General features: G+C 64.1%; 49 protein-coding genes and 3 tRNA genes (1 of these 52 running past the window's edge). 25 read left to right on the top strand and 27 right to left on the bottom strand.

What is annotated here, in order from left to right; all coding sequences use genetic code 11:
- Positions 1–77: the 3' portion of an FMN-binding negative transcriptional regulator gene (locus OOZ51_RS08850; protein ID WP_265978993.1), read on the top strand. The gene continues 574 nt to the left of window position 1, outside the view; the window shows 77 of its 651 coding nt (coding positions 575–651); the start codon falls outside the window, past its left edge; it ends in the stop codon at positions 75–77.
- 157 nt (positions 78–234) lie between these two features.
- Here the strand turns inward: OOZ51_RS08850 and OOZ51_RS08845 are convergent, their stop codons facing one another.
- Positions 235–456 carry a DUF7455 domain-containing protein gene (locus tag OOZ51_RS08845; RefSeq protein ID WP_265978992.1) on the bottom strand — a complete coding sequence of 74 codons (222 nt, stop codon included), beginning with the start codon at positions 454–456 and terminating at the stop codon, positions 235–237.
- A 221-nt stretch (positions 457–677) separates the two neighbouring features.
- Here OOZ51_RS08845 and OOZ51_RS08840 point away from each other — a divergent pair, with 221 nt between their 5' ends.
- Positions 678–2,786: a DNA gyrase/topoisomerase IV subunit B gene (locus tag OOZ51_RS08840; RefSeq protein ID WP_265978990.1), complete on the top strand. Its 2,109-nt coding sequence runs from the start codon at positions 678–680 to the stop codon at positions 2,784–2,786.
- Between the two features lie 21 nt (positions 2,787–2,807).
- Here OOZ51_RS08840 and OOZ51_RS08835 read toward each other — a convergent pair whose 3' ends face one another.
- Positions 2,808–3,800 carry a M56 family metallopeptidase gene (locus OOZ51_RS08835; protein WP_265978989.1) on the bottom strand — a complete coding sequence of 331 codons (993 nt, stop codon included), beginning with the start codon at positions 3,798–3,800 and terminating at the stop codon, positions 2,808–2,810.
- A gap of 6 nt (positions 3,801–3,806) precedes the next feature.
- Positions 3,807–4,193, bottom strand: a complete 387-nt coding sequence (locus OOZ51_RS08830) for a BlaI/MecI/CopY family transcriptional regulator (protein ID WP_265978988.1) — start codon at positions 4,191–4,193, stop codon at positions 3,807–3,809.
- A 272-nt stretch (positions 4,194–4,465) separates the two neighbouring features.
- On the opposite strand from OOZ51_RS08830, the gene OOZ51_RS08825 reads away from it, so the two are divergent.
- The 3 genes from OOZ51_RS08825 to cydD are packed head-to-tail and all read left to right on the top strand — an operon-like array spanning position 4,466 to position 10,626.
- Positions 4,466–6,076: a cytochrome ubiquinol oxidase subunit I gene (locus OOZ51_RS08825; protein ID WP_265978986.1), complete on the top strand. Its 1,611-nt coding sequence runs from the start codon at positions 4,466–4,468 to the stop codon at positions 6,074–6,076.
- 20 nt (positions 6,077–6,096) lie between these two features.
- Complete coding sequence (cydB, locus tag OOZ51_RS08820) at positions 6,097–7,194, top strand: cytochrome d ubiquinol oxidase subunit II (RefSeq protein ID WP_265978985.1); 1,098 nt, start codon at positions 6,097–6,099, stop codon at positions 7,192–7,194.
- A 3-nt stretch (positions 7,195–7,197) separates the two neighbouring features.
- A complete protein-coding gene (gene cydD / locus OOZ51_RS08815; protein ID WP_265978984.1) occupies positions 7,198–10,626 on the top strand; it encodes a thiol reductant ABC exporter subunit CydD in 3,429 nt (1,142 codons plus the stop codon).
- Between the two features lie 11 nt (positions 10,627–10,637).
- Here the strand turns inward: cydD and OOZ51_RS08810 are convergent, their stop codons facing one another.
- Together OOZ51_RS08810 and OOZ51_RS08805 are read right to left on the bottom strand one after the other, a co-directional pair.
- A complete protein-coding gene (locus OOZ51_RS08810; RefSeq protein ID WP_265978983.1) occupies positions 10,638–11,720 on the bottom strand; it encodes an NAD(P)H-dependent flavin oxidoreductase in 1,083 nt (360 codons plus the stop codon).
- Between the two features lie 8 nt (positions 11,721–11,728).
- Positions 11,729–12,247 carry a DinB family protein gene (locus OOZ51_RS08805; RefSeq protein WP_265978981.1) on the bottom strand — a complete coding sequence of 173 codons (519 nt, stop codon included), beginning with the start codon at positions 12,245–12,247 and terminating at the stop codon, positions 11,729–11,731.
- A 128-nt stretch (positions 12,248–12,375) separates the two neighbouring features.
- Between OOZ51_RS08805 and OOZ51_RS08800 the strand changes: the two genes are divergently transcribed.
- Positions 12,376–12,756, top strand: coding sequence for a VOC family protein (locus tag OOZ51_RS08800; RefSeq protein ID WP_265978980.1), 381 nt, complete (start codon positions 12,376–12,378; stop codon positions 12,754–12,756).
- A gap of 40 nt (positions 12,757–12,796) precedes the next feature.
- Here the strand turns inward: OOZ51_RS08800 and OOZ51_RS08795 are convergent, their stop codons facing one another.
- Positions 12,797–15,334 (bottom strand): DNA gyrase/topoisomerase IV subunit A, encoded by a 2,538-nt coding sequence (locus OOZ51_RS08795; RefSeq protein WP_265978979.1) that lies wholly within the window; start codon positions 15,332–15,334, stop codon positions 12,797–12,799.
- Positions 15,335–15,388: 54 nt separating this feature from the next.
- On the opposite strand from OOZ51_RS08795, the gene OOZ51_RS08790 reads away from it, so the two are divergent.
- Genes OOZ51_RS08790 through OOZ51_RS08775 form a run of 4 tightly spaced genes read left to right on the top strand, consistent with a single transcriptional unit; the run spans position 15,389 to position 20,847 of the window.
- Positions 15,389–18,082: a bifunctional acetate--CoA ligase family protein/GNAT family N-acetyltransferase gene (locus OOZ51_RS08790; protein WP_265978978.1), complete on the top strand. Its 2,694-nt coding sequence runs from the start codon at positions 15,389–15,391 to the stop codon at positions 18,080–18,082.
- Between the two features lie 56 nt (positions 18,083–18,138).
- Complete coding sequence (locus tag OOZ51_RS08785; RefSeq protein WP_265978976.1) at positions 18,139–18,867, top strand: DUF5998 family protein; 729 nt, start codon at positions 18,139–18,141, stop codon at positions 18,865–18,867.
- Positions 18,867–20,096 carry an alkaline phosphatase family protein gene (locus tag OOZ51_RS08780; RefSeq protein ID WP_265978974.1) on the top strand — a complete coding sequence of 410 codons (1,230 nt, stop codon included), beginning with the start codon at positions 18,867–18,869 and terminating at the stop codon, positions 20,094–20,096. The genes OOZ51_RS08785 and OOZ51_RS08780 overlap by 1 nt, the downstream gene beginning before the upstream one ends.
- Positions 20,089–20,847 (top strand): thymidine kinase, encoded by a 759-nt coding sequence (locus OOZ51_RS08775; RefSeq protein ID WP_265978973.1) that lies wholly within the window; start codon positions 20,089–20,091, stop codon positions 20,845–20,847. Before OOZ51_RS08780 ends, OOZ51_RS08775 begins: the two co-directional genes overlap by 8 nt.
- A gap of 38 nt (positions 20,848–20,885) precedes the next feature.
- On the opposite strand, the gene sepH is transcribed toward OOZ51_RS08775, so the two are convergent.
- Positions 20,886–22,307 carry a septation protein SepH gene (sepH, locus tag OOZ51_RS08770; RefSeq protein WP_265978972.1) on the bottom strand — a complete coding sequence of 474 codons (1,422 nt, stop codon included), beginning with the start codon at positions 22,305–22,307 and terminating at the stop codon, positions 20,886–20,888.
- 285 nt (positions 22,308–22,592) lie between these two features.
- Here sepH and OOZ51_RS08765 point away from each other — a divergent pair, with 285 nt between their 5' ends.
- A complete protein-coding gene (locus OOZ51_RS08765) occupies positions 22,593–22,889 on the top strand; it encodes a DUF4193 domain-containing protein (RefSeq protein ID WP_265978971.1) in 297 nt (98 codons plus the stop codon).
- A 20-nt stretch (positions 22,890–22,909) separates the two neighbouring features.
- Here the strand turns inward: OOZ51_RS08765 and OOZ51_RS08760 are convergent, their stop codons facing one another.
- Complete coding sequence (locus OOZ51_RS08760) at positions 22,910–23,395, bottom strand: DUF3093 domain-containing protein (RefSeq protein ID WP_265978970.1); 486 nt, start codon at positions 23,393–23,395, stop codon at positions 22,910–22,912.
- A 111-nt stretch (positions 23,396–23,506) separates the two neighbouring features.
- Between OOZ51_RS08760 and dut the strand changes: the two genes are divergently transcribed.
- The 4 genes from dut to OOZ51_RS08740 all read left to right on the top strand — a co-directional run bounded on the left by dut (position 23,507) and on the right by OOZ51_RS08740 (position 26,014).
- Positions 23,507–24,019 (top strand): dUTP diphosphatase, encoded by a 513-nt coding sequence (dut, locus tag OOZ51_RS08755; RefSeq protein WP_265978969.1) that lies wholly within the window; start codon positions 23,507–23,509, stop codon positions 24,017–24,019.
- A 111-nt stretch (positions 24,020–24,130) separates the two neighbouring features.
- The gene (locus OOZ51_RS08750) at positions 24,131–24,880 is read left to right on the top strand and encodes a DUF3710 domain-containing protein (RefSeq protein ID WP_265978967.1); all 750 of its coding nucleotides are present in this window, start codon (positions 24,131–24,133) and stop codon (positions 24,878–24,880) included.
- On the top strand, positions 24,873–25,226 hold the full coding sequence (locus OOZ51_RS08745; RefSeq protein ID WP_265978966.1) for a hypothetical protein: 354 nt from the start codon (positions 24,873–24,875) through the stop codon (positions 25,224–25,226). Before OOZ51_RS08750 ends, OOZ51_RS08745 begins: the two co-directional genes overlap by 8 nt.
- On the top strand, positions 25,223–26,014 hold the full coding sequence (locus OOZ51_RS08740) for a DUF3159 domain-containing protein (RefSeq protein WP_265978965.1): 792 nt from the start codon (positions 25,223–25,225) through the stop codon (positions 26,012–26,014). Before OOZ51_RS08745 ends, OOZ51_RS08740 begins: the two co-directional genes overlap by 4 nt.
- Here the strand turns inward: OOZ51_RS08740 and OOZ51_RS08735 are convergent.
- Positions 25,984–26,715: a potassium channel family protein gene (locus tag OOZ51_RS08735; RefSeq protein ID WP_265978964.1), complete on the bottom strand. Its 732-nt coding sequence runs from the start codon at positions 26,713–26,715 to the stop codon at positions 25,984–25,986. The genes OOZ51_RS08740 and OOZ51_RS08735 overlap by 31 nt on opposite strands.
- Positions 26,712–27,386, bottom strand: a complete 675-nt coding sequence (locus OOZ51_RS08730) for a potassium channel family protein (RefSeq protein ID WP_265978963.1) — start codon at positions 27,384–27,386, stop codon at positions 26,712–26,714. Before OOZ51_RS08730 ends, OOZ51_RS08735 begins: the two co-directional genes overlap by 4 nt.
- 110 nt (positions 27,387–27,496) lie before the next feature.
- Between OOZ51_RS08730 and OOZ51_RS08725 the strand changes: the two genes are divergently transcribed.
- From OOZ51_RS08725 to OOZ51_RS08690, 8 genes are all read left to right on the top strand, one after another.
- Positions 27,497–29,470 (top strand): APC family permease, encoded by a 1,974-nt coding sequence (locus OOZ51_RS08725; RefSeq protein ID WP_265978962.1) that lies wholly within the window; start codon positions 27,497–27,499, stop codon positions 29,468–29,470.
- Positions 29,470–30,849, top strand: a complete 1,380-nt coding sequence (locus OOZ51_RS08720; RefSeq protein WP_265978960.1) for a class I SAM-dependent RNA methyltransferase — start codon at positions 29,470–29,472, stop codon at positions 30,847–30,849. Before OOZ51_RS08725 ends, OOZ51_RS08720 begins: the two co-directional genes overlap by 1 nt.
- Positions 30,850–30,991: 142 nt before the next feature.
- A complete protein-coding gene (locus tag OOZ51_RS08715; RefSeq protein ID WP_265978959.1) occupies positions 30,992–33,805 on the top strand; it encodes an aconitate hydratase in 2,814 nt (937 codons plus the stop codon).
- 152 nt (positions 33,806–33,957) lie between these two features.
- Entirely contained in the window at positions 33,958–35,931 is a 1,974-nt protein-coding gene (dxs, locus tag OOZ51_RS08710; protein WP_265978958.1) for a 1-deoxy-D-xylulose-5-phosphate synthase, read from the top strand.
- Between the two features lie 121 nt (positions 35,932–36,052).
- Entirely contained in the window at positions 36,053–36,613 is a 561-nt protein-coding gene (locus tag OOZ51_RS08705) for a hypothetical protein (protein ID WP_265978957.1), read from the top strand.
- Positions 36,614–36,643: 30 nt separating this feature from the next.
- Positions 36,644–36,859: a helix-hairpin-helix domain-containing protein gene (locus tag OOZ51_RS08700; protein WP_265978955.1), complete on the top strand. Its 216-nt coding sequence runs from the start codon at positions 36,644–36,646 to the stop codon at positions 36,857–36,859.
- Positions 36,860–36,910: 51 nt separating this feature from the next.
- Positions 36,911–37,888 carry an aldo/keto reductase gene (locus tag OOZ51_RS08695; protein WP_265978953.1) on the top strand — a complete coding sequence of 326 codons (978 nt, stop codon included), beginning with the start codon at positions 36,911–36,913 and terminating at the stop codon, positions 37,886–37,888.
- Between the two features lie 10 nt (positions 37,889–37,898).
- Positions 37,899–38,996 carry a nucleoside hydrolase gene (locus OOZ51_RS08690; RefSeq protein WP_265978952.1) on the top strand — a complete coding sequence of 366 codons (1,098 nt, stop codon included), beginning with the start codon at positions 37,899–37,901 and terminating at the stop codon, positions 38,994–38,996.
- Here OOZ51_RS08690 and OOZ51_RS08685 read toward each other — a convergent pair whose 3' ends face one another.
- The 9 genes from OOZ51_RS08685 to OOZ51_RS08645 all read right to left on the bottom strand — a co-directional run bounded on the left by OOZ51_RS08685 (position 38,997) and on the right by OOZ51_RS08645 (position 49,329).
- A complete protein-coding gene (locus tag OOZ51_RS08685) occupies positions 38,997–41,147 on the bottom strand; it encodes a 3-hydroxyacyl-CoA dehydrogenase NAD-binding domain-containing protein (protein ID WP_265978950.1) in 2,151 nt (716 codons plus the stop codon). It abuts the gene before it with no gap.
- The gene (locus OOZ51_RS08680; protein WP_265978949.1) at positions 41,144–42,427 is read right to left on the bottom strand and encodes a thiolase family protein; all 1,284 of its coding nucleotides are present in this window, start codon (positions 42,425–42,427) and stop codon (positions 41,144–41,146) included. The genes OOZ51_RS08685 and OOZ51_RS08680 overlap by 4 nt, the downstream gene beginning before the upstream one ends.
- Positions 42,428–42,739: 312 nt before the next feature.
- Positions 42,740–44,128 carry an HRDC domain-containing protein gene (locus OOZ51_RS08675; protein WP_265978947.1) on the bottom strand — a complete coding sequence of 463 codons (1,389 nt, stop codon included), beginning with the start codon at positions 44,126–44,128 and terminating at the stop codon, positions 42,740–42,742.
- A 57-nt stretch (positions 44,129–44,185) separates the two neighbouring features.
- Positions 44,186–44,860, bottom strand: coding sequence for a DUF3000 domain-containing protein (locus OOZ51_RS08670; protein WP_265978946.1), 675 nt, complete (start codon positions 44,858–44,860; stop codon positions 44,186–44,188).
- 61 nt (positions 44,861–44,921) lie between these two features.
- The gene (locus tag OOZ51_RS08665; RefSeq protein ID WP_265978945.1) at positions 44,922–46,022 is read right to left on the bottom strand and encodes a threonine aldolase family protein; all 1,101 of its coding nucleotides are present in this window, start codon (positions 46,020–46,022) and stop codon (positions 44,922–44,924) included.
- Positions 46,023–46,043: 21 nt separating this feature from the next.
- Positions 46,044–46,775, bottom strand: a complete 732-nt coding sequence (locus tag OOZ51_RS08660) for an SDR family oxidoreductase (RefSeq protein WP_265978943.1) — start codon at positions 46,773–46,775, stop codon at positions 46,044–46,046.
- A complete protein-coding gene (locus OOZ51_RS08655; protein WP_265978942.1) occupies positions 46,775–48,142 on the bottom strand; it encodes a DUF6421 family protein in 1,368 nt (455 codons plus the stop codon). The genes OOZ51_RS08660 and OOZ51_RS08655 overlap by 1 nt, the downstream gene beginning before the upstream one ends.
- A 190-nt stretch (positions 48,143–48,332) precedes the next feature.
- The gene (msrB, locus tag OOZ51_RS08650) at positions 48,333–48,824 is read right to left on the bottom strand and encodes a peptide-methionine (R)-S-oxide reductase MsrB (protein WP_265978940.1); all 492 of its coding nucleotides are present in this window, start codon (positions 48,822–48,824) and stop codon (positions 48,333–48,335) included.
- 13 nt (positions 48,825–48,837) lie between these two features.
- Complete coding sequence (locus OOZ51_RS08645; protein ID WP_265978939.1) at positions 48,838–49,329, bottom strand: hypothetical protein; 492 nt, start codon at positions 49,327–49,329, stop codon at positions 48,838–48,840.
- A gap of 154 nt (positions 49,330–49,483) precedes the next feature.
- Between OOZ51_RS08645 and OOZ51_RS08640 the strand changes: the two genes are divergently transcribed.
- Entirely contained in the window at positions 49,484–50,734 is a 1,251-nt protein-coding gene (locus tag OOZ51_RS08640; RefSeq protein WP_265978938.1) for an alpha/beta hydrolase family protein, read from the top strand.
- A 44-nt stretch (positions 50,735–50,778) separates the two neighbouring features.
- On the opposite strand, the gene ybaK is transcribed toward OOZ51_RS08640, so the two are convergent.
- The 3 genes from ybaK to OOZ51_RS08625 form a co-directional block, all read right to left on the bottom strand.
- On the bottom strand, positions 50,779–51,270 hold the full coding sequence (ybaK, locus tag OOZ51_RS08635; protein WP_265978936.1) for a Cys-tRNA(Pro) deacylase: 492 nt from the start codon (positions 51,268–51,270) through the stop codon (positions 50,779–50,781).
- An 18-nt stretch (positions 51,271–51,288) separates the two neighbouring features.
- A complete protein-coding gene (locus OOZ51_RS08630; RefSeq protein WP_265978935.1) occupies positions 51,289–51,744 on the bottom strand; it encodes a SufE family protein in 456 nt (151 codons plus the stop codon).
- Positions 51,745–51,819: 75 nt separating this feature from the next.
- On the bottom strand, positions 51,820–52,743 hold the full coding sequence (locus OOZ51_RS08625) for a sulfurtransferase (RefSeq protein WP_265978934.1): 924 nt from the start codon (positions 52,741–52,743) through the stop codon (positions 51,820–51,822).
- 209 nt (positions 52,744–52,952) lie between these two features.
- On the opposite strand from OOZ51_RS08625, the gene zapE reads away from it, so the two are divergent.
- Positions 52,953–53,990 carry a cell division protein ZapE gene (zapE, locus tag OOZ51_RS08620; protein WP_265978933.1) on the top strand — a complete coding sequence of 346 codons (1,038 nt, stop codon included), beginning with the start codon at positions 52,953–52,955 and terminating at the stop codon, positions 53,988–53,990.
- On the opposite strand, the gene OOZ51_RS08615 is transcribed toward zapE, so the two are convergent.
- The 5 genes from OOZ51_RS08615 to OOZ51_RS08595 all read right to left on the bottom strand — a co-directional run bounded on the left by OOZ51_RS08615 (position 53,987) and on the right by OOZ51_RS08595 (position 57,668).
- A complete protein-coding gene (locus tag OOZ51_RS08615; protein ID WP_265978932.1) occupies positions 53,987–55,204 on the bottom strand; it encodes a benzoate/H(+) symporter BenE family transporter in 1,218 nt (405 codons plus the stop codon). The genes zapE and OOZ51_RS08615 overlap by 4 nt on opposite strands.
- 465 nt (positions 55,205–55,669) lie before the next feature.
- Positions 55,670–57,079: an amino acid permease gene (locus OOZ51_RS08610; RefSeq protein ID WP_416346366.1), complete on the bottom strand. Its 1,410-nt coding sequence runs from the start codon at positions 57,077–57,079 to the stop codon at positions 55,670–55,672.
- 259 nt (positions 57,080–57,338) lie between these two features.
- Positions 57,339–57,414, bottom strand: a tRNA-Gly gene (locus tag OOZ51_RS08605).
- Positions 57,415–57,471: 57 nt separating this feature from the next.
- Positions 57,472–57,546 (bottom strand) — tRNA-Val (locus OOZ51_RS08600).
- Between the two features lie 49 nt (positions 57,547–57,595).
- A tRNA-Gly gene (locus tag OOZ51_RS08595) sits at positions 57,596–57,668 on the bottom strand.
- Positions 57,669–57,671 lie beyond the last annotated feature (3 nt).

Below are 57,671 nucleotides of genomic sequence, written 5' to 3'. Positions count from 1 at the left end.
GCGGGCAAGCAGAGGCCTCCGCCGACGTCGCGCGAGCCAGGCAGGAAAGACCACGCCCGGTCGCCGGCTTCGCGTAGGGCACGGAGACAGTTTCCCTGTTAATCGGCGCTTCCTCTATGCCGCCACTGAGTTAACGCAGCAAGGTTAATGCAGCGAGGCCCCTCCGTCCGGAGGGGCCTCGCAATCTCTGTGAAATTTTGTCAACCGGGCGGGCCTGTGGCCGGCCATGGATGGCTAGTCGGCCAGGACGGGTTCCTTCTCCTGAAGGCGACCCGTTTCGTCATGCCAGTCCGAGGTCATCGGCCGCAGCGTGGCCTCTATTGCACGTGCGTGGTGGCCGCAGAAGAGCAGCTCACCGCCGGAGGACTCGAGTACAACGCGGACATATGCCTGGGCTCCGCAACGGTCGCACCGGTCGAGTGCATTGAGTGTGCGGTCTGCAACTGCTGTTGTCATGTTCGGCCTCCTTAGTAGTTCTGTGTATCCATATAACCAGCATTCGAAGCGAAACCATGGCAAGGATGGGTCACGTTCGCTGTCCGCGTATCACATGTGCGTAACACTGGGAAGTGGCGTCCGGCACGATTGGGAGTGGCAGCACCCGTCTTTGCTTCGGGGCGACTAGCCTAGGAGAAGCCTTATTTGCGTCTGTTACACCCCGAAGGAGCGCCCCGCCCGTGGCACCGAGTTCTGAATACAACGCCCGGCACCTATCAGTCCTGGAAGGCCTCGAAGCGGTCCGCAAGCGTCCGGGCATGTACATCGGCTCCACCGACTCCCGCGGCCTCATGCATTGCCTGTGGGAGATCATCGACAACTCAGTCGACGAAGCGCTGGCGGGCTTCGGCCACGACATCCAAATCATCCTGCACGCTGACAATTCGGTGGAAATCCACGACGACGGCCGCGGCATCCCCGTTGACTTGGAACCCAAGACCGGGCTGACCGGCGTCGAGGTCGTCTTCACCAAACTGCACGCCGGAGGAAAGTTTGGTGGCGGCTCCTACACGGCTTCGGGTGGTTTGCACGGCGTTGGCGCGTCCGTTGTGAATGCGCTCTCTGCCCGTCTTGACGTGCAGGTGGATCGCGGCGGCAAGACCTACCAGATGTCGTTCCGCCGGGGGGAACCCGGACGGTTCAAGGACACCGGCTCCAAGCCCAGCCCGACGTCGGTCTTTGAACCGTTCGTCGAAGGCTCGGTGCTCGACGTCGTCGGCAAAGCTAAACGGGGTGTCACCGGCACCCGCATCCGGTACTGGGCGGACCGTCAGATCTTCACCCCGGACGCGAAGTTCTCGCACGAGGACCTCGCTGCCCGCGCCCGCCAAACCTCCTTCCTTGTTCCGGGCCTCAAGCTCACCGTGCGCGATGAGCGCCGCCTCCCCGGCACGCCCGGTGAGGACGGCCCGCACGAAGAGGTCTTCCACCACGACGGCGGCATTTCCGAGTTTGTCGACTTCCTCGCCGCGGATTCGGGTGTCACTGATATTTGGCGGCTCCACGGTGCGGGCAAGTTCAAGGAAACCGTCCCCGTCCTTGACGAGAATGGGCACAGCAAGATCGCCGAAGTGGAGCGCGAATGTGAAGTTGACGTCGCGCTGCGTTGGGGGATCGGCTACGAGACCACCATGCGGAGCTTCGTCAACATCATCGCCACGCCCAAGGGTGGCACGCACCAGGCCGGCTTCGAGCAGGCACTCTTGAAGACCTTCCGCAAGGCCGTGGAAACGAACTCACGCAAACTCAAAGCGGGCAACGACAAGATCGAGAAGGACGACGTGCTGGCCGGCCTGACGGCCGTGCTGACTGTCCGCCTGGCAGAGCCGCAGTTCGAGGGCCAGACCAAGGAAATCCTGGGCACGTCGGCGGTCAGGGCGATCGTTGCCAAGGTGGTGGAAGACGAGATCACGGCGCGCCTGAACTCGGCGAACCGCAATGACAAAGCCCAGTCCACGTTGCTGCTCGAGAAAATCGTCAGCGAGATGAAGTCCCGCATTTCGGCCCGCGTCCACAAGGAAACGCAGCGCCGGAAGAATGCACTGGAAACGTCGTCGATGCCAACCAAGCTGGCTGATTGCCGCACGGACGACGTCGGACGCTCCGAGTTGTTCATCGTGGAAGGTGACTCCGCCCTTGGTACCGCCAAGCTTGCACGGTCCTCGGACTTCCAGGCGCTCTTGCCCATCCGTGGCAAGATCCTGAACGTGCAGAAAGCCTCGGTGGGGGACATGCTCTCCAACGCAGAGTGCGCCGCCCTCATCCAGGTGGTGGGTGCAGGGTCGGGCCGGAGCTTCGACATCGACGCCGCCCGGTACGGCAAAGTGATCCTGATGACCGATGCAGACGTCGACGGCGCCCACATCCGCACGCTCCTGCTCACCTTGTTCTTCCGGTACATGCGTCCGATGATCGACGAGGGCCGGGTGTACGCGGCGGTACCGCCCTTGCACCGGGTGGAGGTCATCAACGCGGGCCAGAAAGCCAACGAGATGATCTACACGTACTCGGAGGCCGAACTGCACGTCCTGCTGGCAAGGCTCGCCAAGGAAGGCAAGCGCTACAAGGAACCGATCCAGCGCTACAAGGGCCTGGGCGAGATGGATGCCGAGCAGCTTGCCGAGACCACCATGGATCCGCGCCACCGCACCCTCCGCAAGGTGGGGATTGAGAATGCCAAGATGGCGGAGGACACCTTTGACCTGTTGATGGGTTCCGACGTCGCCCCGCGCAAGGACTTCATCATCGCGGGCGCCGCAGACCTGGACCGGGAACGCATCGACGCCTGATGCCCGATTCAGGGGCCCGGCTTAGCCCAGCAGGCCCGGCACGATCAGCAGGCCCGTGGGCACGGCGAGCAACATGGCCGACGCAGCGAGGACCAAGGCGCGAAGTGCAGCCGAAAGCGGAGGCTTGGGCGAGAGTAGCCTGCTGACGCGCGACGCCGTCGTACGGGGTGAATCGGCACCGCCGGTTCCGCTCAACGTGCCGCCTTCAGAGGAAGAGTCCGGGGCGCTTGTTCCGGGCAGCGAGACCCGCTCCGCGGGACGGGCGGAACCGCTGGCCACGATCGCGATCGCCTTGATGAGGGTTCCCTTGCTCTCGGTGCGCAGCGCCACGTCATCGGCGAGCATCTCGATCAAGGAGTTGACCGCAACCTGGGCGAGCCGGGTGGTGGGAAACCAGGGCAGCGCCTGGCGCCACGCGGCGAAGGCCCACAAGAGGAGGTCGTGGCGTTGTGAGAGATGCGCGTTCTCGTGGATCAGGACGGCCCTGAGCTCAGCAGGTTCCAATGCGGCCATCAGGCCATCGGACAGCACGGTCACGGACCTTGCTCCGCCGGGAAGGCAGTAGGCAACGGGTGAGTCATGGTTGATGACCACCGTGCCCGGACCGTCGTCGGAGGGTGAGGCCAGGAGCGCGAGGAGTTCACGGTGCCGCCGCCGCTGCCGCTCGATCTTGACGTACGTCAGCAGCAAGGTAAACACCAGATGGGCGCTCAGCAGCGCCGCTGCCGACAGCGCGAACAAATGCCAGAAGCCCAGCGCCGTAGTGGGCTCGTTGTGAAGCACCATGCCGGTCAACGAACGCAGCCCCGCAATGAGGTTGTCGCCAATGGGCTCAAGTCCGTAGACGAGCATGGCCCCGATCATGGAGAGGCCGCCGGCAAGTGCGATGGCCTGCCAGAGGACCATGGCCATGAAAGGTGCGCGCGCCGGCCACTCGGCGCGCGACAAGAGAACCGGAACCGGCCATGCCAGCACCAAAGCAAGGACCGCCAGAAAATATGAGGTCCAGAACATGGGTGGCTAGTTTTTGCCGAGCAGTTTGCGCAGCGTGGCAGCTTCACTTTCGCTTACGGAACCAATGAACCGGGCCAGCACGGCTTCGCGGTCCGGGGCCGACCCCAGTGCCTCATGCATGAGGTCTGCCGTGTGGTCAGCGCGGCTCGACACGGCTTGGTAGCGGTGCGGACGGGTACCCCGTTCGCGCTCCACAAGGCCTTTTTTCTCGAGGCGGGACAAGACCGTCAACACTGTGGTGACCGCGAGGTCCTTGCCCTGGTGCCCTGCGATGCCATTGGCGGCTGCGGAGTCCTGCGCCAGCAGGTCACGAAGTTTGTTGGCTGTCGCAGCCTCCTGGCCTGCCCAGAGCAGATCCATGACCGCCCGTTCCAGTTCACCAAGACTTGCCATCAATGCATCCCTACTTTCCGCAGTTCCCCGCTGCGATAAGGCCCGGGGGAGTGCGATGATCCAACATTCCATCATCAATCTACCGCTTTTTGGAGCGCGATTCTACGTGAAGTAGAACATGTGGTGCGGCGTGTCCTTGCGGCAGTGTTACGCCACTGGAAGAGTGGTGACCACATCGCATGGGTTTGTTCTACACTGTGTAGAAGTAGAATTTTCTACACAACGTAGAAAATGGACGCCGCATCGCGGGCAGCCGGATAATAAGGACAGCCATGGACGCCTTGGAAATCGCACGCTGGCAATTTGGAATCACCACGGTCTACCACTTCATGATGGTGCCGCTGACCATAGGGCTGGGGCTCGTTGTGGCCGTCATCCAGACACTTTGGTACCGCACCGGAAAAGTTGAATACCTGCGGATGACCAAGTTCTGGGGCAAGCTCTTCCTCATCAACTTCATCATGGGCGTGGCAACGGGCATCGTGCAGGAATTCCAGTTCGGCATGGCCTGGAGTGAGTACAGCCGCTTCGTTGGAGACATCTTCGGCGCGCCTCTGGCCCTGGAAGCGCTCCTGGCGTTCTTCGTGGAATCGACCTTCCTGGGGCTGTGGATCTTCGGCTGGAAGCAGCTCAAGCGGGGCGTCCACCTCGCGTGCCTTTGGATCGCAGTGATCGGCTCGCTCTTCTCGGCCTACTTCATCATCGTCGCCAATTCCTGGATGCAGCACCCGGTCGGCATCCAGATGGTCAACGGGCGCCCCGTCATGACCGACGCCTGGGCCGTCTTCACCAACAACACTGCCTTGGTAGCTGTGCCGCACACGCTCTTCGGCGCTCTAGGCGTCGCCGGTGCGTTCCTTCTGGGCATCGCCTGGTACCACCTCTGGCGGCGCCGCCACGACGGCATTGACACCGTCGGTGCTGACGGCCGCGCCATTCCCGGCGAAGCCAACATCCCCGGACGGGACAAGGCAGACTACAAGGTGTGGATCAATTCCTTGCGGATCGGCGCCGTCGTTGCCATGATCTCCTTCGCCGGGACTGCCTTCACGGGCGATCTGCAGGGCAAGTTGATGTTCGAACAGCAGCCAATGAAGATGGCCGCAGCTGAGGCCGCATGCCACGACGGCACCGGATTCTCCGTGCTGAGTGTCGGCAACGTCGGCTCCAAGAACTGCAACGACATTGTGGCAGTGATCGAGGTTCCCGGCATTCTCTCCTTCCTGGCCAAGGGCGACTTCAGCACAGAGGTGAAGGGAGTCAACAGCCTCCTGGACGAGTACAAGGCCAAGTACGGCACGCACTTGCCGAACGATCCCCTGTACGGCGATCGCGCAGGGCAGGAAATCCAGTACGTGCCGGTCATGGAAGTGACCTATTGGGGCTTCCGCATGATGATTGGCTTCGGTGGGATTGCCGCCTTTGCCGCGCTGCTTGCCCTGTGGGTGACGCGCAGGGGAGCGGTGCCGCAATCCCGTTGGATCATGCGCCTTGCAGTCTTCGGAATCCTGGCTCCTTTCGGGGCCAACGCCGCCGGCTGGATCTTCACGGAAATGGGGCGGCAGCCGTTCGTCGTCGCGCCCAATCCGGACGCGAGCGGCATTGACCAGGTGTTCATGTTCACGGCCGCGGCCGTCTCGCCCGGAGTGTCCGCCGGTGAGCTCATTACCTCATTGGTGGTGTTGGCCTCGATCTACGCGGTCCTGTTGGTGGTGGAAGTCCGGCTGCTGGTCAAATATGCCCGCGGGGGCGTGGCCTCCGCGATGCCGGAGCTCGCTGAGGCTCGCCACGGCGAAAAGAACGAAAAGAAGGACGACGGCGGGACCCCGGGTGCCCCGGGCCAGCCCGGCGACAGCGACGACGTCCTGGCATTCGCCTACTAGGAAGCAAAGGGATCTTTCGCATGCAACTGTTGCCAACCGTCTGGTTCATAGCCATCGCCGTGTTGTGGACCGGCTACCTCTTCCTGGAGGGCTTCGATCTAGGCGTCGGAATGCTCATGAAGCTCTTCGCCCGGAACAACACCGACCGCCGGGTTCTACTGAACACGATCGGCCCGGTATGGGACGGGAACGAAGTCTGGTTGCTGACCGCGGCCGGTGCCACATTCGCGGCCTTCCCGCTCTGGTACGCCTCGCTGTTCTCGGCCCTCTACCTGCCACTGCTGCTTGTCCTGGTGGCCCTGATCTTCCGGGCTGTGGCTTTCGAGTACCGGGGCAAGGTGGACACCGCGCGCTGGCGGACCATCTGGGACTGGGCCATTGCCATTGGTTCGTTCACGGCCGCGTTCGGCATCGGCGCGGCCCTGGCATTGACTACTACCGGGCTGCCGCTCAACGCTAACGGCGACCGCCAAGGCGGCCCCTTTGCCTGGTTCAGCGGTTACGCCGTGCTGGGCGGCTTCGCCGTCGTGGCGTTCGCCCTGGTGCATGCTTTGGCGTTCCTGGCCCTGAAGACCGACGGCGAGGTGCGCCACCGCGCACGCCGCTTGTTCGTGCGGTTTTCGCCAGTCGCATTGCTGCCGTTGCTGGGATGGATGGTGGCCGTGCAGCTCCTTAGCGGGAAGACGTGGACCTGGTTACTCGTGATCGCGGGAGTCCTGGCTGCCGCAGCGGCCTGGGTTCTCGCCCGCAAGGGAGCCGAGGGCAGGGCCTTCGGAGCCCTGGGTGCGTTCCTGGTGTGCGCCACGGCATCTATCTTCGGTGCAGCCTTCCCAGTGGTGATTCCTTCGACCTTGGATCCCGCCTTCAATCTCACCATTTCCAACGCCGCCTCCTCCGCCTACACCTTGGGGTTGATGAGCATCGTTGCGGCAGTCGGACTGCCCCTCGTCATCGCCTACCAGGCATGGACCTACTGGGTGTTCCGCCAGCGCGTGAGCGCGGCACACATTCCGGCCGCACATGGTTTCCTGCCGGCCATCGCTGCCAAGGTCCTCATCGGTCATGCGGCGCCGAGCGGCCCGGATGCAAAACACGCACGCCACAACGCCAGGGAGTAGCGGATGAAGCCCCAGTTGCCAGCCGGACCCGCCACCCGATCCGCCCTGTACGCCCTTGGCTTGTTGTCATCGCTCAAGGCCTTGTCACTGGTCTTGATTGCACAGGCCGTCGCGGGGATGCTGTCCGGACTTGCCGCCGGCGGTATGGGGTGGCGGGAAGGACTCCTCTGGGGTGCCATCGGCGCGGTGCTGCGCTCGCTGACGGTCTGGGGCCAGGGAATCGCGGCGCGCCGGGCGGCCCTCGGGGTCAAGGAAGAGCTGAGGTCCAGGCTTCTGGGCCGGGCCCTTGGCACCGGGGCCGCGGGACGAGTCGGTGGAGTGAACGACGGCGGGCTGGCGGTGCTCGCGACCCGCGGACTTGATGCGCTCGACAACTACTACACCCAGTTCCTGCCCGCCTTGGTCAATTGCGTTGCAGTACCTTTGCTCCTGGGTGTCAGGATCCTTTTCGCTGACTGGGTCAGTGCCGTGGTTGTGGTTTTGACCCTGCCGCTGGTACCGCTTTTCATGGTGCTGATCGGCCGCCACACCGAGGACAGGGTCCACGAGGCACAATCCACCCTGAGGAGGCTCTCGGGGCACATCCTGGAGCTGGCCAAGGGGCTTCCGGTGCTCGTGGGACTGGGCCGCGCCCGCGAACAACGCGCAGCACTCGAAGACCTCTCCGAGGAATACCGTTCCCGCACGATGGGAACCCTGCGGACGGCCTTCCTTTCGGCCCTCGCCTTGGAGCTCATCGCCACCATTTCCGTGGCCGTGGTTGCCGTCTTCATCGGCGTACGACTCGTGGCCGGTGACATGGGCCTGGAAGCAGGCCTGCTGGCCCTCATCCTCGCCCCCGATTGCTACCTTCCCCTGCGTGAGCTTGGCACGGCCCACCACGCGAGCGACGACGGCCGCGAAGCACTGGCTGCCGCTAACGCCGTGCTGGAGTCGCCGGCGGGCCGTCCCCTGAGCGACGTTTTCAGCACAGAGGCGTACGACGTCGGGGCGGACGCCACGAAAAAGCCGTTCGCCGACGTCGTGGTCACCGGACTTACGGTGAGCTATGCGGGACGGGCCGCGGCCGCCGTCGGGCCCATCGACTTCCATGCCCCCGTAGGGCAGATCACGGTACTTGACGGCCGCAGCGGTTCGGGAAAGAGCACCATCCTGGGCGTTCTGGCCGGCACTATCGGCGACGGTCCGCAGGCGCGCGTCAGCGGTACCGTTGCCGGACTGGGCGCCGGTGCCGTGGCCTGGGTGCCGCAGCATCCCGTCATGGTGGCTGGAACGGTGCTGGACGAGATCGTCCTCTACCTCAACGGCGGCATCCGGGGCTTCCCGGCAGCCGACTCCGAATCCACGCCGGACGCCCACAACACGACCGCAATGGGGTGCCTGGAGAAGGCCGCCGCGGAACACCTCGCGCTCAAACACCCCGCGGAGCTCAGCCCTGGCGAATTGAGGCGCGTTGCCGTCGCCCGCGGACTGGCGCGCCTCGAAGCCGGAGCCACGGTCCTCCTGCTCGACGAACCTACCGCCCATCTCGACGCCGCCTCCGCAGATGCCATCCGTACGGCAATCCAGGGCCTGCGGGGGGCCGCGACTGTCATCCTGGTCGCCCACGATGCCGCAACCCGGAAACTTGCAGACCACGTGGTGGAGCTCGACGGCGGAACGGCACAGCAGCAAGCCAGCCGGGCCAATCCCGAGCCCGCGGCAGCCGCACGTGGAACAGAAGTCCAGCACGACAACCACTTCCGGGCCACCCCGGACGCGGGAATTGAACCCCCCACCGCCATTTCCACCCTCAAGGCCCTGGCACGCATCCTCGCTCCCGTTCGCTACAAGTTCGCCGGTGCTGTGCTGGTTGCCGCGCTCGCCGCCTTGTTCGCCGTGGCCCTGTCCGGATTGTCGGGCTGGCTCATCATCCGCGCCAGCGAGCAACCGCCCATCCTGTACTTGCTCGGAGCCATCGTCGGTGTGCGGTTCTTCGGCATCGGCCGGGCAGTCCTTCGTTACGCCGAACGGCTCGTCGTTCACGACGCCGTCTTCGCCGCCATGACAAGACTCCGGGGAGCGCTTTGGGCGGCGCTCAGCGCGCGGGCACTGTCCCTCCGACGGCTCCTGCAAGGCGGCAGCGTGCTCGGAGCGGTGGTCGACGACGTCGATACGCTGCGGGACTTGCTGCCGCGCGTCGTGCTTCCGCCGCTCTCAGCGGTTGCCGTCGCGGCGTCGGCGGTGGCCGCCTCGGCACTGCTCGTGCCCGCAGCAGTGCCGGCCGTGATCGCGGCGTCCGTGGTTGGGGTTGTTCTGGCACCCCTGCTTGCTCTGTTGGCGGACCGCAACGCCGCGCGCGCTGAGCAGCAATTGCGTTCGCTGGTGCTGCGCGACGTTGCCTCCGCCCTCGACGCCCGTGCCGAACTCAGCGCAAACGGCGTGGCCCCTGCCGTGCTATCGTCCCTGACCCTGCGGGACAACGAAGCTACGGCGGCGGCACAGCGTTCGGCATGGGCCGAGGGCGTAGGCCAAGGATTGACCGTGCTCGCCTGCACGCTGGGAGCGCTGGCCTCGGGCATTCTTGCGGGACCCTCTTTGCAACACGGAACTGTTGCGCCTGCTGTGCTTGCCGTTGTCGTGCTTATGCAACTGGCGCTCGCAGAACCCTACGGTGCGGTAGTTTCTGCCGTGCGGCAGGCCCCCGCCTTGGCCGCGGTATTACGGCGAATCGCCGAGTCGGGAGCGTTTGAAACGTCATCTGCGTCCGACGGCGGTGTACTGGCCTTACCGGAGCGGCCAGGCGGTGCTCCGGGGCTGCTGTTGGACGGACTCGAAGCGTCCTGGCCCGGCGGCACCGCGGTGTTCAGCGGACTGAGCGGCGAAGCTGCCCCCGGGCAGTGGCTCTCCGTCACGGGTCCGTCCGGTGCCGGCAAATCGACACTGCTCTCGGTGCTGCTCGGTTTCCTGCCGGCATCGTCCGGCGCGGCCTACGTCACCGGGAACGCGGCGTGGTGTCCCCAGGAGGCCCACCTCTTCGACTCCACCATCCGCGGCAACCTGCTGCTCGCCCGCCCGGCCAGCCACAGACCCTCCGAAGCGGACATGCACCAGACCCTGGGCGCCGTCGGGCTCTCCGGACTGGTATCGGGGCTTCCCGCCGGGCTGGATAGCCGCATAGGCCCCTCCGGTTCGTTCCTGAGCGGGGGCGAACGCCAGCGTCTCGCCATGGCCCGAACGCTCCTGACCGGAGCAACAGTCCTCCTCCTGGACGAGCCGACGGCCCATCTCGACGCCGAAGCCGCCCGTCTGATGATGGCCGAACTTCGTGGCGGACTGGGAGACGTCACAGTAGTCCTCGTGACCCACAACCCGGCCGACATCACAGGGGGAGACTCCCGGCTGGACCTCGGCTCACCATCGGGCCTCCCGGCGCTAGTGCACGGAAACTAGCGGAGGAGCGGCTAGCGGCCGAGCCGCCCAAAGATGGCGTCCACCGACTCGACGATATTGTCCACGAGCTTCCGCGCATCGTCCTCCCGGATGAGCGGAGTCGATTGTCCGGCCCACAGGGACATGAGCCCCGGGATTCCCTGGGTAGCCGCAGCGGGCCGGAACTTGCCAGTCAGCCAGTTCTGGATAGGGAACGGGGCGTGGACGGCGGGGTCGGCGAGCTCAGCGATGATCCGGTTGGGGATGCCGCGCGCCAAACGACCGCTGAGGGCGCGGGTCAGGACAGTGTGGGCGGCGTCGGGTCCGCGCAGCGCGGCCAAGTGCGCTGGACTGATGGCCGATTGGCGCGTGGCAAGGAAAGCCGAACCGATCTGGACCGCATCAGCACCCAGTGCCAGGGCGGCAGCGACCCCACGGCCATCAGAGATACCGCCGGCCGCAATGACCGGAACCGAGACCGCATCCACCACCTGCGGCACAAGGGCCATGGTTCCAACGAGCGAGTCCTCCGGAGCACGCAGGAATGAAACCCGGTGGCCGCCGGCCTCCATCCCCGTGGCAACGATGGCATCTACCCCGCCGGCATCCAAGGCCACCGCTTCGTCCACGGTGGTCGCCGTACCCATTACTACAATGCCGTTCCGGTGGGCTTGTTCGATCACAGACTCGGACGGAACAGCGAACACGAAGCTCAGGACGGTTGGCTGGGCGTCGATGACCGCCTGGATCTGACCGTCCAGATCAGGGAGATAAATTTCAGGCTGAGTGGGAGGCTCCACGCCCACCAGCTCGAAATAGGGCCGGAGGACATCCACGTAGGCAGCGAATTGCTTAGCATCCACAGACGGCGGTTCCTCGCCCTCGATGGGCAGCCAGAGATTCAGCGCGAATGGTTTCCCGCTGGCCTCCCTGAGTTCGCGGGCTGTGGCGGCAATCCGTTCAGGCTCGTAGCCGTAGAGCCCGTACGAACCGAGTCCTCCGGCCTCGCTGACGGTGGCCGACAGCTCCACCGATGAGAGACCGCCGAACGGGCCAAGAACGATTGGCAGTTCAATATTGAAGAGGCGGGTGGCCCGTGTATCTTTCCAAGTCACGGCGGGGCCTAGCCGTCGACGTCGTGCAGGTGATGGACGACGTCATGCAGGAAGTACTGGGCAAACGTCAACACTGTGAAGGTGGAGCCGTTGCTGCGGACACCAGTGCGCGGCCACTCATCTTCGTGGACGGAGGCGAAGGAATTCGCGATTTGTTCGCCCTCGGCAGCAAGCTGTGCAGACACTTCGGCCGGATCCGCATTGGCGTAGTCGCCGTCGATTGCGGCCTTGTCCTGGTCCCAGTTGGCGAAGCCGGCGTCGTCTTCGCGCAGCATCAGGTTCAGGCGCTGGTCGAAGAGGCCGAAGACATCCCTTACATGGCAGGCGTACTCCAAGGGCGACCACGTGTGGTCGTCCGGACGGACCGAGGCGTCTTCGCGGCGCAACACGGCGCGCCAGCGCGGCAACATGTTCAGGACTGTCCCGGGCACTGTGGAGGGGGTCACAGTGGCGGCGTCGAAACCGCATTCGGGGCAAGGCGTGGACAGGACCCAGGTCCAGTCCTTGTCATCGGGAATGATCGGCATGGCAGTAGTCTAGGGCCCGCGTTCGCGATCCGTCCGCACCGCTGAATGCGGGTGCCCGCGCACACCTCCAAATGGCCTATCAGGAGTAAAGTTAGGTGCTGTGGGGAAGCCTGGAAAGTGAAAATGCCATGCTTAAGGATCTAAACGTCGCCGGCGTGCTCCCTGCCAGCGACATCTCCCGCGCCCGCGACTTCTACCGCGACAAGCTCGGCCTCGAACCGGACAACCCGGAAGCCGCAGACAACCTGATGTACAAGTGCGCCAACGGCACCGCATTCCTGCTTTACGAGACACCCAATGCCGGGACCGCCAAGAACACCCAGTTGGGATTCCAGAGCACAGACCTGGACCAGGACATCGCCGATCTCCGGGCACGCGGCGTCGTTTTCGAAGAGTACGACTTCCCGGGCCTGAAAACCGAGAACGGCGTAGCCACCTTGCCGGATGGCGAAAGGGGAGCCTGGTTCCTCGATTCGGAAGGAAATATCCTCAGTATCGCCACGATGTAGTCAGGGCACTCGGGGATCATCCGTCAGCGGCGGTGTCCGGTCAGTTTTCCTCGCCGCTCCCGTTTTGCCATGTCATGCTCGCACCAATCGCGTCCACGGGCTGGGAGAGGGGAACACCGGAGCCGTCGCGGCGGCCGTGCTCCTGCGGGAGGGCACGCGCGACGCCGGCGCTGGACGCTGCTTTCGCAGGGCCGTGACCTGCCCAGCCGAGCAGCAGTGTGTCTTCGCCCTTGAGGAAGCGGTGGGCCCGCACGCCTCCCGTGGCGCGGCCCTTGGCCGGATACTCCTCGAACGGCGTGGTTTTCGCTGTGCCCGGAGCAGTCCCCGGCAACGCGCCATTGCTGCCAGCAATGGTCACGACGACGGCGGAGGGGTCGTCGGCGCGCACCGTGCCGAAGTGGATGACGTCGTCGCCGGCTGCAAGCTTGATGCCGGCCATGCCGCCTGCCGTCCGGCCCTGCGGTCGAACGGAAGAGGTGCTGAACCGCAAAAGCTGCGCAAGCCGGGTCACGAAGACGAGTTCGACGTCGTCGTTTTGGGCAGGCTCGACTCCCACCACGGTGTCCTTGTCCTTGAGCGCAATGATCTCCCAGTCTTCACGGTTCAGCGGGTAATCCGGCTGAACGCGCTTGACCACGCCTTGGACCGTTCCGATGGCCAACACGACATCCAACGGTACGAACGCCACAAGCGTCTCGCCCTTGAGCAGGGTGATGAAGTCCTTTGCCGCCACGCCACCTGCAAGATTGGGCAGCCCGGACATCGGCGGTAGCGCCGGCATGTCCATGACTTGTACCCGGAGCATGCGGCCCTGCGAGGTGACAGCGCCGATTTCGCCACGCGCGGTTGTCTTGACCATGGAGCGGTAGACATCATGTTTGCTCCGCGGGCCGGATTCGGCGAGCGGTTCCTGGTTGGAGGTCCGTGCGATCTGGCCGGAGGCGCTGAGGAGTGCCCAGCAAGGGTCATCGGGGATTTCGAGCGGGAGCGCGGCGGACTTGCCTTTGCCCGCCGGCACGGCGGCTGCCAAGGCCGCGGCGACGGTGGGAGAGACAGCCTCGGACTCAAGGAGAACGGTGCGTCGCGGGGTGCCGTACTTCTCGGACACTTCGGCCAATTCCCCGGACACCAGCTCGCGCAGGAGCGCGTCCGACGCCAGGATCGACTCGAGTTCGGCGATCTCCCGGCGCAGTTCTTCCTGCTCCTTCTCGAGTTCGATGCGCGAGTACTTGGTCAGCTGGCGGAGGCGAAGTTCCAGGATGTAGTTGGCCTGGATCTCGGACAGGTCGTAGATGGACATGAGCCGTTCGCGGGCCGCCGATGCCTCGTCCGAGGAACGGATGATCTGGATGACCTCGTCGATGTCCACGATCGCGATCAACAGGCCCTCCACCAGGTGGAGGCGATCCTTCTTCTTTCCCAAACGGAAGGCTGTGCGACGGCGTACAACCGATATCCGGTGGCCGACGTACACCTGGAGGAGTTGGAGCAAGCCCAGGGTCTGCGGCTGCCCATCCACCAAGGTGACGTTGTTGATGCCGAAGGAGTCTTCCATCGGAGTGAACCGGTAGAGCTGCTGCAGCACAGCGTTGGGGTTGAAGCCGTTCTTGATCTCGATCACGAGCCGCAGCCCGTGCTTGCGGTCAGTGAGGTCGATGACATCGCTGACGCCGCTCAGTTTTTTGGCGTTGACGGCATCCTTGATCTTCTCGATGACCTTCTCTGGACCCACCATGTAGGGCAGTTCGGTCACCACCAGGCCGGTGCGTCGCGCAGTCAGCTGTTCGATCTCCACCTTGGCGCGGGTCTTGAAGGAACCGCGTCCCGTGGCATAGGCATCACGGATTCCGTCCAACCCCACGATCCGGCCGCCTGTGGGCAAGTCCGGGCCGGGCACGAACCGCATGACGTCTTCCAGGGTGGCGTCCGGATGGGCGATGAGGTGCCGGGCGGCCGCGATGACTTCCACGAGGTTGTGGGGGGCCATGTTGGTGGCCATGCCGACGGCGATGCCCGTGGTGCCGTTGACCAGCAAGTTGGGGAAAGCGGCGGGCAGGACGTCCGGCTGGGTGAGCTGGTTGTCATAGTTGGGAACGAAGTCCACCACGTCTTCGTCGAGGTGCTCGGTCATCGTCATCGCGGCCGCGGCGAGCCGGGCTTCCGTGTAACGCGGTGCCGCCGGGCCGTCGTCGAGCGAGCCGAAGTTGCCGTGCCCGTCAATCAGGGGCAAGCGCAGGGAGAAGTCCTGGGCCATGCGCACCATGGCGTCATAGATGGCGGCATCACCGTGGGGGTGCAGCTTTCCCATGACCTCGCCCACCACTCGGGCACTCTTCACATGTCCGCGGTCCGGGCGAAGGCCCATGTCGCTCATCATGTACAGAATGCGCCGTTGAACCGGCTTCAGGCCGTCGCGCGCATCCGGGAGCGCGCGGGAATAGATCACCGAATACGCGTACTCCAGGAAGGAGCCTTCCATCTCGGAAGTGACGTCGATATCGATGATGTTCTCTGTGAAGTCCCCGTCGACGGCGGCCGTTGCTGGGTTCGCGCGTGAGGGACTTTGGCTGCGTGCCATGGAGTCGGTGGATCCTTAAACGTGTACTGCGGAAGACTTAGCTAGGGTAAGCCTATGGTGGATCAGCCCGGCGCCGGCGTATATCCGGAATATTGGGAGGCCGATGTCGTGCTTCGTGACGGCGGAACGGCCCATTTGAGACCCATCTCACCCGAGGATGCAGACGCCCTCCAGGCTTTCCACACGGCGCAGTCCGAGACGTCCATCTACATGCGGTTCTTCTCGTTCAAATCGAGGCTCTCCAGCAAGGAACTGCGCCGCTTCACCGAAGTGGACCATAAAGACCGGGTGGCGTTCGTCATCACCATCGGCGGAGAAATCGTTGGCGTCGGCCGCTACGACCGGCTCGATGACCCCACCGAGGCCGAAGTTGCGTTCAATATCTCCGATGTCCAGCAGGGCCGTGGCATCGGTTCGATCCTGCTGGAGCACTTGGCGGCGGCCGCCCGCGAAAACGGCATCCGCCGCTTCACCGCCGAGGTCCTGCCGGAGAACCGCAAAATGCTCCGGGTCTTCGCCGACGCGGGCTACGAGCTCGCGCGCAAATTCGACGACGGCGTCGTCAGCGTCGAGTTCAACATCGACCCCACGGAAAAATCCCTGGCCGTCATGGAGTCGCGGGAACACCGCGCCGAGGCCCGCAGCGTGCGGGACTTGCTGGCGCCGTCGTCGATCGCGATGGTGGGCGCAAGCCGCCGGTGGGGGACCGTAGGGCACCAGTTGCTTGAGCACATTCTGGAGGGAGGCTTCACTGGCGCGGTCTATGCGGTCAACCCCGAGGCGTTCGAGCTGGCCGGGATGAAGTCCTTCGCCCGGATCGCCGATGTCCCCGGGCCGGTACAGCTTGCCATTATCGCCGTGCCTTACGAAGAAGTGCCGAAAGTTGTGGACGAGTGCGGTGCGGCCGGCGTGAAAGGGCTGGTGGTCGCCACTGCGGGTTATGCCGACGACGGCGAGCGCGGACTGCGGAATCAACGGGACCTCGTGCGCCGGGCGAGGTCCTACGGGATGCGCGTGATCGGCCCCGAGTCGTTGGGAATCGTGAACACGAATCCGGAGGTCTCCCTCAATGCGTCGATGGCCCCGAGCCTGCCCCGGCGTGGGGGATTGGGACTGTTTTCGCAATCTGCCGCCATCGGTGTTTCCGTCTACGCCGCAGCGAGCCGCAGGGGCCTGGGCCTTTCCTCGTTCTTGTCCGCCGGCAACCGTGCCGATGTCTCCGGCAACGACGTCATGCAGTTCTGGGAAGACGATCCCGATACCGCCGCCGTCGGGCTCTACTTGGAGTCGATCGGCAACCCACGCAAGTTCTCCCGCCTGGCCCGCCGATTGTCGCGAAGCAAGCCCGTCATCGTTGCCAAGTCTGACGTCACCGGGTTGCGCCTTCCGCCAGGACACGTGGTCAGGACGACTCTGGCGCCGGCGGCGGCACTGGACGCCATGATGCGCCAGGCCGGGGTCATCGCAGTCGAAACCATTGAGCAGCTCATGGATGTGGCGCAGATCGTTACCAGCCAGCCCTTGCCCAAGGGTCCGGGGCTCGCGGTCTACAGCAATTCCGCGGCCTTTGGGAAGGTCGTGGCTGACAACGCCGCGCCCCAAGGACTGGTCGTCGACAGGATCGTCACCGACGTCGACTTGGATGCGGGGATGTCGGTGGCCGTGGAAGCACTGCGGCGGAGCCTCCGGCAGAATCTTGCAGACGACGCCGTGCACGCGGTCGTGGCAGCGATGGTGCCGTCCCGCAGCCTCACGATGGAGGCGATCGCCGGAGTCCTTTCCGAATGCGCGGCAGAGGCGGGTAAGCCTGTGGTGGCGGCTTTCACGGGGATCCTTGACAGTTCCGTGCAGCTGGATGGATTGCTTGCCCCAAACGGAGAATCCGGGCCATCCCTTCCCTGCTACTCAAGCGCCGGCAGCGCAGTGGCAGCCTTGGCGGCCGTAGTCCGTTACGCGAAGTGGCTGGACCGGGACCAGGGCATGTTCGTGGAGCCGGCGGGTTGCGACCGGGAGGGGACGAGGAAACACATCGAGCGGCTCCTGTCTTCCGTCATGGGGGAGCAACTGGTCCGGCTGGACGACGCCGAAGGCGCCGCGCTGCTGTCCCGGTACGGCATCCCGGTGGTGCCGTCAGCTGTAATCGAGAGCGACGACGAAGCGGTGGCCGCCGCCGAACGGCTTGGTTGGCCCGTGGTGCTCAAGACCACGGATCCTTCGCTCCGGCATCGCCTGGACTTAGGCGGTGTGCGGCTGGACATCGAGGACGCCGACTCGTTGCGCCGCAACATCGCGCAGATTCGGCGGGTCCTTGAACCCTATGGCTCACCGGCCATCGAGGTACAGGCCATGGCACCCGTGGGACAGGCCTGCACCTTCCGCGCCATCGAGGATCCGCTCCTGGGTCCGGTGGTGTCCTTCGGTTTGGCAGGCGACGCCGTGAACCTGCTGGACGATTGGGCCCATCGGGTGCCCCCTTTGTCCGCAGCCGATCTTCACGACTTCATCAGGGCGCCCCGGGCTTCGCTGAAACTGTTTGGCTATCAGGGACTGCCGGCGGTCGACGTTGCGGCCCTCGAGGACCTCGGCGCACGGCTGGTCCGCCTTAAGGATGAACACCCCGAGATTGCCCTCGTGGAATTCAATCCTGTCCTGGCCGGACCGCGGGGCGCGAAGATCCTTGCCGCCGAGGTATGGATCGGGAACGCTGCACGGCGTACGGACAGCGCCCGTCGCGCGATGCTCAGCTGACCGGGCGGGGAGCCGGGTGGTTATGAAGTCCACAGCCGATCTGTGAAAATGGGGGAATGAGCTCGAAGTCCCCGACGCCTCCGTCCGGTCCGGCTACCACCGGGCACCATGCAGCACACAACCACAGCTCGCAGGGGCAGAGCCTGGACCAGGCTCTTCAGCGGGCCGGGTTCTACCCTGTCCTCGTTGCCGATGTTGTGGCCGACGCTTTGGACGGGCGGGACTGCCTTGCACACCTGGTGCACTTGGAAACGCATTTCGACCGTGCCGAGGTCCGGCGCCACATCACGGTCCTGGTCCTCACTGAGGACATGCTGGTGATCACCCACGTTGACGACCAGCAGCTTGACGAGGCCGGCGAGCAGATTGTCGCCCAGATTTCCACCGAGTCCGTGCCAGTGGCACAAATCCGCTCGGTGGTACTCAGCTACATGTATGCGCAGCCGCAGAACTACACTCCGAGTGACCCTGTCAGGGAGCTGACCCTGTCCATTGCCTGGTCTGGTGGCCAACGCCTGGATGTGGGTCCGGCCAGTTGCGGGGACCCGCAATGCGAAGCCGATCATGGGTATACAGGCACTATTTCCCAGGAGGACATCGTCCTTCGAATCAGCTCGGAGGCAGACGGCCCCAGGGCCGTGCAGGATGCGAAGATCTTTGCCCGCGCGCTGCGGGCCGTGAACACAGGGGGTCCCGGGTCTGTAGCACATTCGGGTTCCATCCCCGCACCGCGGCTCCGCTCGGGCGTCTTCGGAAACCGGTTGAGCCGCGGGCACCAGCGCTGATGGTGGCCTCGGAACATCTCGCCCAGGAAACCGTCCCCGCTGCCAGCGCCGTCCCCGAGCTTCCCGGCGCTCCGTTGTATGGCAGCAGGTCGATCGCCGAGGTCTTCACCAGCGCCGCTGCGAGCATGGGCCTGCCGGGCTTTGAGAACAAGCTGCAATTGCCCGCATCGCAACGCGTGTGCGTGATACTCGCCGATGGCCTGGGCCGCAACCTGCTCAAGCAGAAAGCCGCCCACACGCCGTTCCTGAGGTCCGTTGCGAATTCGGGGCAGGGAGCCGTTCCTGTCTGGCTTGATTCAGCCTTCCCTTCCACCACGGCATCGTCCTTGGCAAGTCTGGGCACGGGCCGTACGCCCGGCGAACACGGCATGGTGGGCTACGACGTCCTGGATCCGGCCCAGGACAAGGTGGTCAACCTGCTCGGCAATTGGGACGCCGGAGTTGATCCCCTGAGCTGGCAACCGTTCCCGACGATCTTCGAACGCGTTGCTGCTGAGGCTGACGTGGTTACTGTGAGCCTGCCTCAGTTCGGTACGTCACCCATGACCCGGGCGGCGCTTCGGGGAAGCCGCTTCGTGGGAGGTAGCTCGTTGCATGCCCGCACGGCAGCTGCGGGGGAGGCGATGGCTGCAGGAACCAGCTCGCTCATGTACTTCTACGTCAACGAGCTCGACAAAGCCGGCCACCGCTACGGCTGCCAGTCCGATCGCTGGGAACACCAGCTCGAAGAGATAGATTCAACGGTCAAGAGGCTATCCACCTCACTTCCGGCAGGTACCACGATCCTGGTCACCGGGGACCACGGGATGCTTGACGTTCCGGAGTCACAGCGGATCGACTACTCAGCCGATGCCGCTCTCATTGCCGGCATCCGGCATACAGCAGGCGAACCACGCATGGTGCACCTGTACCTGGAACCCGACGCCGGAGAGCTTCACCGGGAAGCCCTGCTGGACGCCTGGCGTGCCCGTTTCGGCGACCGGATCTGGGCCTTCACCCGGGAGCAGGGCCTTGCGGCAGGTCTCTTCGGCCGGCTGCGCCCGGAGGTTTCTCCACGGATCGGAGACGTCATGATCGCCGCCCGGGACACATTGGCGCTCTACGATGTCCGCCGGGTCCGCCCTACCGCCCTGGAAGTCGTCGGGCAGCATGGTTCGCTGACCAAGGCGGAGCGCGAAGTTCCGCTGCTCTGCTTCCAGTCCGGAGGTCCCAAAGGCCGCCGTGGCTGAGCTCATCTTCTTTTCCGGAACCATGGACTGCGGCAAGTCCACGCTTGCTTTGCAGATGGACCACAACCACCGTGCGCGTGGCCGCGGCGGAGTCCGCTTCAGCTGCAACGACCGGGCGGGAGGCTCGGTCATCTCCAGCCGGCTCGGTCTCCAGACGGATGCAGTTGAAGTCGTTGACACCACCGATTTCTGGGACGAAGTGGTCCGACGCCGGACGACAGGCCTCCGGGTGGACTACCTCATCTGTGACGAGGCCCAGTTCTACTCGCCGGGGCAAGTGGAACAGCTGGCGCGCGTGGTTGATGAGATGGACGTCGACGTGTTCGCCTTCGGAATCACCTCGGACTTCCGTACAAGGCTGTTTCCTGGATCCCAGCGCTTCGTGGAACTCGCGGACAGGGTCCAGGTCCTGCAGGTCGAAGCGCTCTGTTGGTGCGGCCGCCGCGCAACACACAATGCGCGGACCGTGGACGGCATCATGGTGGTCGAAGGCGAGCAAGTGGTGGTGGGCGACGTGGCGATGGATGGGCGCATCGGGGACGGCCGTCTTGAAGACGGGCCCGCAGGGGACGGCGGTGGAGGGACGACTCCCGAACCAGCCGATGTGTTGCTACCCGCAGTCGGGTACGAGACCCTCTGCCGGCGGCACTACATGCGACGGGTCACCGCCCACGGCGCCAATCTCATGGCGAGCCGGGACCAATTGCTGCCGTTCGACGTCGACGCTTGCCTTTGGCACGGCGCGAACTGAGGCCTTCCGCGAACCGAAAGCGACGCGAATTTGAACGGCTAGTCTCCGCGCGTTCCGAAGACGATTTCATCCCAGCTGGGGATGCTGGAGCGCTTGGGCCGTGACGGCTGGCGTTCGGCAGGGGCAGAGTCGGAAGATTCGTCACCGCGGGGCCGGTTGTCAGACTCCGAATCCACGCCCTCCGACGAGGCGGATGGTGTGGCCTTGTACCAGGAATCCTTCAGTCCGGCACGGGTGAGTTTCGGCTCCTCGCGTTCCCGCCGGGGAGCTCCGCCGAGCAATTCGTCCAGGCCGGCCCGCGGTGATGCCGCTTCCTGGGATTGCGTCTCGTCCTGGGGGGCCTTCGTATCGTTGTCAGGCCTACCGCGCAGAAGGGTCACTGGGCGCAGGGGGCCGGGGATCACGGTAATTTCCCGGGTATCCGTGCTGACGCCGTCGTGCAGCCGGAGGGAATCGCCTTCCTTGTCGTCATGCTGCGGAGCCAGGCTCAGTCGCGACAGCATGGAGGCACGTGCGTCACGACGGGTCGCGGCGGGGTCGGCTTCGGTCGGCTCGTCCGCGTCGGTTGATTCTTTATCCGAAAGCCCGTCTTCGACGTCGCTGGGCCGGGGATGGGCGGCTGGAACACCGCTGCTCAGAAGCAACGCCAAAGCGTCGTCGCTGTCTTCGTCGAGGCCCAGCCGTTGTCCGCGGCGAGAGCGCAGCATGTCCAGGAGTCCATCGGCTTCCTTGGTGGCTGCGGCGGCGGCCGCACGGGCCGCGGCGCCGCCGTCGGCCTCAAAATCAAAAGGCCGGTCGGAAACGGCGGCGAGCCGTCGCGTCGGTACGGGGCCATCAAGCGGTTCCAGTTCGCTGAGCTGCTGGGCCCAGCGGTTGGCGTTCTGGATCGATTTCCGGGGGGGATTGAAGGTCCACATCGCCGGTGGCTCTTCGCCGATGCTTTCCAGGCTGCCTGGCTTGGTTTCGAAGCGCGCGACGACGGTCCACGCCCCATCGCTGCGGCGCCAGGAGTCCCACTCAACCGTGGAAGAGTCAATGCCGTGGGCCGTGAGTCGGTGCGCAACCATCTCGCCAAGGCTTGCAGGCTCGTCGCCGAACGCTGCGCGGTAGGTATCGTGGCCGGGTGCCGGGGAAGCGATTTCCACTTTGCGGGCCTGCTGCGCGATGTATTCCCGCTCGGCTAGCACAGGGCCCTCATAGCGCTGCACGTTGGCGAGCGGCAATCCTGACAGCTCCGCTACTTCCGCGGCCGTCGCACCGCTACGGATACGCGACTGAATGTCACGGGGGGACATGGCGACGGGCGTGATCGAAGCGCGTGCGGCCACCTGGGCAGGTGTCCGGCTCGCGGCAACACGCAACGCCTCGTCAATCGGAAGCTGGAACATTTCGCCGCCGGTACCGCTCAACAGGAGATGTCCGCCGTCGTCGTGGACGCCAACCAGCCGTAGATCCCGCATAAAATCCTCCACCATGGCCTATCTGACATTCGAAACTCTGCCACCCGGTGCAGCCTTTTCCTACTAGGACAAAGGGCGCGCCGCGATATTCCGCGATTTTCCGGGAATTTCCCCACGCAACCGTCACCACGGGGCTATGGACATTTGGTGCGGCTGGGAGGACAATCTGCCCGATATCGGGCACAAAAATGCGGCCTGCTGCGTTACATTCTTAGACCGGAGCAGGTTCCGGTTGACAGGACCGCGAGCCCTGCGTGAAGCACAAGGGAGAACGAAGAAGGGACCATGGCAACGGACTACGATGCCCCTCGGAAGACAGAAGAAGATACCGAGGACTCGATCGAGGAACTCAAGTCGCATCGCACCGAGAAGCAGTCATCGGCGGTTGACATCGACGAGACTGAGCTGGCCGACGCCTACGAGCTCCCCGGGGCGGACTTGTCCGGCGAAGAGCTGCTGGTCCGTGTGCTGCCTCCGCAGGCGGACGAATTCACCTGTTTCAACTGCTTCCTGGTCAAGCACCGCTCCCAGATTGCACTGGAGAGAGACGGGCATCTTTACTGCAAGGAGTGCGAGAGCTGACCCTGGGGGAACGGACCAGCCTACTTGGACAGGGCCGCCAGCAGTTCTTCAGGGCGGCGGGTGGACGTCAGCCAGTACGGGGTACGGTCCGCAGGGTCGGTGATTTCAATGCGCACCACGGGATCGATCCAGCCGCGCAGGCACATGAACGCCAGGCCATTAAGCCGGATTCCACGCTCTGCCGTGGCTTCCTCCTTACGGAAGGCCGTGACGGCGCCGACGAATTCGCGCTGAATGCTGGCGCGGCCCACCTGGACGGTATCCCGGTCCACCACAATCGCCGGAGTGGACAACAGCAGCATGGTGGTCATGATCGCGAAGAGAACCAGCGCGGCGATGATGCCGGCGGTGATGCTGATCGGCGCAAACATCAGGATGCCGGCGGCAGACAAGCCGACCACAACAATCCAGATCCAAGGAGATGGCCAGAGTTTTTCCGCATACAGGACGCCCGTTCCACTTGAGGAGTGGTTCGGCGTGGGTACGGATGCAGTCGATTCAGGCATGCAACCAGCTTATCGGGACAGCGACCCCAGGAACTGACGCACAGCAATTGCCGTGGCGGTCGCTTGCGCCAGCAACCACGGCAGCATCCGCGGACGATAGAATATCTGACTGTGAGCCATGAGACAGCAGTTGCCAGCCCCGCAGACATCTCCGCCGAATATGGCGCGCCGACCCTTCAGATCCAACTGAAAATGCTCGACGACGGCCTGGAAGCGCCGTCGTACGCCCATCCTGGGGACGCCGGTGCCGACTTGCGGGCCCGCGTGGACGTATCCCTCGCCCCGGGGGAGCGGAAGCTCGTTCCTACAGGGGTCTCAATCGCGCTGCCAAACGGCTTTGTCGCATTGATTCACCCGAGGTCCGGGCTGGCCACCAAGCACGGACTCACCGTGGTCAACGCCCCGGGCACGGTCGATGCCGGCTACCGAGGTGAAATTTCCGTGACGCTTTTGAATACGGACCAAAACCAGGCAATCGAGCTCAGGCGCGGCGATAGAATTGCCCAAATGGTGATCCAGCGCGTCGAATATGCGCAGTTCGTGGCGGTGGAGGAATTGTCCGACACCGCACGGGGCACCGGCGGTTTTGGATCGACCGGAGGCTTCGCGCCGGCCGTGAGCTAGCAACAACCCTCGGCAATCGACGCCATACGGAGCTGATTGCGACGCTGCCCGCGAGTTGACGGGCAGTCTGCGGTTTACTGGGGGATAGACCACTACTAAGGAGACAACCCGATGCTTTTTGGGCGCGGAAAGAAGTCCAAGGCCGAGCAGCCGGAAGACAAGAATACCGAGCAGGCTAAAGCCGCGACGTCGCGGCAGGATGCCGGAACGGTAGCCAGTGGAATCGCCAAGGGCGACTTCCGGCTGTCCAAGGGGCCATTCGATGCCAGCGAAATCGATAGCCAAGAGGGCTACGTGGACCTTGGCGCATTGCTCATCGAGCCTTCTGAGGGCCTTCAACTGCGTCTCGAGGTGGAAGAAGCGACCCAGCGGGTTGTGGCTGTCACCATGGACCTGGACGGCTCGAGCCTTCAACTCCAAGCTTTCGCTGCTCCCCGTTCCGAAGGACTTTGGGACGAGATCCGCGAACAGATCGGCCAGTCGGTGTCCAGCCAGGGAGGCGAAGTCGAGGAGATCCACGGCACCTTCGGCACCGAACTCATCGCCAAGCTTCCTACGGAATCCGCCGACGGCGGGCGTGGTTTCAGAGCGGCCAGGTTCATGGGCGTGGATGGGCCGCGCTGGTTCCTCCGCGGGGTCATCGGGGGCCAGGCCGCCTTGGACAGGCATGCCGCCGAAGGCCTGGAGAATCTCTTCCGCAAGGTCGTGGTCATTCGCGGAGACAGCCCCATGCCGCCCCGTGAACTGCTCCAGTTGAGGCTGCCCAAGGACGCCGCAGCCCCCGGACACCACGGCGCTCCGCAGGAAACACCGGAACTTCAGCAACCCGAACGCGGCCCGGAGATCACCCAGATTGGCTGATAAAGCGCCCCGCGCCGCTGCCGCCCATGGCAGCCGGGCATCCTTGTCCCTGACTGAGCTCCCTTTGCGCGGCAGGGTCAACTGCACAGGTTTTATCGAGTCGGTAACCTACCAACCCGCCAACGAGCAAGCACACTTCTCGGCAATCGTCGTCGACCGGATCGCGCACAGGGGAGAAACCGGTCCATTGGCCCGCTTGCGCGTCATCTGGCTGGGTCGCCGTAAGGTCCCCGGCATCGAACCCGGGACTGTCCTTCGCCTGGAAGGAATGGTCATGCTGCGGGACGGGCTGCCCACCATGTTCAATCCGCGCTATGAAATCCTCTCCCGGCAGGAGTACCAATGACCGTCGCCAACGGACCCGGTCCCCACGAGAAACCAGCGCAGGAAAAGCCCGGCCAGGCAGAGGGGTCCCGTCAGGAGACGCCGGGGCCAAGTATTGCGGACATCGCCGCGGGCTACGCAGAAAAGGCCGGACTCCAACGGAACAGCCACGGGCACGTGGATATCCTCAAGTCGGCCGGGGGTATTCAAGGGATAGCCGAGAGCATCGTGCCGGGCCTCGTGTTCCTGATCGCCTTCATGGTCACCCGCGACCTTCCAGCGTCCCTGATTGCATCCCTCGCGGCGGCGGCTGTCTTTACCGTGGTGCGGCTTGTCCAGCGGCGTCCGTTGACCCAGGCGCTTGCCGGGATCGCGGGTGTCGCAATTTCGGCTTGGCTCGCCAACTCCACAGGCAAGGCCGAGGACTTCTACGTCCTGGGCTTCTACACGAACATCGCCTACATCGTGGGAATGGTGCTGTCCATTGTCCTCAAATGGCCCATTGCCGGCCTGCTCTTCGGTTTTGTCCGCAACGAAGGCTTCGATTGGCGGAAGAAGCCGGAGCGCTTGCGGGCCTACACCATCGGCACCTGGGTGGTCATCGCTGTCCTGGCGCTACGGCTTGTGGTCCAGGTTCCCCTGTACTTCATGGGCGAGCCCGGACTGGCCGCGCTCGCTACCATGAGGCTGATCATGGGCGCTCCGCTGTATATCCTTGGCCTCTGGATTGCCTGGCTCCTGACCCGGCCGGCGCCAGGTCAGAAGCCGAACAAGGATCCTCAGCCGTCGAAGCCGTCGTCGTCGGACTGATCCGAAAACTCTTCCTCGACCCCAACTGATCCGTGGTCGGCCGCGGACGGGGACAGCAGGGCCCTGAGCCCGTCCTCGGCCGCAATGGTCGTGACGAAGAACAGCTCGTCGCCGCCGTCGATCACGTCATCGCGGCTGGGCGTGATGGGCGCGTGATCGCGGAGGATCGCCACAAGGGTGGCGTCTTCGGGCCATTCAATGCCGCCCACGGTGCTGCCCATGATGTGCGAATCGTGCGGGACCGTGAACTCCACGAGCGAAGACACACCCGTCTGCAAGGTCAGCAGCCGGACGAGGTCACCGATTTCCACTGCTTCTTCCACGAGCGCCGTCATGAGCTGCGGGGTGTTGACCGCGACGTCGACTCCCCAGGAATCGTTGAACATCCAGTCGTTCTTGGGGTTGTTCACGCGGCCCACCGTACGGCCCACACCGAACTCGGTCTTGGCCAGCAAGGACACCACAAGGTTGACCTTGTCGTCACCGGTCGCGGACACGACGACGTCGGCCCCTTCCAGTTTCGCTTCCTGGAGCGTGCTCAATTCGCAAGCATCCCCCACCAGCCAACGCGCCCCGCGGAGGCCACTCCGCCCGATCACCTCAGGCTTGAGGTCGATCAGCATGATCTCGTGGTTGTGGGCGAGCAATTCGCGCGCGATGGATGAACCGACGCTGCCCGCGCCGACAATAACGACTTTCACTCAGACTCCTTGGCGGGTGCGCTGGCGAGGACGCGTGCCACCTCGGCGCTGCGGTCCAGACTCAACATGGCGTGCACAGTGTCACCTTCCTGGTACGCCGTTCCGGCCTGGGGCAGGACGCCCTCTCCGAAGCGGGTAAGGAAAGCGATGCGGATCCCGGAAGCTGCTTCGATGGCAGTCAATGGGTGCCCGATCCAGCCTTCGTTCAGGTCAACTTCAGACAAGACCAGTCGGCCGGAAGGCTCGCGGTAATCGCCAGCCAGGTGTTGTTCGGGCAGGATACGGCGCAGGACCTGGTCCGCGCTCCAGCGCACCGCGGCAACCGTGGGGATGCCCAGGCGCTGGTAGATTTCGGCGCGGCCGGGATCGTAGATGCGGGCAACCACGTGTGAAACATGGAAAGTTTCACGGGCTACCCGGGTGGCGAGGATGTTGGAATTGTCACCGCTGGAAACGGCGGCGAAAGCATACGCTTCTTCGCAACCCGCCTGCTTCAGCGTGTCCCGGTCAAAGCCGACGCCGGTGACTTTCCTGCCGGTGAATCCACTGCGCAGGCGACGGAAAGCACGATCGTCCTGGTCGATGATTGCCACTGAATGGCCAGCGTCTTCCAAGGTGTGCGCCAACGTTGCGCCCACTCGTCCGCAACCCATGATCACAAAGTGAGCCACGGTTTCTCCTTCACTCTTATGCATGCCGCTCGGTAAGACTCTACCGGGGCAAGTCGCGGAAGCCAGTCCGCCGTCATGACATCGCGTTGGATTCAGAGTAGCTTTGCGGAGTGCTGACAATTCTCAACGCCGCGAAGCGGGTGTTGGTGGGGCGGCCGTTCCGGAACGATCGTCTGGCCCACACCCTGCTTCCCAAGCGCATTGCGCTGCCGATTTTCGCCTCGGACGCCCTGTCCTCTGTGGCGTATGCCCCCGACGAAATCCTGCTGACGCTGGCTCTGGCGGGCGTGAGTGCCGTGGCCATTTCGCCGCTGGTTGGACTCGCAGTCATGGTGGTCTTGCTCACGGTTGTTGCCTCATACCGGCAAAACGTCCACGCATATCCTTCCGGCGGTGGCGACTACGAAATCGCCAACGTTAACCTCGGCAAGTTCGCGGGCCTGACCGTCGCGGCCGCTTTGTTGGTTGACTATGTCCTCACGGTTGCCGTGTCGATGTCGTCCGCGGCCGCGTACCTGACCACCGCGATCCCCTCCTTGCATGGGCAGCAGGCACTCATCGCCACAGTCGGCGTCGTGATCTTGGCCTTGGTGAACCTTCGCGGCATCAAGGAGGCCGGGAGTGTTTTTGCGGTTCCCACCTACATCTTCATGTTCTCCATCCTGGGCATGACGGCCGTAGGCATCTTCCAGGCGGTCACAGGCCACCTGGGCGAAGCGCCGTCGGCCGCTTTTGCGATCGTCCCGCAAGAGGGATTCGACCAAGGACTGGTCGGATTGGCCGGGGCGTTCCTGCTCCTTCGGGCCTTCTCCTCAGGGGCAGCCGCCCTGACCGGTGTGGAGGCCATCAGCAACGGTGTGCCGAACTTCAAGAAGCCCAAGAGCAAGAACGCTGCCACGACCCTTCTCTTGCTGGGTGTCATCGCCTCGGCCATGCTCGCGGGCATCATCTACCTTGCCAACGCCACCAAGGTCCACATCGTGCTGGACCCGGCCAAGGAATTCCTCCTCGACGGCAAGCCCCTGCCGGATGACTACATCCAGAATCCGGCCATCAGCCAGATTGCACAGACCATTTTCGGGGCCGGGTCCATCCCGTTCTACATCGTCGTCGCGGCCACGGGCGTCATCCTCGTCTTCGCTTCCAACACGGCCTTCAACGGATTCCCCGTCCTGGGCTCCATCCTCGCCCAGGACGGATACTTGCCCCGCCAGCTGCGCACACGCGGAGACCGGCTCGCCTTCAGCAACGGCGTCCTCGCACTTGCGGCCGGGGCCCTTGTCCTGATCATTTCCTTCAACGCCGACGTCACCAAGCTGATCCAGCTCTACATCGTGGGTGTCTTTATTTCCTTCACAATGAGCCAGCTGGGCATGGTGCGGCACTGGGGCAGGGAACTCAAACTTGCCCAGGACAAAGCTGTCCGGCTCAGAATCTTGAAGTCCCGCACCATCAACATGCTCGGCTTCTGCATGACGGCGCTGGTGCTGACCATCGTGCTCATCACCAAGTTCGAACAGGGAGCCTGGATCGCGCTCCTGGCCATGTTCGTGCTGTTCCTCATCATGTGGAGCATCCGGGCCCACTATGACAACGTGGCCAAGGAACTGGCCGTTGACGAGGACTCCTCCCCGCGTGCGCTGCCCACCAGGGTCCACGCCGTGCTGCTGGTGTCCCACGTCCGCAAACCGGTGCTGCGCGCACTCGCCTATGCAAGGGCATCGCGGCCGTCCAGGTTGGACGCCATCATTGTCGACATCGACCATGAAGAAACAACCCACACCGTGGAGGCCTGGGAAAAGTTGGACATCCCGGTCCCGTTGACGGTGTTGGCGAGCCCATACCGGGAAACCGTCACGCCCATCCTGGACTACGTCAAGAACATGCGCCGGGATTCCCCGCGCGACCTGATCGTCGTGTACATCCCGGAGTATGTCGTCGGCAAGTGGTGGGAACAGCTTGTCCACAACCAGACCGCACTGCGCATCAAGGCCCGGCTTCACTTTGAACCCGGCGTGATGGTGGCAAGCGTTCCATGGCAATTGAAGTCGTCCGAAGAAGCAAAGGCACTGCAGGATACCTGATGACCGACCCCAGCAATACGGAATCCAGCACGCCCACCTCCCATGACGGAGCTGCCAAGGAACTTGTGGTGGACGTCGGCGCCATCGCCCACGGCGGCCACTTTGTCGCTCGGCACGAAGGCAGGGTCATCTTCGTCCGGCACGGCATCCCGGGGGAGAAGGTCCGGGTCCGGCTGACGGACTCCGGCGAGTCTTCCCGTTTCTGGCGTGCCGACGTCGTCGACGTCTTGGAGGCGTCGGACGACCGGACACGCCATTTCTGGGCACTCGCCGACTCCCTTGCCGCCTGGCGGAAGGGCGGACCGCCCGTGGGCGGTGCCGAACTCGGCCACGTGACACTGGAGCGGCAGCGCCTGCTCAAATCCGAAGTCCTCGCCGAACAACTGAAGCGGCTCGCCGGCGTCGAACTGAACGTCGAGGTGGAGCCCGCCGCCGCACATGATCCGGCTTCCGACGGCGATACGGGCCTCGGCTGGCGAACGCGGGCCAGTTTTGCCGTCACCCCGGGCGGCCGCCTGGGAATGCACGCCCACCGCTCCGACGTCGTCATTCCGGTTCGCGAGATGCCTCTCGCGCTTCCGGGCATCAATGACTTGCGGCTATGGGACATCGATTTGCACGGTATTTCACGGGTGGAAGTTGCGGCACCTGCCAACGGATCACGTCCGCTGGTCCTCCTCGCCCCGGAGGAGGGGACCGACGCCCGGCGCCTCAACCGGATCCTGGGGCAGCTCCCGCACGATGTTTCCGTGGCGAGCTTCGACCCGGCCCGCGGCGAAGTGTTGCAGTTGCGCGGTAGGACCTGGGTCCAGGAGTCGGCAGCCGGTCATGAATACCGGGTCACAGGGGAGGGTTTCTGGCAGATCCATAAAGACGCTCCGGACACCATGGTGGGGGCGGTGACTGGATTCCTGCGCGACGGCGGCTACCTCCTTCCGGGATCGGCCGTGGCCGATCTTTACGCGGGAGCCGGATTATTTACGGCGCCCCTGGCGGACGCGGTGGGGGTCACCGGTTCGGTACTGTCCGTGGAAGGATCGCCCGGCACCAGCCGGGATGCCCGGAAGAACCTGCACGGCGAACCCCATGTCGAGATAGTCCAGGGCCGGGTGGAACGCGTCTTGCGGCAACGCCCCCGCAACTTCGACTCCTTGGTGATCGACCCGCCACGGGCCGGTGCGGGCAAAGCTGTTGTCAGCCAGCTCATCGAGTCCGGACCGCGGGCAATCGCCTATGTGTCGTGTGATCCGGCCTCGTTCGCGCGTGATCTGGGGTACTTCCGGAACGGCGGCTGGCGGCTTGAAGCACTCCGGGCCTTTGACCTGTATCCGCACACTCACCACTTGGAGACCGTTGCGTTGCTGGTGCCCGCGGCGTAGCCGCCACTACGATGGTGGAGAAGTTCCAAGTCGCGCTTCACTTCTCCACCGACCAACGGCAGTCGCTCAGATTAGGCTTGCCTAACTAGCTAGTGGTCAACCGCGCGACAAAGATGAAAGCTGTTGCGAGAGGAGTCCTGCCATGAGCACTGTGGACAGCTTCGGTTCCAAAGGCGTACTGAATGTAGCCGGCACCGATTATGAAATTTTCCGGTTGAACTCCGTTGAAGGCGCTGACAGCCTTCCGTTCAGCCTTAAAGTATTGCTTGAAAACCTCCTGCGGACGGAAGACGGCGCCAATATCACGGCCGACCACGTCCGCGCCCTGGCCGGTTGGGACCCGAATGCCCAGCCTGACACCGAGATCCAGTTCACCCCGGCTCGAGTCATCATGCAGGACTTCACCGGCGTTCCCTGTGTCGTCGACTTGGCCACCATGCGCGAAGCCGTCAAGGAGCTCGGCGGCGACCCCAAGCGCGTCAATCCGCTGGCACCGGCCGAGATGGTCATCGACCACTCCGTCCAGATCGACGTCTTCGGCAACTCCGGCGCCCTTGAGCGCAATATGGAGATCGAATACCAGCGCAACGGCGAGCGTTACCAGTTCCTGCGCTGGGGCCAGACTGCGTTCGACGACTTCAAGGTTGTTCCCCCGGGAACCGGCATCGTCCACCAGGTCAACATCGAATACCTGGCACGCACCGTCATGACCCGCGAAATTGACGGCGTCCTCCGTGCGTACCCGGACACCTGCGTCGGCACCGACTCACACACCACCATGGTCAACGGCCTGGGCGTGCTGGGCTGGGGCGTGGGCGGCATTGAAGCCGAGGCTGCCATGCTCGGCCAGCCCGTCTCCATGCTGATCCCGCGCGTTGTGGGCTTCAAGCTCACCGGCTCCATCCCTGCCGGTGCCACCGCCACGGACGTCGTCCTGACCATCACCGAGCAGCTGCGCAACCACGGCGTGGTCGGCAAGTTCGTGGAGTTCTACGGCGAAGGCGTTGCGGCTGTGCCGCTGGCCAACCGCGCCACCATCGGTAACATGAGCCCGGAGTTCGGCTCCACGGCAGCAATGTTCCCGATCGACGACGTCACGCTCGAGTACTTGCGCCTCACGGGCCGCTCCGATCAGAACGTTGCCCTGGTCGAGGCCTACGCGAAGGAACAGGGCCTCTGGCATGATCCCTCGCACGAGATCAAGTTCTCCGAGTACCTCGAGCTCGACCTGTCCACGGTTGTTCCCTCCATCTCGGGCCCGAAGCGTCCCCAGGACCGCATCATCCTCACGGAGTCCAAGGCCCAGTTCCGCGAGGACCTGCGCAACTACGTGAAGGAAGACCTGGCCGACGGAAGCCTGGACGAAGCGATTGACGAGAGCTTCCCGGCCTCGGACTCGCCGTCGTTCACCGCCTCCGCGACGCACCTGGCCGACGTAGCGCCGCACGCACACGGCCCGAAGTCCAACGGTCGTCCGTCGAACAAGGTGGGCGTCACAACAGCTGACGGCCGCGAATTCGAACTGGACCACGGTGCCGTTTCGATCGCCTCGATCACGTCCTGCACCAACACGTCCAACCCCTCCGTGATGCTGGCTGCCGCGCTGCTGGCCCGCAACGCCGTGGACAAGGGACTCGCCTCCAAGCCGTGGGTCAAGACTTCGGTCGCTCCCGGCTCCAAGGTTGTCACCGACTACTACGAAAAGTCGGGTCTGACTCCCTACCTGGAGAAGCTCGGCTTCTACATCGTCGGGTACGGCTGCGCAACCTGCATCGGCAACTCCGGACCGCTAGACGCCGAAATCTCCGAGGCCATCCAGGCCAACGACCTTTCCGTCACCGCCGTCCTCTCCGGCAACCGCAACTTTGAAGGCCGCATCAACCCGGACGTCAAGATGAACTACCTGGCCTCGCCGCCGCTGGTCATCGCCTACGCCCTGGCCGGAACCATGGACTTCGACTTCGAGGCTGACGCCCTGGGCCAGGACCAGGACGGCAACGATGTCTTCTTGAAGGACATCTGGCCGAACCCCGTCGAGGTCCAGAAGGTCATCGATTCCTCGATCGACAAGGAAATGTTCGCCCGCGGCTACGAGGGCGTCTTCGACGGCGACGACCGCTGGAAGGCGCTCGACACCCCGGCAGGCGACACCTTCGCCTGGGACGCCAAGTCCACGTATGTCCGGAAGCCCCCGTACTTCGAAGGCATGAAGGCACAGCCGGATCCGGTAACGGATATCGCCGGCGCCCGCGTCCTGCTGAAGCTCGGCGACTCGGTCACCACGGACCACATCTCGCCGGCCGGGTCCTTCAAGTCGGATACCCCTGCCGGCCAGTACCTTCTGGCCAACGGTGTGGAGCGCAAGGACTTCAACTCCTACGGCTCACGCCGTGGCAACCATGAGGTCATGATCCGCGGTACGTTCGCGAACATCCGCATCAAGAACCAGCTGCTTGACGGCGTCGAGGGTGGCTTCACCCGGGACTTCACCCAGGCAGACGGTCCCCAGGCCTACGTCTACGACGCTGCCCAGAACTACCAGGCCGCCGGCACGCCGCTGGTTGTCCTGGCTGGCAAGGAGTACGGCTCCGGTTCGTCCCGTGACTGGGCTGCCAAGGGCACCGCGCTGCTGGGCGTGAAGGCTGTCATCGCCGAAAGCTACGAGCGTATCCACCGCTCCAACCTCATCGGCATGGGCGTCCTCCCGCTGCAGTACCCGGCCGGCGAATCCGCCGCGTCCCTTGGCCTGGTCGGCACGGAAACGTTCTCCGTCGAGGGTGTCACCGAGCTGAACAACGGCACGACGCCAAGGACACTCAAGGTCACGGCAACGGCCGAGGACGGCAGCACCAAGTCCTTCGATGCCGTGCTGCGCATCGATACCCCGGGCGAAGCCGACTACTATCGCAACGGCGGAATCCTGCAGTACGTCCTGCGCCAGATCTCCGCACACTAGCGGTAAGTAGCGCAGACTCCGCCTGAGCCAAAAGGCAACAGCTACAGCCCCGGATGGTCATTGACCAACCGGGGCTGCAGCCTTTCCGGCGGCTTCGTGGTGGCCAAGGCGTTAGAGTTGTATAGCACGTCAATCACCCTAAGGAGGGGCCGTTGGGACTTTTGGAGACAATCCGGAACCCGCAGGACCTGGGCAAGCTCACCAGCCAGCAGTTGGAGCAGCTTGCCGGCGAGATCAGGACTTTCCTCATCACCAACGTCGCTCAAACGGGTGGACACCTTGGACCGAACCTTGGCGTGGTGGAACTCACCATGGCCATCCACAAGGTCTTCGATTCACCGCGCGACAGCATCGTCTTCGACACCGGCCACCAGTCCTACGTCCACAAATTGCTGACGGGACGGCAGGACTTCAGCACCCTCCGGCAGCAAGGCGGCATGTCCGGATACCCCGATCGTGCCGAGTCCGAGCACGACATTGTAGAGAGTTCCCACGCTTCATCATCCCTGTCCTGGGCCGACGGGATTTCCCGCGCCCGGCAATTGACAGGGGAAGGCGATCGATGCGTCGTCGCCGTCGTGGGTGACGGCGCCCTGACCGGCGGCATGGCCTGGGAAGCGATCAACAACATTGCCGCGGACAAACGCCGCCGCGTGGTCATCGTCGTCAACGACAACGGCCGCTCCTATGCCCCCACAGTCGGCGGCCTGGCGGACTACCTCGCTTCATTGCGTCCCACGATTGACTCCTTCCGCGCTGCCCCCACGTACGAGGTTGTGTTGGATTGGTGGAAGAAGAAGCTGCAGAACGGTGGTCCGATCGGCCAGTTCACCTACAAGAGCCTGCATGCCATGAAGAAGGGCATCAAGGATTGGTGGGCCCCGCAAGGCATGTTTGAAGACCTCGGCATGAAGTACATAGGCCCTGTCGACGGCCACAACATGCGTGCCCTCGAACACGCACTCACCACGGCCCGCAACTATGGCGGACCGGTGATCGTCCATGCTATGACTGAAAAGGGCCACGGCTACGCGCCCGCCCTTGCCAATGAGGCAGACCAGTTCCACGCCGTCGGAATCATCGACCCCGAGACCGGCGAACCCACTGAGGCCGGTGGGGCCCGCTCCTGGACGTCGGTGTTCGCCGAGGAAATCGCGGATATTGCCGACGAACGCAAGGACATTGTGGGCATCACCGGGGCCATGCTGATCCCCGTCGGATTGCATAAGTTCGCCGAACGGCACCCGGAGAGGGTGATCGACGTCGGCATTGCCGAACAGCACGCCCTCACCTCGGCCGCAGGCATGGCCTTCGGGGGACTGCACCCGGTAGTTGCCGTGTACGCCACCTTCCTTAACCGCGCTTTCGATCAACTCCTCATGGACGTTGCCCTTCACAAGGCCGGAGTCACGGTTGTCCTGGACCGCGCCGGCGTGACCGGCCCGGACGGCGCCAGCCACCACGGCATGTGGGACATGGCCATGGTCCAGATTGTTCCGGGGCTTCATCTCGCGGCTCCGCGCGATGCCAGCCGCCTGCGCGAAGAGCTCCGCGAGGCCGTCGCTATCGCCGACGCGCCCAGCGTGGTGCGCTTCTCCAAGGGCAGCGTTGGAAGTGAGATCGAAGCGATCGAACGGCTTTCCGACGGCGTCGATGTGCTGGCGCGCCGCCCCGAAGGCTCCACCGAGAACGACGTCCTGATTGTCAGCGTTGGCGCCATGTCGGAGCTCGCCCTCGACGTCGCGTCAAGGCTCGGTTCCCAAGGCATCAGTTCCACAGTGGTGGATCCGCGCTGGGTCCTGCCGGTTCGCAAGTCCATCATTGCCCTCGCCGCCCGGCACCGATTGGTGATCTGCATCGAAGACGGCGTGCGTGCGGGTGGCGTCGGATCCCGGATTCGCCAGGAGATGCGAGCGGCCGGCGTGGATACCGCCCTCAACGAGGTGGGCCTTCCGGTCGAATTCCTCGATCATGGAACCAGAAGCCAAGTGCTTGAGCGCGTCGGGCTTACGGCCCAACAGATAACGCACGACGTCGTCGCGCAGGTTCTGGGGACAAAGGTACCTTTCGCGCGTCCCCTTCCGGGACAGGAACACCCCACCACGGGCAGCCTCCCCAAGCTTTGACCGGGGACGCGTCGCGGCGAGAATGCGGTGTGCTTCACAGGCAGTATTCAAATAAGCAGGCACCTTTCGACGGCACAGGACCCAGCAGTACCTGCGTCGAATGGTTCAGAAAAGGACGGGCATGAGCGGCATTATTCGCACCTACAAGCGCGACGACGAAGCAGTCCTGCATTTCCGGGAGGCCTGGTACGACGACGAATTCAAGCAGTTCGTGATCAACCACGGAGTCGTCGGGCACCAGAGCAGCAGTGACGAATCCGACGTCGAGGACGAGGCCGCCGTCGAAGGACTCATGACGGCCTTTGCTGCGCAATGCGAAGAGGATGGCTACGTGGAGATCCCGGAGGCTGAGCAGTTCTGGGTGGTCGCCCAGATCGCGCTGAAGACGAAGGACGGCACCGAGCGCGACCGCTACCTTGAACGAAAGGCCAAGGCTGCCCTGACCAGCGAACTTGCCTGGCGGGGCCTCGGGACCGTGGAGCGTTCCGAAATCGGCGATTCGAAGCTCAACATCTATTGCTTGTGCCCGGATGTCAACAAGGCCGTCAACGCGATCAAGGTGTGTATCCGCGGAGAAGACCTCGACTTCACCAAGCTGAGCATCGCGGCGGCACCCCATGCCGAACCTACCTCCTTCAAAGTAAAACACTCGCCGAAAACCGGCGCGGGCTTTACGCTCTAAAGACCACACCACCGCTTGGAAGGGACAACCATGGCGCCCAAGAGCAACTGGCCCGGGCACACTCCGCTGCCGAAGGGCTTGTCCGCTCCGGCGCGCAGGGCACTTGCCCACGAAGGGCTGGAAACCTTGGAGCAGCTCGCCGAGTTCGGTGAGCTGCGGGTGGCAGCTTTGCACGGCATGGGTCCGAAGGTCATGGCCCAGTTGCACGACGCGATGGAAGAGGCAGGCATCGCGTTCGGATCTTGAGTGGCCAAACTAGTGGCCAGCTGTCCTCCGCGGGCATTGTAGGGTGAAATCATGACTGAATATCGCCGCCTTGGAAATTCCGGATTGACCGTCTCAGTAGTCGGTTTGGGGTGCAACAACCTCGGCCGGGCCAATACGGCCACGGAATCGCAAGAGGGCACCAATGCGGTGGTGCATGCCGCTTTGGATGCCGGCGTCACCCTTTTCGACGTTGCCGACACCTACGGCCGCGAGCCTGGCCTCAGCGAGACCATGCTCGGCGTCGCACTGAAGGGCCGCCGGGACGACGCCATCGTGGCCACGAAGTTCGGCATGGACATGCGCGGCGCCAACGGCAACGACTTCGGTGCCCGGGGATCGCGACGCTACATCATCCAGGCCGCAGAGGCGTCACTGCGCCGCCTTGGCACCGACTGGATTGACCTGTACCAGTACCACACCCCGGATCCGCTCACCCCTGTGGAGGAGACCCTCGCGGCCCTCGATGACCTCGTGACGAGCGGCAAGGTCCGGTACATCGGCCACTCCAACCGTGCCGGCTGGCAAATCGCCGAGGCCGAATACGTCGCCCGGATCCAGGGCGGTGCCCGGTTCATATCAACGCAAAACCACTACAACCTCCTGGACCGCCGCGCGGAACTCGAAGTGCTGCCGGCCGCCCAGGCCTTTGGGCTCGGTGTCCTGCCGTATTTTCCCCTGGCAAATGGCCTCCTCACGGGCAAGTATGCGCCAGGAAGTGCCCCGGAGGGTTCGCGCCTCAGCCACACGAGGACCAACTTGGTCAACGACGCCGATTGGGTCCAGTTGGGCCGCTTCAGCCAATTCGCCAAGGAAAGGGACCTGAGCGAACTGCAGCTGGCGTTCTCCTGGCTGGCCGCCCAGCCTGCCGTCAGCAGCGTCATTGCAGGAGCTACACGCCCCGAGCAAATCGCAGAAAATGCGAAAGCAGTGCGCTGGGTGCCGACGCCGGAAGAGCGCGCCGAATTGGATGACATCTTCCCTCGTTCGCCCAAGATTGCCCTTTTCTGAGGAATTCGCCGTGAGGGAGTATCCGACGCCCGTGGCCGGCTTCAGGGAGCCCGTGAGCTTGCTGGTGGACTGTGACACGGGAATCGACGACGCCCTGGCGCTGGCCTACCTGTGCAGCCAGCCACATGTCGAACTCGTGGCCGTAAGCTGCGCCCCAGGCAACGTCGCTGCGGAACAGGTTGCGCGCAACAACCTGTCGTTGCTCGAGCTGTGCGGCCGCCCTGAGGTGCCCGTTGCCATCGGTGCCCGGGCGCCGCTGCGGATCCCGCTGGTCACGACGCCCGAAACGCACGGTCCCCATGGCATCGGCTACGCCGAGCTGCCGGAACCGCACGGGAAGGTGCACGGTCGCGACGCCGTCGAACTCTGGGTGGAAGCAGCCCGGGCACGGCCGGGAGAGCTGACTGCGCTGCTGACAGCACCGCTGACCAACTTCGCACTTGCCCTGCGTGCCGAACCGCGGCTGCCGGCGCTGCTGCGTGGCGTCGTGATCATGGGCGGCAGCTACTACTACCAAGGCAATACGACTCCCACGGCGGAGTGGAACACACACGTTGATCCTCACGCCGCGGCCGAAGTGTTCGCTGCCTTCTCCGGACTCCCTGAGGATCGGCTGCCGGTGGTGTGCGCCCTGGAAACCACGGAGCGGATCGAGATGATGCCCGAGCACGTGGCCGCCTTGGCCGTGGAGGCAGGCTGCATGGAGCCTGAACTTGTCCTGCCGGATCAGCCGGAAGGGCGGCGCAGCACCGCTTCCAACGAACTTGTGCGGCATGTCAGTGACATGCTGCGCTTCTACTTCGAGTTCCATCGCCGCTACGACCAGGGCTATGTGGCGCACATCCACGATTACTTCGCCGCGTCCGTCGCCGCCGGGACTGCCGGAATTTGCACCCGCACCGCCACCGTGCACGTCGAGACCGCTGCCCCCAGGCTCATCGGAACCACCGTGGCGGATTTTCGCGGGCTCTGGGGTGAGTCGCCCAATGCGCGCATCGTCTCGGAGAACCATCCAGAGGAGGCTTTTGCCGAATTGGTGCGCGCACTGGGCGGCCTCGGCCGTCGGCTGGGAAGCCGATCCGCCAGGAACGCCCCTGAGGCCGGTTAGCTAGCTGGCGGCCGGCTTCGAAGCAATTCCGGGCGCCAGGAAGCGCTTGCCGTTGACACGTTCGGAAGCGCCCACTCGGTCCAGATAGGGCGTGATCCCGCCGAGGAACATCGGCCAGCCGGCACCGAGAATCACACAAAGGTCGATGTCTTCGGGCCCGGCCACCACGCCTTCCGCGAGCATGAATCCGATTTCCTCGGCGAGGGCGTCCTGGGTTCTGCGCAGTACTTCCTCGGCCGTGGACGGCTCGGTGCCGAAGGACATGAGCGCCAGCGTCTCTGTAGGGATGACAGGTGTTCCGTCAGGACCTGGTGCCCAGAGGGACTTGACACCGTTGTCAATCAGTTTCCGCAGGTTCTGGGATACCGCAAAACGCTCGCCGAAGGCAGCGTGCAGCGATTCCTGGACGTGCTGGGCGACTGGAAGGCCAACCATCGCGCTGAGGGTGAACGGACTCATCGGCAGGCCCATGGGGCGCAGCGCCGAATCGGCGACTTCCGCTCGCGTCCCTTCGTCGAACGCGGCAATGACTTCGCCCATGAGCCGCAGCAGGATCCGGTTGACGACGAAAGCGGCCGCGTCCTTGACCAGCACGGCTGTCTTCTTCAAGCCCTTGGCGAGCTCGAAGGCGGTGGCCAGCACGGCGTCGTCGGTCTTTGGAGCGCGCACGATCTCCAGAAGCGGCATCACCGCAACCGGGTTGAAGAAGTGGAAACCGACCAAGCGCTCCGGGTGCTGCAGGCCTTCAGCCATCGCTGTCACGGACAGCGAGGAGGTGTTGGTCGCGAGGATGCACTCGGGGGAGACGATCGCCTCCACTTCGGCGAAGACCTGCTTCTTGACGTTGAGTTCCTCGAACACGGCTTCGATGACGAAGTCGGCGTCGGCGAATGCCTCTTTGGAAACGGAGCCGCTGACGAGGGCTTTGGTCCGGTTGGCGGCGTCGGAACTGATCCGCTTCTTGCCGAGCAGCTTGTCCACCTCGGAGTGGACGTAGGCGACACCTTTGTCCACGCGCTCTTGGTCGATGTCCGTCAGGACAACGGGCACCTTGAGCTGGCGCGCGAACAGCAGGGCGAGCTGGCTCGCCATCAGCCCGGCACCCACGACGCCGATCTTGGTCACCGGGCGCGCGAGCTTGCGGTCCGGTGCGCCCGCAGGCCGCTTGGACCGTTTCTGCACTAGGTCCAGGAAAGCGTAGACAGTGGAACGGAACTCGTCCGTCTGCATCAAGTCAGCGAGCGTCTCGCATTCCAAGGCTGCGGATTCGGCTTTGCTCATGGTGCGGTTGGCCTCGAGGATATCAAGCACCTTCGCGGGTGCCGGCGAAGCGTTCGAGGTCTTTGCTTCCACGGACGCGCGCCCTGCCGCGACGGCTCCAGCCCAGCGCTCGGCAACGGCCGGATCCGCCGGATCCACGGAATTGCCACGTTCCGGGACGGTCTCGCCGGCAATCACTTTCGCTGCCCAGGCGATGGATTGCTCCACGAAATCCGCGGGCTCGAAGATCGCATCGGCAATACCGAGCTGGAAAGCCTGGGGTCCGGTGAGCGTCCGGTTGTTGCTGAGCGGGTTCTCGATCATGACCTTGACGGCGTTTTCCGGGCCGATGAGGCGCGGCAGGATGTAGACGCCGCCCCATCCCGGGACAAGCCCGAGGAACGCTTCAGGCAAGCCGAGAGCGCCAGCGCCGGTGGAGACCGTGCGATAGGTGGACTGGAGGGCGATTTCGAGGCCACCACCGAGGGCGAGCCCATTGATGAAGGCAAAGCTGGGGACACCCAGATCGGCGAGCGTCGCGTAGACGTCATGGCCCAGCTGTGCCATCCACAGTCCGTGGTCCCGCTCTTCGAGCCGCTTGACCGCGGAGAGATCCGCGCCGGCCACGAGGAAGTACGGCTTCCCCGTGACGCCGACGCCGACGATCTCGCCGCGCGCAGCGCGCCCCTTGAGTCCTTCAAGCACCGTGCCGAGCTCCACAAGGGTATTGGGTCCAAGAGTGGTGGGCTTGGAGTGGTCCAGTCCGTTGTCAAGGGTGATCAGGGCGAAAATTCCTGAGTTGCCCGGAAGTTCGATGTCCTGGACGTAGGAGTGGGTCACGGTCTCATCCGGGAAAAATCTAGCCAGTTTCTGGAATTCGGCGGCGCTCATGCTGCGGCTCCCTTGGTTTCGATGACAGCGGAGGTCTCTGTCGCGCCGTCGCGGTCTCTGTAGTTGGGGTGATGTGGATTCTCCCAGATGACAGTGGCTCCCATGCCCAAGCCAATGCACATTGTGGTGATGCCGTAACGGACTGACGGGTCTTCTTCGAACTGGCGCGCCAACTGGTTCATGAGTCGGACGCCGGAGGACGCCAAGGGGTGCCCGACGGCGATAGCTCCACCGTAGCGGTTGACGCGGGGGTCGTCGTCGGCGATTCCGAAGTGGTCCAGGAAACTCAGTACCTGCACAGCGAAGGCCTCGTTGATCTCAAACAGGCCGATATCCTCGATGCCGAGTCCGGCGTTCTTGAGGGCTTTCTCGGTGGCCGGGACCGGTCCGATACCCATGACTTCGGGTTCGACGCCCGCGAACGCATAGGAGACCAACCGCATCTTCACGGACAGGCCGAGTTCTTCGGCCGCGTCGGCCGAGGCCAGGAGAGCCGCCGTCGCGCCGTCGTTCAAGCCGGCGGCATTTCCCGCGGTGACGCGGCCGTGGGCCCGGAACGGTGTGCGCAGCTCCTCGAGATCGTCCACGGTGGTCCCCGGGCGCGGCGGCTCGTCAACGGTGTTCACTGTCCAGCCTTGTCCTGGCTTCATCGTGGCGACAGGGACCAGGTCCGGCTGGATCTGGCCTTTGCCGTAGGCGGCCGCAAGTTTCGCCTGGGATGCCGCCGCATAGGTGTCGGTGCGCCCTTTGGTGATCGCGGGGAAGCGGTCGTGAAGGTTCTCGGCCGTGTTGCCCATGTTCAGCGCAGCTGGATCCACGATCCTCTCGGACATGAACCGCGGGTTCGGATCGGCGCCGGATCCCATTGGGTGGTTGCCCATGTGCTCTACGCCGCCGGCAATCACGACGTCGTATGCGCCGAAACCGATGCCGCTCGCCGTCGTCGTGACAGCGGTCATTGCCCCGGCACACATGCGGTCGATGGCAAAGCCGGGCACGCTGCGGGGGAGGCCAGCCAGAAGTGCAGCGGTGCGTCCAATGGTCAGGCCCTGGTCGCCGGTCTGTGTGGTGGCGGCGATGGCGACTTCGTCAACCCGATCGGCAGGCAAGGCCGGATTGCGTCGCATCAGTTCGCGGATGCACTTGACCACGAGGTCGTCGGCACGGGTGCCTGCATAGATGCCCTTTTCGCCCGCTTTGCCGAAGGGCGTCCGGACGCCGTCCACGAAGACGACCTCGCGGACTGCCCGCGGCCTGGCGCTATTCCCGGTATGGCTCATGTGTGGCTCCTCTTTGAGACATGGATGCCGGACGCCCGCGTGGGGAGGCCGGTGTCGATTACGGCTATGTTACTCGCGGGTAACTTAGGGCGCAAGGCGATCTGTATCCGGTGCTCGCTCATATATGACGCCTCCCCACCGGATCCTCGCTCACATCACCCTCCGAATGCACTCGGCGAGAGCGCATACGTGAGCGAGCGTCATGCCAGAGGCCCTGATATGTGAGCGAGCGTCACAAGGGGACGGAAAAGGCCCGCCGCCGGACCATTCGGTCCGGCAGCAGGCCTTCTGTGCCCTCGGCGGGCAAGTTGATCAGGAACCTGCACTGTCCTGCTGGTCTCGGTTGTTGTCTTCGCTTTGGTGCTGGGACTTCGGGGCCGGGATCCGCGGCTCTTTCGTTTCCTTGGGTGGGAGCGGTTGCGGATTCAATGACGCCTCGGTGATGATCGGTGCCGTGATGGCGATTTGCCATTCCCGGGCGCCGAGGGTGCGCAGCTCTTCCACTATGGACTCGACTGTGATGTCCGACGGCGGCCGCCACAGCACGCGCCGCATGTAATCCGGAGTGAGCAGGTTCTCCACGGGAAGTTTGAGCTCGTCGGCGGCTGCCTGAAGTCGTGGCCGGGCAGTCCCGAGGCGTGCTGCGGCTTCGGGATCACGGTCCGTCCAGACGCGCGGTGGCGGGGGAGCATTGGTTGGAAGATGCAGCGGGGGAAGATCTTCGGTATTCCTTACAGCGGCAATGCAGCGCAGCCAGCGCGGTGCTTCCCGCTGTGCGGCCCGTCCGTGGAAGCCCTTGGTGGCCAGGAGTTGCGGCACGGTGGTTGGCATGGCTTTTGCGGCGGCGACCAAGGCTGAATCGGGAATCAGGCGGCTCGGAGCAACATCCCGCTTGCGTGCCAGCTGGTCCCGCTCATGCCACAGCTCGCGCACGGCTGCCAGTTGGCGGCGATCACGGATCTGGTGAAGGCCGGAGGTCTTGCGCCACGGATCGACCCGAGGGGCCGGAAGCCCTGCCGCGAGGATGCCGGCGAATTCCTGTTCGGCGAATTCGAGCTTGCCATCCGCTTCCAGGAGTTCGATAAGTTCTTCGCGTAGCTCAGCGAGGACCTCGACGTCGAGGGCCGCGTATCGCAGCCACGGTTCGGGAAGGGGGCGGGTGGACCAGTCAGCCGCTGAATGTTCCTTGGCGAGGCCAAAGCCCAGGAGCTGCTCGATGACGGCTGCGAGACCGACTCGGGGCAGTCCGGCAAGCCGTGCGGCGAGTTCGGTATCGAAAAGCTTGTCCGGCCACATGCCGAGTTCGGCGAGGCACGGAAGATCCTGTGTCGCGGCATGCAGGATCCACTCGACGCCGCTGAGTGCTTCGTTGATGATCTTCAGGTCATCGAAGGGCTCGGGGTCGATCAGCCAGGTACCTGCGCCGTCACGCCGGATCTGTACCAGGAAGGCGCGTTGTCCGTAGCGGAAGCCGGAGGCACGCTCTGCGTCGACCCCGGCGGGGCCGGTTCCTGCGGCGATGGCGGCGGCGCACCGCTCCAGGCCGGAGATGGTGTCGATGACAAGGGGTACGCCCTCGCGTGGGGCATCAAGATCGATGATTTCGGGTATCCGGCCCTCAAAGCCGTCCACCGTGATGTGTGGGGTGGGATCAGCAGCCGGGGCGCCGGCTGTGGTGGGTTCCAGATTTTCAGGGGTCATGGTGCCTTCAGTTTACCGACTCTGTTCGGGCCGGTCCGGCCGGGGTTCCAACGGTCTTCATGTGAGTCGCCTATTTGGCAACGGTGTGACGCCGGGAGGCAGGGGAGGGAGTCCCGCGAATGTGCACACCATGTCGCACCACGCCTCTAAGTGTGCCTGGGCATCGGAAGACGCCGGTGTCCACGAGGCGCGGAGTTCGATGTCGATGGTTTCCGGTCTCTCGGCCAAGGTGCCGAAGCTCTCGGACAGGATGCGTGTGGCTGTTCCGCCCGCCGCCCGGTACTGGGCCGAATGGCTCTCGAGGGCGTCCACGAGCCACGTCCAGGCCACCGAACCGAGCATCGCATCGTTGCCCATGTCGGCTTCCAGCTGGGCCCTGATGTAGGTAACGATCCGGAATTCCCCGTCCCACACTGCCGAGCCGTCCGGATCATGGAGGAGGATGAACCGGCCTGTCGCGAGTTCATCGTCCTCGTCATCGGCAGCACCGGGAGAACCGAAGGTGCCGGGAGTGTTTTCTTTGGTGAATGCCATGGCCGCGGGGCCATGCACAGGGGTTCGGCCAGGACGCATCGAGCGGCTGAAGACTTCTGCCCCCAAGGCCACGGCATAGGGGGCCAAGCGGGAGGGCGCCGGAATCTCCGCGAGCCGCAGCTCACTCCGGCACTGTGCTTTTCGTAGCGTTCCCAACGCGTGCAAGAAATCCGCGGGAACCTGTGCGAGTGCGTTCACCTTCGCAGATTATGCGTCCGGGGCGGCGAAAGCTTGAAGCCACGCCGCCCCGTCCAATGGCCTACGCCGGGGCCAGCTCGCGCTTGATTGCGGCAACGAAGGAATCGATGTCCTCTTCCGTGGTGTCAAAAGAACACATCCAACGCACTTCGCGGTTCGCTTCGTTCCAGTCGTAGAACTTGAAGGACGAACGGAGGCGGTCGGCGACGCCGGCAGGAAGCACTGCGAAGACACCGTTGGACTCGGTGGCCTGCGTGGGCTCCACACCGTCGATGGAATCTACCGCGGCACGCAGCCGGGCGGCCATGGCGTTAGCGTGCTCCGCCGAGCGAAGCCACAGCCCGGACTCCAGAAGCGCGACGAACTGGACCGAAATGAAGCGCATCTTTGAGGCCAGCTGCATATTCATCTTGCGGAGGAACTTCAGCCCGTGAGCGACCTCCGGGTTCAGTGCAACCACCACCTCGCCGAACAGCAGCCCATTCTTGGTCCCTCCGAAGGACAAAATGTCCACGCCGGCGTCGCGGGTAAAGGTCCGTAGCGGCACGCCTAGGTGGGCGGCGGCATTGGCGAGACGGGCACCATCCATGTGCAGCTTCATGCCCTTGGAGTGGATGTGGTCGGCGATCGCCCGAATTTCTTCGGGCGTGTAGCAGGTGCCGAGTTCCGTGGTCTGAGTGATGGAAACCGCAAGCGGCTGCGCACGGTGCTCGTCGCCCCAGCCCCAGGCCTCGCGGTCGATCAGCTCGGGAGTCAGCTTGCCGTCCGGGGTGGGGACCTGGAGGAGCTTGATGCCGCCGATACGCTCGGGGGCGCCGTTTTCGTCCATGTTGATGTGGGCGGTCGAGGCGCAGATGACGGCACCCCAGCGCGGCAGCAGCGACTGCAGGGACAGGACATTGGCCCCGGTGCCGTTGAACACGGGGAAACACTCGATCCCTGAGCCGAAGTGCTGCTCCATGACTTCCTGGAGGCGTTCCGTGTACTGGTCCTCACCGTAGGAGACCTGGTGGCCGCCGTTGGCTGCTGCCAGGGCCGCCAGGATTTCAGGATGGACTCCGGAGTAGTTGTCCGAGGCGAAACCGCGGACGGAGGGATCGTGGAGGCGCCCTGCGGCTTCTGTGTCCAGTGCAGCCGGGAATTCTTCAGTAGTACTCGTCACTTGTTGATTCACGCTTTCAGTCTATTTGGCCAGGAGGAGGCGCTGTCCGTTCAGTTCAGCTGCCGGCTTGTCGAAGAGCCCGACGGCGGCCGCCGCCAGTTCTTCTACGTGCGTGTATCCGGGGAATTTCCGCTCTGGATTTTCCCTCCGCGTCGCCGCGTCCAGCAGTGCCTTGACCACAAAGACGACGGCCGCGCTGTGCTGATCCGTCGGTTCGTCCCGGTTGCCCGCCTGGGCGCGGTGGAATCCGTCGGCCACGGCCAGGGTCCACGTCTCTGCAGCAGCCTTGGCCGCCGCGTAGCTCGCGGCTCCGGCAGTAGGTGCGGCGACCGCCGTCGAACTCACCATGGCGAAGCGACCCCGGGGGGACGCCTCAAGATCCTTGTAGAAGATCCGCGAAACGTTCCTCAGTGTGGTGATGGCACTCTGTTCAAGGGCATCCCAGTCCTCGTCGGGCTGGTCTTCGATACCCTTGGCACCCCGCCACCCGCCTACAAGGTGGACGATGCCGTCGATCCGTTCCGTGCTCCCGTGGATTGTCGAGGCGAGCTCCCGCACGGACTCCAGCTTGGAAAGATCGCAGACGAGGGGGACGACGCCGTCGCCCGCTTCAGCCGCCGCAGCCTTGATACGCGTTTCATCTGAACCGACGGTGAAGACCTGGTGCCCGGCGACCGCGAAGGCGCGGGCCACTGCAATGCCGGAAGAGTTGCTGCCACCTGTGACGACGACGGTCAGCGGTTCCTCGGCCATCAGGCTGCGGTCATTCCGGTGATGCCGCTGGTTGACTCGATGATTGGACGCATTTTCTTCTCCAGCGCTTCGTAGAACATGGACAGCGGGAATTCGTCGTCGAGGACCTGGTCGGTAAGGCCGCGCGGCGGCCCGTCGAGTGGCAGTGCCTCAGGGCCCTTCGCCCAGACCGAAGCCGGGTGGGGAGTGACCGTACCGGAAATGAGCCTATACGCCGCGAGCCAGTGGGCAGCCTTGGGACGATCGATGGAGCGCCAGTACAGTTCCTCGATCCGGGCGCCGAGCTCGACCACGACGGCGGCGGCCTCGTCCCAGTCGATGCTGAGCTTGCTGTCGGTCCAGTGCAGGACGTGGTGCTGGTGCATCCAGGCGAAGAGGAGCTGGCCACCCAGCCCGTCGTAGTTGCGGACCCGGTTGCCCGTGATGGCGAAGCGGAAAATACGGTCGAAGATCACGGCGTACTGGACGAGTTTCGCGTGGTGTCGGGCGTCAGGGGAAGCTTCCTCATCCTTCTCGATCCGGACGGATTCACGGAAGGCTGTCAGGTCGCAGCGGAGCTCTTCGAGCGAATAGAGGAAGAACGGCATCCGCTGCTTGATCATGAACGGGTCGAACGGGAGGTCGCCGCGCATGTGGGTACGGTCATGGATCAGGTCCCACATGACGAACGTCCGCTGCGTGAGTTCCTGGTCATCCACGAGCTCGGCAGCATCTGCTGGCAGCTCAAGGGATGTTGTTGCCGCGGCTGCCTTGAGGACGCGGCGGAACCGCGCGGCCTCGCGGTCGGCGAAGATGGCGCCCCACGTGAAGGCAGGCGTCTGCCTCACGGCGACGGTCTCGGGAAACAGCACGGCCGAATTGGTGTCGTAGCCGGGGGTGAAGTCCAGGAACCGGATGGGCACGAACAGCTTGTTGGAGTAGTCGCCGGCTTCCAACGCGCCGATGAACTCAGGCCAGATCACCTCGATAAGGACAGCTTCCACGAGACGGCTCGTGCTGCCGTTCTGCGTGTACATGGGGAACACGACCAGGTGCTGGAGCCCGTCTTCGCGGTGCTCCTGGGGCTGGAAGGCCAGGAGGGAGTCGAGGAAGTCCGGGACTCCGAAGCCGGCGTCGGCCCAGCGGCCGAAATCCGTGACCAAGAGTTCAAGGTAGGCAGAGTCGTGGGGGAATCCGGGAGCCATGCTCTTGATGGCCTCCGTGATGGTGGCTGTGTACTCCCGGGCAGCCTGGTGGTGCGCGGAATCCTGGATGGACCCGTCTTGGCTCTGGAACGCCTGGAGGGCAGTCGCTGCGGTCTTCAGGGAGATCCAGTCCCGGTTATCAGACGTGATGCGCGGACGGGCGGTGGTAGCGGTGGTGGTCATCGTCGACGGTGCCTTCCTCAAGAAAATGTTGTTCTGAGGTGAGCGTAGCAAGCGGTCAGAGTCACTAATTCAAAAGTCGCCCGAGCATAAGAAACTCTTGTGCAAGTGGTTCCGACGGCCCCCGGAAGATCCAGCCCGGGGAGGGCTGGCCGTGGGGACCGCCGGTGCCTTACTGCACTGTGCCCTTTCGTTACTGCGGTGTGGGGGCCTCGACGAGCTTGAGCGAAACGGAATTAATGCAGTACCGCTGGTCTGTCGGCGTACCGTAGCCTTCGCCCTCGAAAACGTGGCCCAAATGAGAATCGCAATTGGCGCAACGGACCTCCACGCGTTCCATGCCCAAAGTACGGTCATGGATGTACCGGACGGTGCCTTCGGCGAGAGGTGCCCAGAACGACGGCCAACCGCAATGCGAATCGAATTTCTCGTTGCTGGTGAAAAGCTCCGCGCCGCAGGCCCGGCATTGGTACACGCCGGCGGTATGTGTGTCCCAATACTCACCGGTATACGGGCGTTCCGTACCGGCCTGGCGCAGGACCCTGAACTCTTCGGGGGTCAGCTCGTCGCGCCACTCCGCCTCGGTTCGCTCCACGCATTGCTCGTTCTTCGGGACTTCCTGGAGAGGAACCCCGGCCAGGGGGTCCACGGCTTGGAAGTACTTCCTGTTATCTGCAGTGCTCATGTTCTCTCAACGTTCACGAGTCACCGATAAATCCCGAGCCCGCGTAAAGATGCAGCACGGGCAGGCCCAACTGATCCTGGGCCTTGTTCGCCCAATCTGTGTGGAAAGTATCGGCAACAGCGTGTGGACGCGTGACCACGACTGCCTGTGCCGCATTCAGCGCCTTGACCTTGGACACCAGGCCGGCAACCGCACCGCCGTCGACGATTTCACCTGTTACCCCGCCACCTAGCCCCTCCAAGGTAGCGAGCGACGCCGACAAGGCCTCCGCGGCTTGCGCCCGCTCCGACTGGGGATCCGGTGCTTCCGCGACAAGGTCCCGGAAGGCTTTGGCTAATTCGAGCATTGAAAGGTTTTCGAGGAAGTCGACCAGCAAATGCCTTTCGGTGTTCGCCGGTACCAGCACCACCAGGGGCGAGTCGCCGCCATTGAGCAGTTTGGCAATATTGACGCGGTCGTCCGGGCCGAGCGGCTCTTCGGTAAGGATGATGATTGGATCACTCATGGCTACAGCGTAGACCTGAGGCGCGCAGGGTGGCACGGATTCGCACCGGCAATTCTGTTCTGGCCGTGGCGTCGCGGCGGCTGGGCCAGCCGGGACGCAACGCGGACAGTTGGTGCTGTTCAAGTGACAGCCCCGCAACGGGGACAATGGTCACATGGCATCCAAGACCCCACCTGCCCCTGCCGTAGTGAACGGTGCGAAAATGTCTGTCCCTGCCAAATGGGCTGTGGGGGGGATCATTGCTGGAAGCGGTATTGCGGGCCTGCTGGGCGCGGGATCTTCGGCGCTCGCAGCCTATTTCGCCCGGCGCGTCATCACCCCTTCGGTACGCGAGGCGGATCAGGAAGTGCTGGCGGTGGTGCGCGGTGACAACGGACTTCAGATCATCCTCGCAGCAACCCCGGACACCACTATCGACGGAGTGTTCAGCCTCTTTTTTGCCGGGGGGACAGGGTTCGCGCGGATCGGCCGGATCGTGTCATATTCGCCCGCAGAGCGCACAGTGCAGCGCGAAGTCGAGGAAGTCTACAGCGGGGATCTCGCTACGGCCCGTCGTGGATGGTGGAGCGGTGCTGTCTACAACTCCCCGGCGGCACTTGGCTTGGACTTCGAAGATGTACAGATTGACGTCGACGGCGGCCAAGCCCCGGCATGGTTGATCCCTTCCGGCGCGGGGAAGCCCGCGAAGTTGTGGGCCATCATGGTCCATGGCCGTGGTGCTACGCGCCTCGAAGGCCTGCGTGCAGTGCGCAGCGCGCGCGAGCTCGGACTCGACAGCCTGCTGGTTTCCTACCGGAACGACGGCTTGGCACCGTCTGCCCCGGACGGGCGTTACGGCTTGGGGTCTACGGAATGGCGCGACGTCGATGCCGCCATTGAGTACGCACTCGCCCGTGGAGCGGACGAGGTGGTCCTGTTCGGGTGGTCGATGGGCGGTGCAATCTGCCTGCAGACGGCCGACCTTTCCCACCATCGCCATGTCATCAGGGCCATGGTTTTGGACGCGCCGGTGATCAATTGGGTCAACGTCCTTGCGCACCACGCACAAATCAACAGGATTCCCTACGCGGTGGGTCGCTATGGGCAGCTGATGTTGGCGCACCCCCTTGGCCGACGTATCACCGGTCTGGCGGCCCCTGTTGACTTGAAGGCAATGGACTGGGATTCGCGCGCCGTCGAACTTCGGACGCCGACGCTGGTGATCCACAGTGTGGACGATGAGTACGTTCCGTACGGACCTTCGGCCAGTCTCGCCGAAAAGAATCCGGAGATGGTCACTTTTGAAGCCTTTGAAGGAGCCCGACACACCAAAGAGTGGAATGTGGATCCGCAGAAGTGGGAGCGGCTGGTGCGCTCGTGGTTGGCGCCGAGGCTCGCGCCACGGGGCGGGCCGGCGTCCGGTTGACCTGCAGCCGGGAGCTCAGGCGCCCGTGGGTGCCCGAGCGTTTGCTAGTGGCTCCCGATCGGGGCAGTCCGGGCGTTCGTGAGCCGGATCAGGTCCGCAGGGTCCAGTTCGATGTCCAGGCCGCGCCGTCCACCGGAAACAAGGACTGTCCCGAAGGCTAAGGCGGATTCGTCGACCACCGTGGGTGAAGACTGGCGTTGGCCAAGGGGCGAAATCCCGCCGAGTACGTAGCCGGTGCGTCGCTCGGCCGCTTTGGGATCGGCCATCGTGGCCTTCTTCGATCCCAATGCGGCGGCGATCGCCTTGAGATCAAGGCTTCCACTGACCGGAACAATGCCCACTGCAAGCTTGCCTTCGACGTCCACCATCAAGGTCTTGAACACCCGGTCGGGATCGATTCCCAGGACCTCGGCCGCTTCAAGTCCGTAGCTGGCCGCCGACGGATCGTGCGCGTACGGGTGCAGGGTGAAAGGAACGCCGGCCGCAGCCAGTACGGCTGTGGCCGGCGTTCCCTGTGAAGCCTGTTTCTTGGCCATTCTCGGTGGTATCCCGGATCAGGACAGCAAGCGGTCCGCCGCGGCGACCTTGCGCTTGATGCGCCCCAACATGGCGGTCATGCCGCGCATCCGCAATGGTGTGATGGCCCGGGTGAGGCCCAGCAGTTCGGGCATGTCATCCGGGACGGCCAGGATCTCCGCGGCCGTCAATCCGTCCAGGCCTTCGTGCAGGACACCAGCAAAACCACGCGTGGTTGGCGCTTCCGGCGGTGCCTTGAAGAACAAACGGTAAGCGACGCCGTCGGGGTTCTTTTCCTGTTCAATGGTCAGGAAAAGTGGCGACTGGCACTCCACCACTTGCTCCAGGAGCTCAGGGTGGTCCAGCAGCCGTTCCGGCAGGGCCGGGAGTCCACGGGAGAAGTCAAGCAACAACTGCAGGCGGTCCGGCTCGGTCAGCGCCTGGAAGTCATCGACAATTTCCGCCAATGCGGCGGGCAAGGTATTGGTACTCATCACTTCCAGCTTACGCAAGTCAAGGCCGGTCCGGCGCCCGTTTCTTCAATATGGCGCCGAACCGGAGACGTCGGACTACTTTCCGGCAAGTACGGGGACGGTGCCCCGTTCGGCGCCCTTGACGATCGGGACGCGGACGGCATTGCCCCATTCGGTCCAGGAACCGTCGTAGTTGCGGACCGTTTCGAAGCCCAGCAGGTACTTCAAGGCGAACCAAGTGTGGCTGGAACGCTCGCCGATGCGGCAGTACGCCACGACGTCGTCGCCCTCGGTGAGGCCTGCTTCGCCGAGGTAGAGGGCCTCAAGTTCCGTGCGTTTGCGGTACGTCCCGTCCTCGGCGGCAGCGCGTGCCCACGGGATGGAGGCCGCGGTGGGAATGTGGCCGCCGCGCAGGGCGCCTTCTTCGGGGTACGCCGGCATGTGCGTGCGCTGGCCCGTGTATTCCTCGGGGGAGCGGACGTCGATCAGCGGCTTTCCAAAGTGAGCCAGTACGTCATCCTTGAACGCGCGGATCGGGGCGTCGTTCCGTTCGATGGTGGGGTACTCGCTTGGTGTGGGCTGTGGGACGTCGGTGGTGATTTCGCGGCCTTCCGCGATCCACTTGTCCCGGCCACCGTCGAGGAGCCGGACGTCTTCGTGGCCGAAGAGCGTGAAAACCCAGAGGGCATAGGCGGCCCACCAGTTGGATTTGTCGCCGTAGATCACCACGGTGGTGTCGCGTGAGATTCCCTTGGCGGCTGCGAGCACTGCGAATGCTTTACCGTCAACGTAGTCGCGGGTGACTTCATCGTTCAGGTCCGTGTGCCAATCAATCTTGACTGCGCCCGGGATGTGGCCGGTTTCGTACAGAAGGACGTCTTCGTCGGATTCGACAACCACCAGTTTGTCGTCGCCGAGGGCGCCGCCCTCAAGAGCTGCGGCAAGCCATTCGGTGGACACCAGCCGCTCGGGGTGGGCGTATGCGGCGAACTTCTCGTTCTGTTCAACGGGGTAGGACATTGGTATGGCCTTTCACTGACACTTTCACTGACACCGGGCGGCGCCGGGCGATAGGACGTGCCCGGCATTAATCCCACATTATCGAGGGCGGGGGACTAAAGCTCCTCCCCCGTTCACATGGTGAAATATGGCCTTCATCACGTGTCCGCCCGGGCCATGGCATTGCCGGTATTCTTGCTGGGGACTTACGACACGAAGAACGGACCGCCTTGGTACAGATCGAACAGCTCGCCGCGCGCACCCCGGCGGTCTCGGTGGATGAGATTCTCAAGGGCTTCTACCCTTCGCCACGGTTCGGAGAGGTGTCCTTCAACAGCTACCGGCCGGATCCCAACCAGCCGAGCCAGGCGGCGGCAGTAAAGGCCCTGGAGGCGTTTGGGGCGACGGTAGGAGCCGGGGATGGCGACGGGCTGTTCAAGCGGCTTTTCGGCAAGAAGGTCAACGGCCGGGCGGGCATCTACCTTGACGGCGGATTCGGCGTCGGAAAGACCCACCTCCTGGCTTCCCTGTGGCACTCGGCTCCGGGGCCGAAGGCCTTCGGAACGTTCGTGGAGTACACCAACCTGGTGGGTGCCCTGTCCTTCCGTAAGACCGTGGAGGCTTTGAGCAGCTACAAACTGGTCTGCATTGACGAGTTCGAGCTCGACGATCCAGGCGACACGGTACTGATGTCCCGCCTCATGCGTGAACTCGCCGACGCCGGTGTCAAGCTCGCGGCCACGTCCAACACTTTGCCGGGTTCACTGGGCGACGGACGATTTGCCGCCGTCGACTTCCAGCGGGAGATTCAGGTCCTCGCCGACCAGTTCGATGTTGTGAGGATCGACGGCGAAGACTTCCGGCACCGCGGATTGCCCGCTGCCCCGGCACCGCTGAAGACCGAGGACCTCAAGCGTCAGATGCACGCCGAATTCGATGGCCAGACCGTGGCCGTAGACGACTTCCGGGGCTTGATCGACCATCTTGCCGGTGTCCACCCCAGCCGCTATCGCAAACTGATCGCAGGAATTGATGCCGTCGTCTGGCGGGATGTTGAAACCATCACCGAGCAGGCCGTTGCCCTGCGCTTCGTGGTGCTGGCCGACCGCCTGTACGACAAGGACGTCCCGATCCTTGCCAGCGGCGTGCCCTTCGACAAGCTGTTCACCGAGGACATGATGGCCGGCGGGTACATGAAGAAGTATTTCCGCGCCGTGTCCCGTCTGACCGCCCTGGCGCGTGAGGGCCAAAACCACGAACCCTCCTAGGGAGCGGGCTCCCGCACTTTGAGTGCCCAACGCACCAGGATTCCGGCGGCCAGTGCCCAGAACGCAGCGCCGATCCCCGCGAAATTGAGGCCCGACGCAGCGATCAGGAACGTCACCGACGCTCCGATGCGCTCCTCGGCGACGGCCAGCGCCGAAGCGATGGCGGAGGCCATCGTGCCCAGGAGGGCCAAGCCCGCAACAGCTTCCAAGAGCCCCGGCGGTGCCGCCGCCACGACGGTCACGAGGGCAGCGGAAAAAGCTGCAAGGACGAGGTAGGCGAGGCCTGACGTGAAGGCCGCGATCCACCGCCGGCCCCGGTCCTCGCCGGCCTCTTCTCCAGCCGCCAGGGCAGCGCTCAGCGCGGCCAGGTTGATCGCATGCCCGCCAAAGGGTGCCCCCAGCGCTGTTCCTGCCCCGGTCACCAGCATCGACTGGCGCCAGGGGACCGTGTAGCCGAAGGACTTCAGTACGGCCACCCCCGGAATGTTCTGGGATGCCATGGTGACAATGAACAATGGCAGCGCAATGCCAGCTGCGGTGCTGAGCGTGAATGTGGGGGTCGTCCAGTGCAACTCGGGCAAGAGGCGGTTCGCAGGAATACTCACGCCGTTGGCCACGATGTAGATTCCAATCACGGCGAGGGCCGCCAGGAGCGCCACTGGGACAGACCAGCGCGGTGCCAGCTTCATCATGATCAGCCAACAAAGGATCACAGGAGCCACCAACAGGGGAGCGGTGCCCAAGGCTTTGAACGGGGCAAGGCAGAGGGACAGGAGAACCCCGGCGAGCATTGCTTGGGCGAGGGCAGTGGGAATCTTCGCGATCAGCCTGCTGAGGGGCGGAATCAGCCCGGTGAGGGCGATCAGAACACCGGCGATAAGGAAGGCGCCGACGGCGGCAGGCCACCCGCCGTCGGGCGTTCCGGCTCCCGCGAGCAAGGCGGCGCCCGGCGTCGACCACGCGAGCGTGACAGGCAAACGCGACCGCCAGGACAGCCAGAGCACGCCGATGCCGAAGGTCAGGGTGAGGGCAAGGAGTCCGCTTGCGGCTTGCTCCTGGGTGGCACCAACGGCCCTCAGGCCTGCGAGCACCACGGCGAAGGAGGAAGTGAAGCCGACCAGCGCGGTGACGATTCCGGCCACAAGAGGGCGGGAGAGCTGCCGTGAAGCGGAAACTGGACGCGATTGCCCGGTGCGGAGAGGCGAAGCTGGCATAGTCCCTCACGTTACCGGAGCCGAGCCTCCCCGGACGAGACAGCAGCGGTTAAACGCCAAGGGCACCGGCGGCGCCTCGCGGCGGGACCGGTGCCCCGTTGACGTAACTGTATTCGGGAGCTCGGGCCGGTCAAACCGGCTACGGAGCCTCATTAGTGGAGGGTGCTGTCTAGGCCGGAGCCTTGTCAGCGTCACCGTCGAGGTTGCCCACGAAATCGGAAGCGGCTCTCTGAACCGCATCTAGTCGGCGATGAAATCGCCGGCCTATTCGATGCCGTCCTTGATGGCTTCTTCTTTGCCACCAATGAGGTCCTGAACCTTGCCCTTCAGATCGTCAAGTAATCCCACGGGCACCTCCCTTCAATCGCGGAGCCAGTTCGCTCCTCCGTTCTCGATCCTAACCCGAGACCTTTGGAGGTGCCAAGGGAAAATTTGACGGCGATAACAAGCGATTCTTCGGAGGGGTCACACCTGCTGATGGCGGGGACTGTCCGGATTCATCAGGGAATGCTTCCGGCCATAGCCGAAGTAAACCACCAAGCCGATGACCAGCCACACCACAAAGCGCAGCCAAGTTTCCCAATGCAGCTGGATCATGAGGAAGGCCGACGCGAGCACGCCGAAGGCCGGAACCAGTGGCATGAGGGGCAACCTGAAGGTGCGGGGAGCGTCGGGCTTCTTGTAGCGGAAGACGATCACGGCCAAGCACACCACCACAAACGCTGCGAGGATGCCGATATTCGTCAGGTCGGCAACAGCCTTGATGGGGAAGACGCCCGCGAGCAAGGCCGAGGCGATGCCTGCGATCCAGGTGACGCGCTGCGGGGTTCCATGCTTGTCTGTTCCGGCAAACCAGCCCGGGAGCAGGCCATCGCGGCTCATCGAGAACCAGACGCGTGTGACGCCCAAGAGGAAGGTCAGCATCACGGTCAGGATGGACAGGACTGCGAAGACCGAGATGATGGTGGCGACGACGGGCAGGCCCACGCCAGTGAAGGCGGAAGCGAAACCTGCGGTGGGGTTGATGTCCTTGTAGTTTTGCATTCCGGTGAGCACCAGGGTCGCCGCAACGTAGAGCAGCATGGCGATGACGAGCGACAGCACAATGGCCTTCGGCATGTGCTTTTTGCCATCCGTGGCTTCTTCCGCCGCGGTACTCATGGCGTCGTACCCGAACACCGCGAAGAACACGGTGGCGGAGCCGGCCAATACCGGACCGAAGCCGCTGGGCATGAACGGGTTGTAGTTGTTGGTGTTGATGTAGAAAATGCCCAGGCCGATGATGAAGAGGATCAGGACGACCTTGATGGCCACGGCCACTAGTTCGAAGCGGCCAAATGCCTTTGTTCCACGGCTCAGGATCCATGTGACCAGCAGGCAGACCAGGATGGCGGGCAGGTTGATGACACCGCCCTTGCCTTCGTCCACTGTTGAGGTCATCCAGGTGGGCATGTGGATGCCTACCCCGGACAGGAAGGCGTCAAAGTAGCCGGAAATTCCGATCGCGACGACGGCGACAATCGCGATGTACTCAAGCAGCAGGTCCCAGCCGATGAACCAGCCGATGACCTCGCCCAGGGCAACGTAGCCGTAGGTATAGGCCGAGCCGGCGCGAGGAATCATGCCGGCGAATTCTGCGTAGGAAAGTGCCGCAGCTGCCGAGGCAAGGCCCGCCACGAGGAACGAGATCAGCACCGCGGGGCCGACGCCTGGTGTGTCCTTGCTTCCGTGGGCCACCAGGCCGGCCAAGGAGAAGATCCCGACGCCGATGATGCCGCCGACGCCGATGGCAGTCAGTTGCCAGAGACCCAGGCTCTTGAAGAGCCCGCTGTGCTTGCTTTCCTCCTCGATGTCGTCAATCGGTTTCTTCCTCATGATCGAACGGACGAGTGTTTGTTGATTCACCGTTTACTCCTGCCTTTTGGCGTGAACGAATTGGGTCTGAAGAAAAGTATGCGACCGGAATCACATTGGATAAAGTGATTTTTGCTGAGTGATATTGATCAGTTTTGCCGATCTTTCCGTTGGGCGGCTGCCGCGGCCTGCGACTTCGGGCACAAAAAAAGCAGCTCCGCGGAGCTGCTTGAATGGTGGTGCGGTTTTGAATGCCGGCGACTGCAGGATATCGAAGGACTGGAGCGGACGACGAGATTCGAACTCGCGACATCCACCTTGGCAAGGTGGTGCTCTACCAGCTGAGCTACGTCCGCACATGATGATCATTCCGGCCTGAGCCGACGTTCATCAACAAGCAAGTTGCCTTGCCTTGGTGGGCGATACTGGGATCGAACCAGTGACCTCTTCCGTGTCAGGGAAGCGCGCTACCGCTGCGCCAATCGCCCGGATCCGGCGTGTGCCGGCCGGCCCGTTGCCGGGACCTTAGAATTCGAGAGCGGACGACGAGATTCGAACTCGCGACATCCACCTTGGCAAGGTGGTGCTCTACCAGCTGAGCTACGTCCGCACA

The sequence above is a fragment of the Arthrobacter rhizophilus genome, from assembly GCF_026241105.1.
GTDB lineage: Bacteria > Actinomycetota > Actinomycetes > Actinomycetales > Micrococcaceae > Arthrobacter.
The sequence above is the reverse complement of the archived record's forward strand: the minus strand, read 5'-3'. Positions and strand labels throughout refer to the sequence as shown.

Coding starts and splice junctions, on each gene's coding strand:
- OOZ51_RS08845 (WP_265978992.1), bottom strand. CDS start 456: ATGACAACAGCAGTTGCAGACCGCACACTCAATGCACTCGACCGGTGC.
- OOZ51_RS08835 (WP_265978989.1), bottom strand. CDS start 3,800: ATGTTCTGGACCTCATATTTTCTGGCGGTCCTTGCTTTGGTGCTGGCA.
- OOZ51_RS08830 (WP_265978988.1), bottom strand. CDS start 4,193: ATGGCAAGTCTTGGTGAACTGGAACGGGCGGTCATGGATCTGCTCTGG.
- OOZ51_RS08825 (WP_265978986.1), top strand. CDS start 4,466: ATGGACGCCTTGGAAATCGCACGCTGGCAATTTGGAATCACCACGGTC.
- cydB (WP_265978985.1), top strand. CDS start 6,097: ATGCAACTGTTGCCAACCGTCTGGTTCATAGCCATCGCCGTGTTGTGG.
- cydD (WP_265978984.1), top strand. CDS start 7,198: ATGAAGCCCCAGTTGCCAGCCGGACCCGCCACCCGATCCGCCCTGTAC.
- OOZ51_RS08805 (WP_265978981.1), bottom strand. CDS start 12,247: ATGCCGATCATTCCCGATGACAAGGACTGGACCTGGGTCCTGTCCACG.
- OOZ51_RS08800 (WP_265978980.1), top strand. CDS start 12,376: ATGCTTAAGGATCTAAACGTCGCCGGCGTGCTCCCTGCCAGCGACATC.
- OOZ51_RS08795 (WP_265978979.1), bottom strand. CDS start 15,334: ATGGCACGCAGCCAAAGTCCCTCACGCGCGAACCCAGCAACGGCCGCC.
- OOZ51_RS08790 (WP_265978978.1), top strand. CDS start 15,389: ATGGTGGATCAGCCCGGCGCCGGCGTATATCCGGAATATTGGGAGGCC.
- OOZ51_RS08785 (WP_265978976.1), top strand. CDS start 18,139: ATGAGCTCGAAGTCCCCGACGCCTCCGTCCGGTCCGGCTACCACCGGG.
- OOZ51_RS08780 (WP_265978974.1), top strand. CDS start 18,867: ATGGTGGCCTCGGAACATCTCGCCCAGGAAACCGTCCCCGCTGCCAGC.
- sepH (WP_265978972.1), bottom strand. CDS start 22,307: ATGCGGGATCTACGGCTGGTTGGCGTCCACGACGACGGCGGACATCTC.
- OOZ51_RS08765 (WP_265978971.1), top strand. CDS start 22,593: ATGGCAACGGACTACGATGCCCCTCGGAAGACAGAAGAAGATACCGAG.
- OOZ51_RS08760 (WP_265978970.1), bottom strand. CDS start 23,395: ATGCCTGAATCGACTGCATCCGTACCCACGCCGAACCACTCCTCAAGT.
- OOZ51_RS08750 (WP_265978967.1), top strand. CDS start 24,131: ATGCTTTTTGGGCGCGGAAAGAAGTCCAAGGCCGAGCAGCCGGAAGAC.
- OOZ51_RS08740 (WP_265978965.1), top strand. CDS start 25,223: ATGACCGTCGCCAACGGACCCGGTCCCCACGAGAAACCAGCGCAGGAA.
- OOZ51_RS08720 (WP_265978960.1), top strand. CDS start 29,470: ATGACCGACCCCAGCAATACGGAATCCAGCACGCCCACCTCCCATGAC.
- OOZ51_RS08715 (WP_265978959.1), top strand. CDS start 30,992: ATGAGCACTGTGGACAGCTTCGGTTCCAAAGGCGTACTGAATGTAGCC.
- OOZ51_RS08705 (WP_265978957.1), top strand. CDS start 36,053: ATGAGCGGCATTATTCGCACCTACAAGCGCGACGACGAAGCAGTCCTG.
- OOZ51_RS08700 (WP_265978955.1), top strand. CDS start 36,644: ATGGCGCCCAAGAGCAACTGGCCCGGGCACACTCCGCTGCCGAAGGGC.
- OOZ51_RS08695 (WP_265978953.1), top strand. CDS start 36,911: ATGACTGAATATCGCCGCCTTGGAAATTCCGGATTGACCGTCTCAGTA.
- OOZ51_RS08685 (WP_265978950.1), bottom strand. CDS start 41,147: ATGAGCGCCGCCGAATTCCAGAAACTGGCTAGATTTTTCCCGGATGAG.
- OOZ51_RS08680 (WP_265978949.1), bottom strand. CDS start 42,427: ATGAGCCATACCGGGAATAGCGCCAGGCCGCGGGCAGTCCGCGAGGTC.
- OOZ51_RS08675 (WP_265978947.1), bottom strand. CDS start 44,128: ATGACCCCTGAAAATCTGGAACCCACCACAGCCGGCGCCCCGGCTGCT.
- OOZ51_RS08660 (WP_265978943.1), bottom strand. CDS start 46,775: ATGGCCGAGGAACCGCTGACCGTCGTCGTCACAGGTGGCAGCAACTCT.
- OOZ51_RS08655 (WP_265978942.1), bottom strand. CDS start 48,142: ATGACCACCACCGCTACCACCGCCCGTCCGCGCATCACGTCTGATAAC.
- msrB (WP_265978940.1), bottom strand. CDS start 48,824: ATGAGCACTGCAGATAACAGGAAGTACTTCCAAGCCGTGGACCCCCTG.
- OOZ51_RS08645 (WP_265978939.1), bottom strand. CDS start 49,329: ATGAGTGATCCAATCATCATCCTTACCGAAGAGCCGCTCGGCCCGGAC.
- OOZ51_RS08640 (WP_265978938.1), top strand. CDS start 49,484: ATGGCATCCAAGACCCCACCTGCCCCTGCCGTAGTGAACGGTGCGAAA.
- ybaK (WP_265978936.1), bottom strand. CDS start 51,270: ATGGCCAAGAAACAGGCTTCACAGGGAACGCCGGCCACAGCCGTACTG.
- OOZ51_RS08630 (WP_265978935.1), bottom strand. CDS start 51,744: ATGAGTACCAATACCTTGCCCGCCGCATTGGCGGAAATTGTCGATGAC.
- OOZ51_RS08625 (WP_265978934.1), bottom strand. CDS start 52,743: ATGTCCTACCCCGTTGAACAGAACGAGAAGTTCGCCGCATACGCCCAC.
- OOZ51_RS08615 (WP_265978932.1), bottom strand. CDS start 55,204: ATGCCAGCTTCGCCTCTCCGCACCGGGCAATCGCGTCCAGTTTCCGCT.
- OOZ51_RS08610 (WP_416346366.1), bottom strand. CDS start 57,079: ATGAGGAAGAAACCGATTGACGACATCGAGGAGGAAAGCAAGCACAGC.